Origin of the sequence: Streptomyces sp. NPDC046197 (assembly GCF_040646295.1) — a bacterium.
Taxonomy (GTDB): Bacteria; Actinomycetota; Actinomycetes; order Streptomycetales; family Streptomycetaceae; genus Streptomyces.
On the sequence record NZ_JBEYZY010000005.1, the window covers coordinates 312,077 to 364,353 of the forward strand.

General features: G+C 72.2%; 37 protein-coding genes, 1 rRNA gene and 1 pseudogene. 21 read left to right on the top strand and 18 right to left on the bottom strand.

The genetic code is table 11. From position 1 onward, the window contains the following. Positions 1–151: 151 nt before the first annotated feature. Entirely contained in the window at positions 152–1,408 is a 1,257-nt protein-coding gene (locus tag AB0A61_RS10105; RefSeq protein WP_361289037.1) for a serine/threonine-protein kinase, read from the bottom strand. A 190-nt stretch (positions 1,409–1,598) separates the two neighbouring features. Continuing rightward, positions 1,599–3,257 carry a protein kinase gene (locus AB0A61_RS10110; RefSeq protein ID WP_361289040.1) on the bottom strand — a complete coding sequence of 553 codons (1,659 nt, stop codon included), beginning with the start codon at positions 3,255–3,257 and terminating at the stop codon, positions 1,599–1,601. 649 nt (positions 3,258–3,906) lie between these two features. Between AB0A61_RS10110 and AB0A61_RS10115 the strand changes: the two genes are divergently transcribed. From AB0A61_RS10115 to AB0A61_RS10140, 6 genes and pseudogenes are all read left to right on the top strand, one after another. Continuing rightward, positions 3,907–7,938, top strand: coding sequence for an FHA domain-containing protein (locus AB0A61_RS10115; RefSeq protein ID WP_361289043.1), 4,032 nt, complete (start codon positions 3,907–3,909; stop codon positions 7,936–7,938). A gap of 136 nt (positions 7,939–8,074) precedes the next feature. Further along, positions 8,075–9,463, top strand: coding sequence for an ABC transporter substrate-binding protein (locus AB0A61_RS10120; RefSeq protein ID WP_361289046.1), 1,389 nt, complete (start codon positions 8,075–8,077; stop codon positions 9,461–9,463). Between the two features lie 63 nt (positions 9,464–9,526). Further along, the gene (locus tag AB0A61_RS10125) at positions 9,527–10,879 is read left to right on the top strand and encodes a sugar ABC transporter permease (protein WP_361289049.1); all 1,353 of its coding nucleotides are present in this window, start codon (positions 9,527–9,529) and stop codon (positions 10,877–10,879) included. After that, a complete protein-coding gene (locus tag AB0A61_RS10130) occupies positions 10,876–11,787 on the top strand; it encodes a carbohydrate ABC transporter permease (protein WP_361289052.1) in 912 nt (303 codons plus the stop codon). Before AB0A61_RS10125 ends, AB0A61_RS10130 begins: the two co-directional genes overlap by 4 nt. Before the next feature lie 152 nt (positions 11,788–11,939). Next, positions 11,940–13,347, top strand: a pseudogene (locus AB0A61_RS10135) (glycosyltransferase); the annotation flags it as partial. Positions 13,348–13,416: 69 nt separating this feature from the next. After that, the gene (locus AB0A61_RS10140) at positions 13,417–13,572 is read left to right on the top strand and encodes a hypothetical protein (protein WP_361289166.1); all 156 of its coding nucleotides are present in this window, start codon (positions 13,417–13,419) and stop codon (positions 13,570–13,572) included. 57 nt (positions 13,573–13,629) lie between these two features. Here the strand turns inward: AB0A61_RS10140 and AB0A61_RS10145 are convergent, their stop codons facing one another. Continuing rightward, positions 13,630–14,043, bottom strand: coding sequence for an organic hydroperoxide resistance protein (locus AB0A61_RS10145; RefSeq protein WP_361289055.1), 414 nt, complete (start codon positions 14,041–14,043; stop codon positions 13,630–13,632). Between the two features lie 138 nt (positions 14,044–14,181). Here AB0A61_RS10145 and AB0A61_RS10150 point away from each other — a divergent pair, with 138 nt between their 5' ends. The 4 genes from AB0A61_RS10150 to galE all read left to right on the top strand — a co-directional run bounded on the left by AB0A61_RS10150 (position 14,182) and on the right by galE (position 18,877). Next, positions 14,182–14,670, top strand: a complete 489-nt coding sequence (locus AB0A61_RS10150; protein ID WP_361289058.1) for a MarR family transcriptional regulator — start codon at positions 14,182–14,184, stop codon at positions 14,668–14,670. Positions 14,671–14,949: 279 nt separating this feature from the next. After that, entirely contained in the window at positions 14,950–16,137 is a 1,188-nt protein-coding gene (locus AB0A61_RS10155; protein WP_361289161.1) for a glycosyltransferase 87 family protein, read from the top strand. Positions 16,138–16,219: 82 nt separating this feature from the next. Then, positions 16,220–17,818 carry a glycosyltransferase family 2 protein gene (locus tag AB0A61_RS10160; RefSeq protein ID WP_361289060.1) on the top strand — a complete coding sequence of 533 codons (1,599 nt, stop codon included), beginning with the start codon at positions 16,220–16,222 and terminating at the stop codon, positions 17,816–17,818. A 66-nt stretch (positions 17,819–17,884) separates the two neighbouring features. Next, positions 17,885–18,877: a UDP-glucose 4-epimerase GalE gene (gene galE / locus AB0A61_RS10165; RefSeq protein WP_361289063.1), complete on the top strand. Its 993-nt coding sequence runs from the start codon at positions 17,885–17,887 to the stop codon at positions 18,875–18,877. A 68-nt stretch (positions 18,878–18,945) separates the two neighbouring features. Here galE and AB0A61_RS10170 read toward each other — a convergent pair whose 3' ends face one another. Continuing rightward, a complete protein-coding gene (locus AB0A61_RS10170) occupies positions 18,946–19,584 on the bottom strand; it encodes a TetR/AcrR family transcriptional regulator (protein WP_361289066.1) in 639 nt (212 codons plus the stop codon). A gap of 169 nt (positions 19,585–19,753) precedes the next feature. On the opposite strand from AB0A61_RS10170, the gene AB0A61_RS10175 reads away from it, so the two are divergent. Continuing rightward, entirely contained in the window at positions 19,754–20,668 is a 915-nt protein-coding gene (locus tag AB0A61_RS10175; RefSeq protein WP_361289069.1) for an ABC transporter permease, read from the top strand. Then, a complete protein-coding gene (locus tag AB0A61_RS10180; RefSeq protein WP_361289072.1) occupies positions 20,661–21,488 on the top strand; it encodes an ABC transporter ATP-binding protein in 828 nt (275 codons plus the stop codon). Before AB0A61_RS10175 ends, AB0A61_RS10180 begins: the two co-directional genes overlap by 8 nt. A 96-nt stretch (positions 21,489–21,584) precedes the next feature. Here the strand turns inward: AB0A61_RS10180 and AB0A61_RS10185 are convergent, their stop codons facing one another. The 3 genes from AB0A61_RS10185 to AB0A61_RS10195 all read right to left on the bottom strand — a co-directional run bounded on the left by AB0A61_RS10185 (position 21,585) and on the right by AB0A61_RS10195 (position 28,696). After that, a complete protein-coding gene (locus AB0A61_RS10185; protein ID WP_361289164.1) occupies positions 21,585–23,096 on the bottom strand; it encodes a hypothetical protein in 1,512 nt (503 codons plus the stop codon). Further along, positions 23,077–23,466, bottom strand: coding sequence for a GtrA family protein (locus AB0A61_RS10190; RefSeq protein WP_361289075.1), 390 nt, complete (start codon positions 23,464–23,466; stop codon positions 23,077–23,079). Before AB0A61_RS10190 ends, AB0A61_RS10185 begins: the two co-directional genes overlap by 20 nt. 286 nt (positions 23,467–23,752) lie before the next feature. Beyond that, on the bottom strand, positions 23,753–28,696 hold the full coding sequence (locus AB0A61_RS10195; protein WP_361289078.1) for an NAD-glutamate dehydrogenase: 4,944 nt from the start codon (positions 28,694–28,696) through the stop codon (positions 23,753–23,755). 544 nt (positions 28,697–29,240) lie between these two features. On the opposite strand from AB0A61_RS10195, the gene AB0A61_RS10200 reads away from it, so the two are divergent. Continuing rightward, positions 29,241–29,807 (top strand): DJ-1/PfpI family protein, encoded by a 567-nt coding sequence (locus tag AB0A61_RS10200; RefSeq protein ID WP_361289081.1) that lies wholly within the window; start codon positions 29,241–29,243, stop codon positions 29,805–29,807. 115 nt (positions 29,808–29,922) lie between these two features. Here the strand turns inward: AB0A61_RS10200 and AB0A61_RS10205 are convergent, their stop codons facing one another. Beyond that, positions 29,923–30,591 (bottom strand): HAD family hydrolase, encoded by a 669-nt coding sequence (locus tag AB0A61_RS10205; RefSeq protein ID WP_361289084.1) that lies wholly within the window; start codon positions 30,589–30,591, stop codon positions 29,923–29,925. A gap of 91 nt (positions 30,592–30,682) precedes the next feature. After that, positions 30,683–31,198, bottom strand: coding sequence for a hypothetical protein (locus tag AB0A61_RS10210; protein WP_361289087.1), 516 nt, complete (start codon positions 31,196–31,198; stop codon positions 30,683–30,685). 343 nt (positions 31,199–31,541) lie between these two features. On the opposite strand from AB0A61_RS10210, the gene AB0A61_RS10215 reads away from it, so the two are divergent. Then, positions 31,542–32,402 carry an Rv3235 family protein gene (locus AB0A61_RS10215; protein WP_361289090.1) on the top strand — a complete coding sequence of 287 codons (861 nt, stop codon included), beginning with the start codon at positions 31,542–31,544 and terminating at the stop codon, positions 32,400–32,402. A gap of 94 nt (positions 32,403–32,496) precedes the next feature. Here AB0A61_RS10215 and secA read toward each other — a convergent pair whose 3' ends face one another. Beyond that, positions 32,497–35,313 carry a preprotein translocase subunit SecA gene (gene secA, locus AB0A61_RS10220; protein ID WP_361289093.1) on the bottom strand — a complete coding sequence of 939 codons (2,817 nt, stop codon included), beginning with the start codon at positions 35,311–35,313 and terminating at the stop codon, positions 32,497–32,499. Positions 35,314–35,586: 273 nt separating this feature from the next. Here secA and AB0A61_RS10225 point away from each other — a divergent pair, with 273 nt between their 5' ends. Continuing rightward, positions 35,587–36,165, top strand: coding sequence for a GNAT family N-acetyltransferase (locus AB0A61_RS10225; RefSeq protein ID WP_361289096.1), 579 nt, complete (start codon positions 35,587–35,589; stop codon positions 36,163–36,165). A gap of 114 nt (positions 36,166–36,279) precedes the next feature. Beyond that, positions 36,280–37,455, top strand: coding sequence for a crosslink repair DNA glycosylase YcaQ family protein (locus AB0A61_RS10230; protein ID WP_361289099.1), 1,176 nt, complete (start codon positions 36,280–36,282; stop codon positions 37,453–37,455). Positions 37,456–37,473: 18 nt separating this feature from the next. On the opposite strand, the gene AB0A61_RS10235 is transcribed toward AB0A61_RS10230, so the two are convergent. From AB0A61_RS10235 to mtnA, 7 genes are all read right to left on the bottom strand, one after another. Further along, positions 37,474–38,220, bottom strand: coding sequence for a response regulator transcription factor (locus AB0A61_RS10235; RefSeq protein ID WP_361289102.1), 747 nt, complete (start codon positions 38,218–38,220; stop codon positions 37,474–37,476). Positions 38,221–38,426: 206 nt separating this feature from the next. Beyond that, on the bottom strand, positions 38,427–39,116 hold the full coding sequence (gene raiA / locus AB0A61_RS10240) for a ribosome-associated translation inhibitor RaiA (RefSeq protein WP_361289105.1): 690 nt from the start codon (positions 39,114–39,116) through the stop codon (positions 38,427–38,429). Between the two features lie 316 nt (positions 39,117–39,432). Then, positions 39,433–40,266, bottom strand: a complete 834-nt coding sequence (locus tag AB0A61_RS10245) for a ComF family protein (RefSeq protein ID WP_361289108.1) — start codon at positions 40,264–40,266, stop codon at positions 39,433–39,435. A 146-nt stretch (positions 40,267–40,412) separates the two neighbouring features. Next, a complete protein-coding gene (locus AB0A61_RS10250; RefSeq protein ID WP_361289111.1) occupies positions 40,413–42,248 on the bottom strand; it encodes an LpqB family beta-propeller domain-containing protein in 1,836 nt (611 codons plus the stop codon). Further along, positions 42,238–44,325, bottom strand: coding sequence for an MtrAB system histidine kinase MtrB (mtrB, locus tag AB0A61_RS10255; RefSeq protein WP_361289114.1), 2,088 nt, complete (start codon positions 44,323–44,325; stop codon positions 42,238–42,240). Before mtrB ends, AB0A61_RS10250 begins: the two co-directional genes overlap by 11 nt. A gap of 1 nt (position 44,326) precedes the next feature. Next, positions 44,327–45,016 carry a two-component system response regulator MtrA gene (gene mtrA, locus AB0A61_RS10260; RefSeq protein ID WP_003975799.1) on the bottom strand — a complete coding sequence of 230 codons (690 nt, stop codon included), beginning with the start codon at positions 45,014–45,016 and terminating at the stop codon, positions 44,327–44,329. Positions 45,017–45,169: 153 nt separating this feature from the next. Beyond that, entirely contained in the window at positions 45,170–46,312 is a 1,143-nt protein-coding gene (gene mtnA, locus AB0A61_RS10265; protein WP_361289117.1) for an S-methyl-5-thioribose-1-phosphate isomerase, read from the bottom strand. A gap of 140 nt (positions 46,313–46,452) precedes the next feature. Between mtnA and AB0A61_RS10270 the strand changes: the two genes are divergently transcribed. From AB0A61_RS10270 to AB0A61_RS10290, 5 genes are read left to right on the top strand one after another with little or no spacing between them, the layout of a single operon-like run. Beyond that, positions 46,453–47,796, top strand: a complete 1,344-nt coding sequence (locus tag AB0A61_RS10270; RefSeq protein WP_361289120.1) for a glycerophosphoryl diester phosphodiesterase membrane domain-containing protein — start codon at positions 46,453–46,455, stop codon at positions 47,794–47,796. 4 nt (positions 47,797–47,800) lie between these two features. Then, positions 47,801–48,586, top strand: coding sequence for a DUF4129 domain-containing protein (locus AB0A61_RS10275; RefSeq protein ID WP_361289123.1), 786 nt, complete (start codon positions 47,801–47,803; stop codon positions 48,584–48,586). After that, a complete protein-coding gene (locus AB0A61_RS10280; protein ID WP_361289125.1) occupies positions 48,583–49,773 on the top strand; it encodes a DUF4350 domain-containing protein in 1,191 nt (396 codons plus the stop codon). The genes AB0A61_RS10275 and AB0A61_RS10280 overlap by 4 nt, the downstream gene beginning before the upstream one ends. Then, complete coding sequence (locus tag AB0A61_RS10285; protein WP_361289128.1) at positions 49,773–50,762, top strand: MoxR family ATPase; 990 nt, start codon at positions 49,773–49,775, stop codon at positions 50,760–50,762. The genes AB0A61_RS10280 and AB0A61_RS10285 overlap by 1 nt, the downstream gene beginning before the upstream one ends. Further along, positions 50,762–52,072 carry a DUF58 domain-containing protein gene (locus AB0A61_RS10290; RefSeq protein WP_361289131.1) on the top strand — a complete coding sequence of 437 codons (1,311 nt, stop codon included), beginning with the start codon at positions 50,762–50,764 and terminating at the stop codon, positions 52,070–52,072. The genes AB0A61_RS10285 and AB0A61_RS10290 overlap by 1 nt, the downstream gene beginning before the upstream one ends. Before the next feature lie 118 nt (positions 52,073–52,190). Here the strand turns inward: AB0A61_RS10290 and rrf are convergent. Continuing rightward, positions 52,191–52,277, bottom strand: a 5S ribosomal RNA gene (gene rrf, locus AB0A61_RS10295); the annotation flags it as partial.

A 52,277-nucleotide genomic window follows, 5' to 3' on the forward strand; every position in this document is an offset into this window, starting at 1 on the left:
GCCTCCCGCAAGGGACCAGGGTGGGTCCCGGGTCCCTCAGGCCCGCCGAGGGGGGCAGGAAGCGGGGGTGCGGGGCACAGCCTCCCGCAAGGGACCGGGGCGGGTCCCCGGGTCCCTCAGGCCCGCCGATGCGGGCGTCGGGTGGGACATCTCACGGGGACGTCGGGGTCGAGTGGTTCGAGTCGTCGGGGGGAGCGCTTCCGCCGTCCCCAGACGTCGCCCACCATGCCCCCAGTCCGAGCACCGCGGCCAGCACCACCCCGGCCACGCCCAGCGTCACCCGGCGTCGCCGCGCGGCGGCCCGGTGGCGGGCCGAGCCGGGGCGTGGCGCTCCCGTGGCCCTCGGCGCCCGCGCCGTGCCCCGCGCGCCGCCGGCCAGCTCGTCCGGCGCCGGAACCCGCATCGACGTGTGCGTGTCCCGGTTGGAGTCCGGCTTCGCCCCGGGCACCAGCGGAACCGCACCCCGCCGCCGTATCCGCTCCGCGTCGGGCGCCGAGGGCGCCGCGGACGGGTCCTCCCGCGGCTCCTCGGCCGCGTCCGCGTCGGTGTCCGCGTCCGGCTCGTCCACGTCCAGCGGCGGCATCCCCGCCAGCATCGGCAGCAGCTCCCTGAGCCGCGCCGCCAGCTCGGACGCCCGCAGCCGTGAGGCCGGCGCCTTGGCCAGGCACTGCACGACCAGCTGCCACAGCTCGTCCGGGATGCCGGGCAGCGGCACCACGGTCTCGGTGACGTGACGGCGCAGCACCGCCCCCGGGTGGCCACCGCCGAACGGCGTGAAGCCCGCCAGCAGTTCGTACAGCACCGTGGCCAGCGCGTAGATGTCGACCGCGGCCCGCGGCGGCAGGCCCTCCACGATCTCCGGCGCCAGGTAGTCCGGGGTGCCGATGATCCTCGTGGCGCGGGTCCGCTTCGGCGAGTCGATGAGCTTGGCCACGCCGAAGTCCGTCAGCAGCGCCGGGTGCGACCCGCCGGGGCCCAGCGGGCCCTGCATGTCGAGCAGCACGTTCTCCGGCTTGACGTCCCGGTGCACGACCCCGGACGCGTGCGCGGCCGCCAGCCCGTCCGCCACGTCCGCCACGATCGCCACCGCGGACTCGGGCGCGAGCCGCCGCTCCCGCTCCAGACGGGTGCGCAGGTCCGTACCGCGGACCAGGTCCATCACGAGGGCCAGGTCGTTGCCGTCGACCACCAGGTCCCGTACCGACACCACGTTCGGGTGCTCAAGGCCGAGCAGAGCCGTCCGCTCCTGGACGAAGCGGCCCACGAGCTCCTGGTCGGACGCGAGGTCCTCGCGCAGCAGCTTGATGGCGCAGGGCCCCTCGGGCCCCTCGCCCAGCCACACCGTCCCGGCGCTGCCCCGCCCCAGGATCTGGTGCGCGGTGTACCGGCTGCCGATCTTCCGTGCCAAGGCTGCTCCTACAGACGCGTGTTGCCGACAAAACTACGCGTCCGGCGAGCCAACCTTCACGGCGGAGACGGAAATCACCCGTCAGATGTCGACAAATCCCCTGAGTCGCAGCGGTACCGGAGAGTCGAACCCGTACGAAAAAGACCCAGCGGTACGGGCCGGGTCCGCCGCTCGTCGGCACAGACCGACGTCAGCCGCTCTTCACCTTGCTGCCCAGGTCCTTGATCCAGCCGGTCACCTGGCCGAACCAGTGGCTCAGCTGCCCCCAGTAGCTCCGGCCGGTGCCGATCCAGTGCTGCAGCGGGCTGAACTCCCAGACCAGCCAGCCCGCGACGAACAGGATGATGATCGTGAACAGGCACCCCTTCAGGCAGCCGAGCCCGGGGATCTTCATGGGGTTGGCGCTCCGCTGCCGCGGCGGCCTCGGCTCACGCGCCGGCCGCTGCGGCTCCGGCGCGGGCGGCGCGTACCGCTGGGGCCGCTGGTGCTGCGGCGGGGCGTACTGCTGCGGCTGCTGCTGATAGCCGTAGCCGGGCTGCGGACGCTGCTGGGGCTGGGGCCGCGGCTGCTGCTGCGGCCGGGCGACCTGCCGCTGCGGCCGCCGGCGCAGTGGGTCCTCGCCCGGGTCCAGGTACTGGACCTGCGTCTGCTCGTTGCGGTCGCGGGCGGCGCGCAGCTGCGTCTGCCAGGGATGCGGCTGCTCGGGCTGCTGCCCCTGCGGCCCGGCGCCCGGCCGGCCCTGCGGCATGGGCGGCATCACGCGCGTGGGGTCGGCGCCGCCGCCGTTCGGCAGCACGGTGGTCGGGTCGGCGGCGCCCTGGGGGCCACCGGTGTGCGGCAGAACGCTGGTGGCGGCGTTCGGGTCGTACGACGCCGCGCCCTGCGGCAGGACCTGCGTCGGGTCGGCGGCCCCGGGCCCGCCCGGCACGGTCGCGGGCGCCGGGTCCGGGGCCAGCAGGGCGCCGACGCCCTCGGCGGCGGCGATCTGCGCGGCGTTCGCGTGCACGCCGGTGCCCTCGGCGACGACGCGCAGGCCGCGGGCGAGGTTCTCGGCGCTGGGCCGTTCGGCCGGGTTCTTGCGCAGACAGCGTTCTATGACCGTCCACAGCGGGTCGGGGACGGTGGACGGGCGGCGCGGCTCGGCGCTCAGGTGCTGGTGCAGGACCTCCAGGGCCGAGCCGCCGGAGAACGGCGGACGCCCGGTGACCAGCTCGTACAGCAGGATGCCGGCGCCGTAGATGTCGACGGCGGACGTCTGCGGGCGGCCCTCGGCCGACTCGGGCGCGATGTACGCGGGAGTGCCGACGAACTCGTGGGTGCGGGTGAGGCCGGGCGAGTCGGCCAGGCGGGCGATGCCGAAGTCGGTCAGCATCGGGTGCATCTGCCCGCCGTTCTGCTGGAGCAGGACGTTCGCCGGCTTCAGGTCGCGGTGGACCACGCCGTCGGCGTGGCTCGCGGCCAGCGCGTCGGCGATCTGCGCGGTGAGCAGGGCGGCGGCGACGGGCGTGAAGGGCCCGTTCTCGCGCAGATAGCGGTGCAGGTCGGGGCCGTCGACGAGGTCCATGACCAGGGCGAGCAGATCGCCCTCGACCACCAGGTCGCGAACCCGGACGATGTTCGGGTGGGTCAGCCGGAGCAGCACGGACCGCTCCCGCAGGAACCGCATCACGACGTCCGCGTCGCCGGCCAGCTCCTCCTTGAGGACCTTGATCGCGACGGTCTCACCGGGCTGACCGGGCACGGCCGCCTCGGCGCCCGCGGTCTCCCGCTGGCGGGCTCGCCAGACGGTGCCCGTGGCGCCGCGTCCGAGCGGCTCCTCGAGCAGGTACTTGCTGCCTACCGGCCGCACGTCATGCGCTCCCTGCTGCTTGCTTGCCTGGTCTCCCACGCCGGGTCGGCGTCGTGGGTTCCCCCGCTCGAACGAGGCCGAGGGTGGGGGAGGATGTGCTCCGATCCACTGTAGTGCCGCCCTGCGCGGTGCCGGGCTGTTGTGCTACTGCGCCCGGCGTCCACCCATGGTCGGCGCCGGCTCCTTCCGAGGCGACTTACGCACGGCGCGCCGTACATGTTCGATGGAAAGACGCTCGGCTCGGGTCGGTTGGTTGCTCGCAGACGGACGTGACCGATCTCAAGCGAGTCCCAAGCGGACACTCGCGGGGCACTGGTCAGGCACTTTTGCGGGCAGAGCCGACCAATCAAGATCACTTGCCGGTGGGCGGCGGGCGCGGTGTCAGTGGCAGGTGCGAGGATGCCTCCAGTACTGGCAGTACTGGCCGACGTGCTCGTGCGGCGGGGTGGGGAAAGTCCGCGGTGGCGACCGCGGGACGGCTTCGTCCCCCTTCGCGGGCGCCCGCAGGCGAGCGAGCCGAAGGGGTGCGTCGGTGTCGAGGGCGGGAGCGCGCACAGGCCCGGGGGGCTGAGCACGGTCGCGGTCTGGACACCGGCTCAGCGGCCCCGTAGGCGAACCGCGGACGAAACGGAAGGGACCGCTGACGGCGATGCAGATCCGGCTGACCGTCGTAGACCCGCTGGGCCCGCCCACCCCCAAGCCCTCGGCTTCCCTCGAACATTCACCCGAACGCGCAGCCGAACACCCAACCCAACCGGGAGGCCCGGCGGCGCAGGGCCGAGCCGCGAGCCGCGACGTGCTGGTCACCGCCCCCGCGGGCACGGCCCTCGCCGCGGTGGCGTCGGCGCTCGCCGCCGCGGTCACCGGGGACGGGGCCGCGCCCGAGCGCGGCCGGGAGCGGGGCGCGCCCGAGCGCGGTCGCGAAGGCGGTGCCGGCCCGGTGGTGCTCTACGCCGGGACGGAGCGGCTCGACATCCAGCGCTGCACGCTCGGCGAGCCGCCGCTGCTGGACGGCGCGGTGCTGTCCCTGGGCGCCCCCGCCGATCCCGAGCCGCACCCCGAGCTCGACGCCGCCCCGACCCAGCTGCACGTGGTGGCGGGACCGGACGCGGGCGGGGTCCATCTCCTGCACGGCGGGCAGATCACCGTCGGCCGCTCCGCCGACGCCGACGTCCCGCTCGACGACCCCGACGTCTCCCGCCTGCACTGTGCGGTGACGGTCGCGCCCGACGGCCGGGTCTCGGTCGCCGACCTCGGTTCCACGAACGGCACCGTGCTGGACGGCACGCCGGTGGGCCCCCGCCCCGTCCGCTTCTCCCGGGGCGCGCTGCTGCGCATCGGCGAATCGGCCCTGCGGCTGACCCCGGCCGCGGGGCCGGGGGCGCGGATGGAGACGGCACCGGACGGGGAGGGGCACGTACGGGTCCCCTCCGGGGACCGGCGCGAACCGGTCGGCACCGCCGCGGGGTCCGGCGCGGACGTGACCGCGGTGGGCCCCGCGCGCGTGCCGGGCGCCGGAGACGGCACGGGCGGCGGTACGGGTACGGATACGGGTACGGATTCGGCGGACGGGCCCCGGCCGGGACCCTCGAAAGAGGCCCCGGCGGCACCCGCGGACGCGCTTGCGTCAGCGCCGATCGAGGAGGGGACGCGTGCGCCCCTCTCCCACGGCTCGGCGAGCTGGGGTGCCTCGGGAGACGCGCCGGGAGCCCAGGAGCACGGTCCGGTCGAACCTCCCGTAATCCCCGCCCAGGGCCGCGCCCCACGCGCGGAGGGCCACGGCGGCGCGCGCGGTACGGCGGCGGCCGCAGGGATGTCCTCCGCGCCGGACGGCGGGAGTACGCATGCCGGACGCTTCGGGGCGGCCGGGCGCGCCGGGGCCTTCGCCGCCGGGACGGCCGGGGAGTCCGGCGGCCCGGCGTACGGTACGGCGGCCCCGGGCGAACGCCCCGACGGCCCGGAACCGTCCGTCAGCGGCCGCAAGGGCACGCCCGTCCGGGGCATCGACGTGCCGCACGGTGTGCGCAGACGGGGCGGACTCGGGGCTTGGGCGCGCCGGCTGGCCGGAGGCCGCGGCGAGCAGGCGGCGGCCCGGCGCGAGACGTACGACGACGGGGTGGCCGGCCCACCGGCGCCGGGCGTGGCCCCCGCGTACGCGGGACCGCAGCTGCCGGAGACCTGGCCCGACCCGGCGGCGCTGCTGCTGACCGCGCTGGGGCCGGGACCACGGCTGTGGGAGCGCGGTCCGGGGCATCCGGAGACGCTCACCGTACGGCTCGGTACGACCGACCGCGCGGTCCCGGACGGCTCGGGCCTGCTGCCCGCGGTGCCGGTCACCGCCGATCTGCGCGAGGTGCGGTCGCTGGGCCTGGCCGGGCCGCGTGCCCGCGTGTCCGGACTGGCGCGCGCGGTGCTGGCCCAGCTGGCCGCGCTGCACTCCCCCGACCTGCTGGAGATCGTCCTGCTCAGCGCGGACCGCACCCGCCCCCTGGAGGAGCGCTCCGCCGACTGGTCGTGGCTGGGCTGGCTCCCCCATCTGCGCCCCGGCCACGGCCAGGACTGCCGTCTCCTGCTCGCCTACGACCGGGAACAGGCCACCGCCCGTACGGACGAACTGCTGCGTCGTCTGGAGGACCGCCTGGCCGAGCCCCGGGCCGCCGCGACGGGACCGTCCCCGCTGGGGGACCACCCGGCGGGTGCCCCGGCGTCCGGCGGCGCGGACCGGTCCGCCGACCGGCGTCCTTCCTGGGCGCGGGAGGACGACAGCCTGGAGGACCGGGGCTTCCCCGGGCCGTACACGGTGGTCGTCGTGGACGGCGACCCGGGAGGTGCCGCCGTGCGGGAGGGGGTCGCGCGGCTGGCGCAGGAGGGGCCACGGGCCGGCATACATGTCGTGTGTCTCGCCGAGACCCGCCCCGCCTCGCCCGCGTCCCCGGTGGCGGAGACGTACGAGGCCGCCTGCGCGGTGTCACCGGTGTTCCGGGAGTGCGGGGCCGTCGCGCTGCTCAGCGGTGACGTGGCGACGTCGCTGCGGCTCATGCGCGTCGCGCACTCCGGCCCGGACGCGCGACGGGACACCCCGCCGGGCACGCCGGGAGCGCCGCACCAAGCCACCGCCCAAGACCCGCATCCCGGGGCCACCGAATACCCGCACCCCGGCGCCATCGAATACCCGCACCCCGGAGCCGCGGAGCACCCGCACCCCGGACACGCGCAACCCATCACCGGCACGCCCGGACACGCGCAACCCATCACCGGAACGCCCGCGAACACGCACCCGGCCCCGGCCACAGCGCCCGCCCCTGCTGCCGCCCCCGCCCCCGCTGCCGGCCGCACCCCCGGCCATCCGCACCCCACACCCGTCGCCCCCGGCACCGTCGCCGTCGTCGACGCCGTGTCGCTCGCGTGGGCCGAACGGTTCGCGCGGGCGCTGGCGCCCCTGCGGACGGACGGCGCCGTCGGCGACCGGCAGGCGCGGGTGTCGGCGCCGCTGCCCCTGTCGGCGCGCTTGCTGGACGAGTTGGGGCTGGCGCGGGCCACACCGGCGTCGCTGCTGGCCCGCTGGGCGGACGCGGCCGACGACACGGCGGCCCTCGGCGGGCGCGCCTGGGCCGTGCTGGGGGCCGGACCGCGCGGACCGGTCTGCGCGGACCTGGTGGCCGAGGGCCCGCATCTGCTGGTCGAGGGACCGGCGGGCAGCGGCCGTACCGAACTGCTGCGGTCCGTTGTCGCCTCACTCGCCGCCGCCGAGCGGCCCGACCGTCTCGGCATCGTCCTCCTGGACGGCCGGGACGGCGTCGGCGCGGGCGGCGGCCACGGCGACGGTCTGCGGGTGTGTACGGACGTAGCGCACGTCACCACCCACCTCACCGCCAACGACCCGGTACGCATGCGCGAGTTCGCCCAGTCGCTGAGCGCCGAGCTGAAGCGGCGGGCCGAGCTGCTGGGGCGGGCCGACTTCGCCGACTGGCACACCCGGCGCGAGGTGTCCGGCCGCATCGTCCCCCAGCGCACGGCGGCCGGGCGCGCCCCGGGCGGTGACTCCGGGGCCGCCGACGTCGACACCCCGCCCAACTCCACCCTGCGGCTGCGGCCCGCGGCGGCCGGTGCGCGGACCGGGGCGGCGCCGCCGCTGCCCCGGCTCGTCGTGGTCGTCGACGACCTGGACGCCCTCGTCTCCCCTCCGCTCGGCTCGACCGGGCGGCCCGCGGCCGGGTCCGTCATACGCGCGCTGGAGGCGGTGGCCCGGGACGGCGAGCGGCTCGGCGTGCACCTGGTGGCGGCCACCGCGCCCGGGGGCCGTACGGCCGAGACGGAACCGGCACGCCGGGCCACCCTGCGCGTCACGCTGGACGCGCCGGCCTCCGGCCGCGGGGGCACCCCGGTATTCGAGGCAAGCCGGGAACAGCGCGGGGAACCGGCGCCGGGCCGCGGGCACCTGGCCTCCCCGGACGGCCGGGTGACGCCCTTCCAGGGCGGCCGCGTCACCGGCCGTATCCCCCGGACGGCGACCCAGCGCCCCACGGTCGTCCCCCTGGAGTGGGCTCGCATGGGGGACCCGCCCACCCGGCGCTCGGTGCGGGAACTGGGCAACGGGCCCACGGATCTGGCCCTGCTGGCCAGCGCACTGGAGCGGGCGGCCAGGGAGGTGTCGGCGGCCGAGGTGCCCTCGCTGTTTTGACGTAGAGTCACGACGTGGTCACGATCGTCCGCTTGACAGCGTGGGCACTCTTGCCGACGCCAGACCCCGGGCGTAGACCGAAAGGCGCACGGGACAGCGCTCGATCGTTCGGCGAGGAACGAAGAACGGGGAAGTGATGCGCAGCATGAGCAGCACCATCCGGACACACAGGGCCGCGAAAACCGCAGCGGCCGTCGCCGCGGGAGCACTCGCGCTCGCCCTCACCGGGTGCGGCGGGAGCAACGACAAGAAGAGCAACGACGACCAGAGCAGCAAGGGCACGGAGACCGGCGCCACCGTCACTCTCCCCAGACTGGACGGCGCCACCCTGGAGGTCGCCGCCGTCTGGACCGGCCAGGAGCAGAAGAACTTCAAGCAGGTCCTCGCGGAGTTCGAGAAGCGCACGGGCGCCAAGGTCACCTTCGTTCCCGCGCAGGACCCGATCATCAACTTCCTCGGCTCGAAGATCGCGGGCGGGCAGCCGCCGGACGTCGCGCTGCTCCCGCAGCCGGGCGCCATCAAGCAGGCCGTCGACAACAAGTGGGCCAAGCCGCTCGGCCCGGAGGCCCTGGCGCAGCTGGCCAAGAACTACTCACAGGGCTGGCAGGACATCGGTAAGGTCGGCGGCAAGCAGTACGGCGCCTACTACAAGGCCGCCAACAAGTCGCTGATCTGGTACAACGCCAAGGTCCTCGAGAACGCCAACGCGAGTGAGCCGAAGACCTGGAACGACCTGCTCACCGCCGCACGGAACGTCTACGACTCCGGGGTCACCCCGTTCTCCATCGGCGGCGCCGACGGCTGGACCCTGACCGACTGGTTCGAGAACGTCTATCTCTCCCAGGCGGGCCCGGAGAAGTACGACCAGCTCGCCCAGCACAAGATCAAGTGGACGGACCCCTCCGTGAAGGCGGCCCTGACCACCCTCGCCCAGATCTGGGGCAAGAAGGAATACGTCGCGGGTGGCCCGGACGGCGCGCTGCAGACGGAGTTCCCGGCGTCCGTCACCCAGACCTTCACCGGCGGTGACCAGCCGAAGGCGGCCATGGTCTTCGAGGGCGACTTCGCCCAGGTCAACATCGGTGAGACCAAGGCCAAGGTGGGCACCGACGCGAAGGTGTTCCCCTTCCCGGCCGTGGGCGGCACCGCACCCGTGGTCTCCGGCGGCGACGCGGCCGTGATCCTGAAGGACTCCAAGGCGGCACAGGCGCTCGTCACGTTCCTGGCCTCGTCGGACGCGGCGACGATCCAGGCCCGGCTGGGCGGCTATCTGTCCCCGAACAAGAACGTGCCCAACTCCGCGTATCCGAACGCGGTGCAGCAGAAGATCGCCAAGGCGCTGGTCGCGGCCGGCGACCACTTCCGCTTCGACATGTCCGACCAGGCCCCGCAGGCCTTCGGCGGCACCCCCGGCAAGGGCGAGTGGAAGGACCTCCAGGACTTCCTGAAGAACCCGGCGGACGTCGCGGGTACCCAGGCGAAGCTGGAGAAGGACGCGGCGGCGGCCTACGGCAGCGGGAGCTGATCCCACGATGACCGGACACCACGTACAGATGACCGGACACCACCGGCACGGGCGGGTCCGGCGATGACGTCGGCCGCCGCGGAGGGCGTCGCCAAGACCTCGGCGACGCCCTCCGCCCCCCGTCGGCGCAAGAGCGTGACCGGCACCCGCAGGACCGTGGCGGCCCTGTTCCTGCTGCCGGCCCTGGTGCTGCTGGGCGCGCTCGTGGTCTACCCGATCGGGTACTCGATCGTCCGCAGCTTCTACACCAACTCCGGCGACGGCTTCGCCGGGTTCGACAACTACAAGGCCCTGTTCACCGACGACGGCATCCGCACCGCCCTGAAGAACAACATCATCTGGGTGGTGTTCGCGCCGGCGGTCTCCACCGCGCTGGGCCTGATCTTCGCGGTGCTGACCGAACGGGTGCGCTGGGGCACCGCGTTCAAGCTGGTCGTCTTCATGCCGATGGCGATCTCGATGCTGGCGGCCGGGATCATCTTCCGGCTGGTGTACGACCAGGACCCGGACAAGGGCGTCGCCAACGCGGTGTGGGTCGGGATCCACGACACCTTCGCCCAGTCGTCGGCCTTCCCCAAGGCCCACCCGGGCCGCACCTCGCCCCTCAGGCCCGACCAGGGCGGCTTCCTGACCACGGGCACGGTGCACACGGGCCAGTCGGTCGCCCTGCCGCTCCTCGGTGTCGCTCCCGACCAGATGCCGAGCAGCGCCAAGAAGGCCGTGCAGGCCAGGCCCGAGCCGGGGAAGATCACCGGCACCACCTGGCAGGACTTCACGCGCGGCAAGGGAGTCGGCCGGCTCGGCCGGGTCGACCCGTCCGAGCTGGGCTATGCCGGCATGCGGATCGAGGCGGTCAGGGACGGCAAGGTGGTGGCCTCGACGGAGGCCGCCGACGACGGCACGTTCACGCTGCCCGCCGCGGCCGACGGGGCCCGGCTGCGGCTGCCCGCGAGCAACTTCAAGGCGCCGTACAACGGGGTGGACTGGCTGGGTCCGACGCTGGTGACGCCGGCCATCATCGGGGCGTACGTGTGGATGTGGGCCGGTTTCGCGATGGTGCTGATCGCGGCCGGGCTGGCGGGCGTGCCCCGTGAGCTGCTGGAGGCGGCGCGGGTCGACGGCGCGAACGAGTGGCAGGTGTTCAGAAGGGTCACGATCCCGCTGCTCGCTCCGGTTCTCGCGGTCGTGACCGTCACCCTGATGATCAACGTGCTGAAGATTTTCGACCTGGTGTTCATCATCGCCCCGGGCTCCTCCCAGGACGACGCCAACGTGCTGGCCCTGGAGCTGTACCGCAAGGGCTTCTCGGAGGGGCGGCCCGGCATCGCCAGCGCCATCGCGGTGTTCCTGCTCCTGCTGGTGATCCCGGTGATGCTGTTCAACATGCGCAGGCTGAGGCGGGAGGTGCGGCGATGACCGCCGAGGCCGGCAGTTTCTCCGAAGCGGCGCCCGCCGCGCGGACGGTGAAGGCGAAGCAGACCCTGGGCGGGCGGCTGGCGGGAGCCGTCAGCGGCGGCCTGGTGCGGGTGTTCCTGATCGTCGTCGCTCTGTTCTGGCTGGTGCCGACGATCGGCCTGCTGCTGTCGTCGCTGCGCTCGCCGGAGGACATGGCGGCGGGCGGCTGGTGGAACGTCTTCAGCAAGCCCTCGCAGCTCACCTTCGACAGCTACCAGAAGCTCCTGGAGAACAGCGACATCACCAACTCCCTGCTGAACACCGTCCTGATCACCGTTCCGGCGACGGTCCTGGTGGTCGTGGTCGGCTCGCTGGCGGGCTACGCGTTCGCGTGGATGGAGTTCCCAGGGCGCGACTGGTGGTTCCTGGGGGTGGTGAGCCTGCTGGTGGTGCCGGTGCAGGTGGCGCTGATCCCGATCGCCGAACTGTTCGGCAAGTTGGGCCTGTTCGGAACGATCTTCGGTGTGATCCTGTTCCACGTCGGGTTCGGACTGCCGTTCGCGGTGTTCCTGCTGCGGAACTTCTTCGCGGAGATCCCCAGGGAACTGCTGGAGGCCGCCCGCCTCGACGGTGCCGGCGAACTCCGCCTGTTCGCCCGGGTCGTGATGCCGCTCGGCGGTCCCGCGATCGCGAGCCTCGGCATCTTCCAGTTCTTGTGGGTGTGGAACGACATGCTGGTGGCGCTGGTGTTCACCAAGTCCGGTACGCAACCGATCACGGTCGCCCTGCAGACCCAGGTACGCCAGTTCGGCAACAACGTCGACGTGCTGGCACCCGGGGCGTTCATCTCCATGGTGATCCCGCTGGCCGTGTTCTTCGCGTTCCAGCGGCAGTTCGTGTCCGGCGTGATGGCGGGGGCGGTCAAGTAGCCGCACACCGGCGGTCTTCGGAGCGGGCGGGCCGACACCCGTCCGCTCCCTGCTGTTCACCCCCAGTCCCCCACATGCCACGACAAACGTAACCAATTCACTCCATCGGCCGTTCCCGGGCAGAACGCACGCGCCGCCCCTTGGATGTCTCCTTGCCCAGGTTCAGTGTCATCGCCCCCGTGTGCCGGGTTCAGGCGTACCTGCACGAGTGCCTGGACTCGGTGCTCTCCCAGCCGGGTCCCGATCTCGAGCTGATCGCCGTCGACGACTGCTCCCCCGACGCGTGCGGAGCGATCACCGACGAGTTCGCCGCGCGCGACCCACGCGTGCGGCCGCTGCACCTGCCCGGGAACCGGGGACTCGGCCACGCCCGCAACGCGGGGATGGCCGAGGCCACGGGCGACTACCTGCTGGTCCTCGACGGCGACGGCACCCTCGCCCCCGACACGCTCCGGTCGATCGCCACCCGCCTGACCCGGACCGGCGAGCCGGACGTCCTGATCTACGACTACGCGCGCACGGACTGGACGGGCCGGGCAGCCCGCGACAGGGCCGCCGCCCCGCTCAGCGAGAACGGCCCGGCGCCCTTCCGGCTGGTGGACCGCCCCGGCCTGCTGAGGTGCTGATGGTGGCCTGGAACAAGGCGTACCGGCGCGAGTTCGTGCAGCGCGAGAGCTTCACCTTCCCCAGTGGCCACTACGAGGACACGCCCTGGACGTATCCCGTCCTGATGACCGCGGAGTCGATCGCGACCCTGGACCGGGTGTGCGTGCGCTACCGGCAGCGTCGGCACGGCAGCATCCTCGGCACCACCAGCCGCAGGCACTTCGACGTCTTCGAGCAGTACGACCGGGTCTTCGCGTATCTCGACGAGCGACCCGAACCGGTGTGCTGGCGACCGGTGTTGTTCCACCGCGTGATCGACCACTTCACGACGGTGTTCACCCGGCCCGACCGGCTGCCGCGCGCCTGCCGTGCCGAGTTCCTGCGCCGGGCGCGCGGGTACCACCGCCGCCACCGCACCGCGGGCTCCCCGCTGTCCCCGCGCTCCCGGCTGCGGCACACCCTGGTCCGGCTGGGCCTGCACCGCACGTTCCGCGCCCTGCGACTGGTGATGACGCTGCGCCGCAGGACGGTCAAGGTGGCCGCCAAGTCCCTGCGCGCGCTGCGGGCCGCCGGGCTCCAGCTGCACTACCGGGTCCAGCTGCGCCTGCCGCTGCGCGCCGACCATGCCGTCTTCTCCGCCTACCGGGGGCGCGGGCACGGCTGCAACCCGGGCGCGCTGAGGGCGACACCCCGGGACGTGGCCCGGCTGCGGGAGTCGCTCGGCATCCGGGAGGGCACCCTCGCGCTGCTGTACGCGCCCACGCACCGCGACTACCGCCGCACCGGGCGCCCCGCGCTCGACCTGGAGCGCCTCTCCCGCCGCCTCGGCCCGGACTTCGTCGTGCCGGCCCGCGCCCACCACGGGCAGGACGGCCCGCTCACCGGCAGCTCGGGCCGGGTCGTGGACGTCGGCGACCATCCCTGCGTGGAGTCCCTGGCCTGGCCTCGGACGCGCACGGTGTCTTCCTGGTGGCGGCCGCCTGCGCCGGGATCCTCACCCAGGCGGCACACCCCGACATCACCGTGTGGGGCGAGCGGCTGATCGTCCTGACGTGGCTGCTGCCGGTCGTGGGCGGGCCGCTGCTGCTGGACCGGGTGGTGCGCCGGCCCGCGGCGACCGGTGTTCCGGGGCCGCGCCCGGTGGGCGAGCGCGGCGACCGGAACCCGATCCCTCGGTGAGGTGGGGCGGGGCGGGGGTGTAGACCCCGGCGGTAGGACGGCCGCTCGATTACTCGATTACTCGACGACGAGCTCGACCGGAATGTTGCCGCGGGTGGCGTTGGAGTACGGGCAGACCTGGTGGGCCTGCTCGACCAGCTTGCGGCCCGTGGCCTCGTCCACGGACGCGGGCAGCTCGATGCGGAGGGTGACGGCCAGCCCGAAGCCCGCGCCCTGCTTGCTGATGCCGACCTCGCCGGTCACCGCGGCGTCACTCACGTCCACCTTCGCCTGGCGGCCGACGAGACCGAGGGCGCTGGCGAAACAGGCGGCGTAACCGGCGGCGAACAGCTGCTCGGGGTTGGTGCCCTGCCCGTTGCCGCCGAGCTCGACCGGAGGGGCCAGCTGCACGTCCAGCTTCCCGTCGGAGCTGTAGGCGCGGCCGTCACGACCGTGGGTGGCGGTGGCTACGGCGGTGTAGAGCGCGTCCATGGATGACCATCCCTCTCGAAGGTTCATGTCCGGGCGGCCGGACCCTGGCTTGTCGGGTCCGGGCCGTCCCACGACCAGAAGTAGAGCACACAATTCAGTTGTGCACAACTAAATGGGGGGCAGAGCTACCCTGGGGGCATGACTACCCAGGCTCCGCAGACCGCGCCGGACGAGGACTGGCTGCGTCTGGACCGCCAGATCTGCTTCTCCCTGCACGCCGCCTCGCGGGCCTTCAACGGCGTCTACCGCGTGATCCTCAAGGAACTGGGGCTGACCTACCCGCAGTACCTGGTGATGCTCGTGCTGTGGGAGCACGGCGAGACGCCCGTGAAGAAGCTGGGCGAACACCTGCGCCTGGACTCCGGCACCCTGTCACCGCTCCTCAAGCGGCTGGAGACGTCCGGCCTGGTGCGCCGGGAGCGCAGTGCGCGGGACGAACGGTCGGTGGAGGTGCGGCTGACCGACGAGGGCGCCGCGCTGCGCGAGCGCGCCACTGCGGTCCCGCGCCGGATCATGTCCGCGACCGGCTTCAGCCTCGACGAGATCCGCGACCTGCGCTCCCGCCTGGACCGGCTGACCACCGCGCTCGACACGGCGGCGCTGGACGAGACGCCGGGCTGCCGATAGCCGGAGGCCTGCGCATGCAGGGACGCAGGGTCACGAGTCCCGGTACACCACATGGGTACACCACATGGCCGATTTTGGGCGCCGAGCAAGGCGTTACCGGTGATTGAGGGTGTATTGACCCGGACACGGCATTCGCGGGGATTACGATCCGCCGTGATGAGTGCCGTGCTGAGTACCGTGACGAGTGCCCTGAGGAACGTGACGGGGGCCCTCACGCGTGCGTCGACGAGACAGCGCCTCCTCGTCCTGACGGCCGGCTGGCTCGTCACACGGGCCCTCATGCTGTCGCTGCTCGCCCTTGGCGCCCTGCCCCTGCTGGACCGGGGCGGAGTGGCGCGGGAGGTCTGGCAGCTCTACCACCACTGGTACGTCGTGCTCTCCCACGGCACCTTCCCCGCCTACGACCCCCTGTGGCAGTACCCGCCCGGCGCGGGGGTCGTGCTGCTGTCACCCGCGATGCTGCCGGGCCTGACGTACTTCCAGGCGTTCGTGGTGCTCTCCCTCGCCGCCGACGGCGTGATCGCGCTGGCGCTGGCACGCGCGGGCACGCGCCCCGGCCGCAGCCTGCGCGGAGCCGGTTACTGGACGCTGGGTCTGCCACTGCTGCTGCACGTCCCGCTCGCCCGCTACGACGTGCAGGTCACGGCCCTGGCCGTGCTCGCCCTGCTGGCGCTGTCACGCTCCCCGCGCGCGTGCGGCGCGTTCGCGGTACTGGGCGCCCTGGTCAAGGTGTGGCCGGTCCTGCTGCTGATGGGCACGCCACCGGGGCGTACGACGCGGTCGGCGTGGATGTCGGCGGCCGTCACCGGGTCCGCCACGCTCGCGGTCCTGATCGCCCTGTTCGGGAACCCGCTGTCCTTCGCGCGCCAGCAGGGCGGCCGGGGCGTGCAGATCGAGTCGCTCGGCGGCACGGTGCTGTCCCTGGCGACGCACGCCGGCTGGCCGGGCACGGTCCGGTACCAGTACGGGGCCCTGGAGTTCACCGGCCCGCACGTCTCCACCGTCGCGCACCTCTCGCTCGTCCTTTCGGCCGCTGCCCTCGCCCTTCTGGTGCTGTGGCGCGTGCGCGCCCGGCACTGGACCGGGGCGACGCCGTCCGACGCCGCGCTCAGCGCGGTGCTGCTGTTCACCGTCACCAGCCGGGTCATCAGCCCCCAGTACATGATCTGGCTGCTGGGACTGGCCGCGGTCTGCCTGACCTCGCGGCACACCACCCAGCGGCCGGTGGCCGCGCTGCTCGGGGCGGCGAGCCTGGTCAGCGTGATCGCCTACCCCACGCTGTACGACCAGGTGGCGGCCTGTACCTGGGCGGGCTGCGTGCTGATGCTGGCCCGCAACGGCCTGCTGGCCGCGGCGGCCGTGCTCTCCTTCGTCCGGCTGTGGCGCTCGACGACAGGCGCGGTGCTCCCGAAGGAACCGGGGGCGGACACCCACCGCCTCCCGCACGGGACGCTGAGCCCTTCCTAGCCGGGCGCCGAGGCCTTCCCGGCCGAGCCCTTCTTGGCGGTGGATCACCGACCGCGCGTACCATCCCCGCACGATGGATTCCATGCACCCGCACCCCCAGCAGGCCCACATCGGCGTCGTCGTCATCGGATACAACGACGTCGACCACATCACCGACGCGGTGCGCTCGGCGCTCGCCCAGGGACCCGCCGTACGCGAGGTCGTCGCCGTCGACGACCGTTCGACGGACGGCACCTTCGAGCAGCTCACCCGCCTCGCCGAAGCGGAGCCGAGGCTGCGGGTGATCCGGCGCGAGACCAACAGCGGCGGCTGCGGCAGCCCCCGCAACACCGGCATCGACGCAGTGACGTCGCCGTACGTGATGTTCCTGGACAGCGACGACGTGCTGCCCCCGGGTGCGGTGGACGCGCTGCTCGACGCCGCCACCAAGGAGCGCGCGGAGGTCGTCGGCGGCCTGTGCGTGCGCCGTGAGCTCCCCTCGGGGCGCGAAGTGCCCTGGCAGGACCACCTGTACGCCGAGCGCGCCGTGTACGCCGGCCCCGCACAGTTCCCGCAGCTGGTGCGGGACACCCTCTGCGTGAACAAGCTGTACCGCACCGCCTTCCTGCGCGAGCACGGCATCCGCTTCCCCGAGGGCCGCTTCCACTACGAGGACTTCGTCTTCACCGCGCGCGTGCTGGCCGCCGCGCCGCGCATCGCCCTCGTCCCGGACCGGGTCTACATCTGGCACGTGCGCCGGTCCGCGGGACAGTTGTCGATCTCGCTGGACCGCGGCGGCGTCCAGAACTGGCGGGCCCGCACGGAGGCCGCCCGGCAGGCCCACGAGATCCTGCTGGCCGGCGGGCAGAAGGAACTCGCGCGGGCGGCGCGCGCCAAGTTCCTCGATCACGACCTGCGCATGTACGTGCGCGAGCTGGGCCTGCGCGACGCGGACTACCGGCGCGCGTGGTGGGCGCACACGCGGGAGTACCTCGGGCAGTACGACGCGGCGGACTGGGCCGTCGACCCGGCGGCGACCGGCAGCCTCGTCGCCCGGGTCGTCCTGGCGTCCCCCGAGCCGCGCGACCTGCCCCGGCTGAAGGAGCTCGCCGCCCGCCCGGCCCGGCTGTGCCCGCCGTACGCCCGCGCCGAGGACGGCACCCCGGTCTGGTCCGGCGAGCTGCCCGGACTCACCCTGGAGCCGCACCTGGCCCGCCCGGTCTCCGGTCTGCCCCTCGCCGTGGACGCGGAGCTGCGGCCGGGCGCCCGCACCAGCCGCCTGCGGCTGCGCCTGCACGAGCTGTACGGCCGCGTGGCAGAGGCGGGTCCCGGGGAACTCGAGGTGTGGTGGCAGCACCGCGAGGAGGGACGGGCGACCCTGAAGACCACCGTCGCGCTCACGCCCTCCCCGGACGAGACCTGGTCGGCCGAGACGGACGTGGACCTCACGGCCCTGGGCGCCGGCATCTGGGACCTCAGGCTGCTCGTGCGCTTCGCCGACGGCGCGGCGCGGGAGACGACCGCGCACGCGCGGACGGGGGCCGGCCGGCTGCGCCGCGGCGCCGTCCCGAGCCTGAGGCACGGCCTCCTGCTGGTCCAGCCCTACGCCACGCACTCCGGCGCGCTCGCCCTGCGCCTGGCGTCCGGGCCGAGCGGAGTCGCGGCCGTGGTCGGCGGCAGGCTCCGGCGCCTGCTTCACTGAGCCGTACGCGGTGCACCTGCGCACCCAGAACCCCGCCATGGCCGACCGACGAGGAGACGCCCGCACATGACCTGGCTCATCACCGGCGGCGCCGGATACATCGGAGCGCACGTGGTCCGCGCGATGACCGCGGCGGGCGAACAGGCGGTCGTGTACGACGACCTGTCCACCGGGATCGCCGAGCGCGTCCCGGACGGGATCCCGCTGGTGGCGGGCTCCGTCCTGGACGGGGAGCGGGTGGCCCGCGCACTCGAGGACCACGGGATCACCGGTGTCGTCCATCTGGCGGCGAAGAAGCAGGTGGGCGAGTCCATGGACCGGCCGCTGCACTACTACCGGGAGAACGTGGAAGGCCTGCGCGTGCTGCTGGAAGCGGTGACCGCGGCCGAGGTCCCGTCGTTCGTGTTCTCCTCATCGGCGGCCGTGTACGGCATGCCGCACAGCGCACTGGAGGGGGAACTGGTGACGGAGGAGACACGGTGCGCCCCCATGTCGCCCTACGGCGAGACGAAGCTGGCCGGCGAGTGGCTGGTCCGGGCGACGGGCAGGGCGACCGGCATGGCCACGGCGTCACTGCGCTACTTCAACGTGGCGGGCGCGGCGAGCCCGGAGCTGGCGGACACCGGCGTCTTCAACCTGATCCCCATGGTCTTCGAGAAGCTGACGGAGAACGCGGCCCCGCGCATCTTCGGCGACGACTACCCCACCCCCGACGGCACCTGCGTGCGTGACTACATCCACGTGGTGGACCTCGCGGAGGCCCATGTGGCCACGGCCCGTGCCCTGCAGTCCTCCCCGGGCCTCGATCTGACCCTGAACATCGGCCGTGGCGAGGGTGTGTCGGTGCGCGAGATGATCGACAGGATCAACGCCGTCACCGGCTACGACCGCCCTCCGGCCGTCCACCCACGGCGGCCCGGCGACCCGGCCCGCGTCGTCGCCTCCGCCGACCGCATCACCACCGAGCTGGGCTGGCACGCCAAGCACGACGTGCAGGACATGATCGCCTCGGCCTGGGAGGGCTGGCTCCGCCACCACCCGGAGGCGGCCCGCAGCTGACCGGGTCCCGCGTCGGGCCCGGGCCGCGCCGCGCGCCGGGTCCGCCGCCCGGCGGGCCCGGTCTCCGTTCACAGCGCCTTGATGCCCTCGGCGGTCGCCCGGGTCAGGGCGTCCAGATAGCCCTTGGGCAGCTTCGGGCTGCGGATGACCACCGCGCGCCAGTACAGCGGGCCCGAGATCAGGTCCAGGGCGAGGTCCTGGTCGACGCCCGGGCGGATCTCGCCGCGGCGTTCGGCCGCCGCCAGGATGCTGCTGACCACGCTCTCCTGCCCCTCCCGCAGGGCCTTCTGCATGGCCTCGGCGATGTCGGGGTTGCGGGCGGCCTCCGCCTGGAGGTCGGGGATGATCTGCGAGGCCACGGGGTGGCGCAGGGCTCGGGAGGTCACCTCGTACAGCAGCCGCAGGTCGGTCTCCAGGGAGCCGGTGTCCGGTGCGGGCAGGCCCTGCACGGCGAGCGCCGAGACGATGTCGAGGACCAGGTGGAGCTTGGAGCGCCAGCGGCGGTACACCGCAGTCTTGCCGACCCCCGCGCGCCGTGCGATCCCCTCAATGGACATCCGTGCGTAGCCGGCGGCCGCGAGCTCCTCGAAGACGGCCGCCCGGATGGCCTCCGTCACATCCTCCCGCAGTACGGCCGCCCCGGCGGGGACCCGGCGGCGCGGCCGCGTCTGGGGCTCGTCGGCGTTCGTGGTCATGGCGTCCAGCATAGGGCGTTACGACGAAACGGTTGCGTTCCGACGTCACTTCGTCCTACTCTCACGTTGCGACGATACGGTGCCGTCCCGACGTAAAGCCCGGTGAACGTAACCGTAAAGAACCGGACAACGAGCACGGAATCGGACGCCCGTACCCCACCCCCGAGCGAAAGCAGCGGATGTGAGCCAGGTCCTCCACACACCGCCCTCCGCCCCGCAGCAGGCCGAGGACGACCTCGCGGCCCTCGCCGCCCGGCACGGCCTGTCCGTCAGCGGCGCGCGGCCCACCCTGCCCGCGTACATCCGCCAGCTGTGGGCGCGACGCCACTTCATCACCGCCTTCGCCACCGCCAAGCTCACCGCGCAGTACAGCGAGGCGAAGCTGGGCCAGGTCTGGCAGGTGATGACGCCTCTGCTGAACGCGGCGGTGTACTACTTCATCTTCGGTGTCCTGCTGGGCACCAAGCACGGCGTCGCGGACTACATCCCCTTCCTGGTCACCGGCGTGTTCGTCTGGACGTTCACGCAGAGCTCGATCATGGCCGGCACGCGGGCCATCTCCGGCAACCTCGGCCTGGTGCGGGCGCTGCACTTCCCGCGGGCCGCGCTGCCCATCTCCTTCGCGCTCCAGCAGCTCCAGCAGCTGCTGTTCTCGATGGCCGCCCTGGTGGTGATCCTGTTCTGCTTCGGCATCCCGCTCAGCGCCTCCTGGCTGCTGACGATCCCGGTGCTGTTCCTGCAGTTCGTGTTCAACGCCGGCATGTCGATGATCATGGCCCGGATGGGCGCCAAGACCCCGGACATCGCACAGCTGATGCCCTTCATCCTGCGCACCTGGATGTACGTCTCGGGCGTCATGTTCAGCATCGACAAGACCCTCAAGGCCGCCCACCTGCCGTACCTCGTGAAGCGGCTGCTGGAGGCCAACCCCGCCGCCGTCTACATCGACCTGATGCGCTTCTCGCTGATCGACAGCTTCCACGCCAAGCAGCTCCCGCACCACGTGTGGGCGTACGCGGTGGGCTGGGCGCTGCTCGCCGGCGTCGGCGGCTTCATCTACTTCTGGAAGGCTGAGGAGAAGTACGGCCGTGGCTGAGCAGACCATCGAACACACCGGCCGGCCCGCCCCCGAGGCCGACGCCGAGAAGATCCCCACCGTCATCGCCGACCAGGTGGACATCGTCTACCGGGTGCACGGCACCGGCTCCGGCCGCGGCTCCGCGACCGCCGCCCTCAACCGCATCCTGCGCCCCAAGCAGGCCGAGAAGGCGGCGGGCGTGCGCAAGGTGCACGCGGTGAAGAAGGTGTCCTTCGTCTCCTACAAGGGCGAGGCGGTCGGGCTGATCGGCACCAACGGTTCCGGCAAGTCCACGCTGCTCAAGGCGATCGCCGGGCTCCTGCCGGTGGAGAACGGGCACATCTACACCAACGGCCAGCCCTCCCTCCTGGGCGTCAACGCGGCCCTCATGAACGACCTGACCGGCGAGCGCAACGTCTACCTCGGTGGCCTGGCCATGGGCATGTCCCGCGAGCAGGTCAAGGAGCGCTACCAGGACATCGTCGACTTCTCCGGCATCAACGAGAAGGGCGACTTCATCTCCCTGCCGATGCGCACCTACTCCTCCGGCATGGGGGCCCGGCTGCGGTTCTCCATCGCGGCCGCCAAGGACCACGACGTGCTGCTCATCGACGAGGCGCTGGCCACCGGCGACCGCTCCTTCCAGCGGCGTTCGGAGAAGCGGATCCGCGAGCTGCGCGAGCAGGCGGGCACGGTGTTCCTGGTCAGCCACAACAACAACTCCATCCGCGACACCTGCGAACGCGTCCTGTGGCTGGAGCGCGGCGTACTGCGCATGGACGGACCCACCGAAGAGGTCCTGGAGGCCTACGAGGCCTTCACCGGCGGCAAGGGGTAGTACCGCAGCCGCGGTGGCGCGCTGCCCGCCGCCGTCGTCCTCGGGCCGGATGCCGACGGGTGTCCGGCCCGAAGTGCTGCCGCGGCCCGCGCCGTCTCACCGCACCACGGCGTACAGCGCCTGGCCGCCGGGCCCGTGCGCCACCGGCCGCAACTCCGGGTCCCGCCTGGGCCGCCCCTCGTCGACGACCCAGCGCACCCCGTACTGGCGCAGGAGGTCCCACCGCTCGGCGCCTGGCGTCCCCCGCGCGAAGTAGCGCTCCACGGCATCCGACCGCCGCGACTCGTCCGGCAGGAAGAAGTCCGGGTAGCCGGGTGCGACGGTGTAGGGCCCGTAGGCGGGGATGAGGCGGGAGGGGAAGGCGCGCGCCATGACCACGTCCCCGTACCTCACGTACGGGGTGATCCAGTGGTACCCGGCCCACGGCGGCGTGTAGTCGACGGCGAGCGCCTTCGGCAGGGCCTGCCGCCCCACGACGTATCCGATCACGCCGGCCTGGGTCCAGGCCCCCAGGGCCAGCGCACCGGCGAGCACCCATGCCCACCGCTTCCGCACCGCACGCGGCCGGGCCTCGACCACCTCGACAGCGGCCGCGAGCTGGGCCGGGATGAGTGCGGCGGGCAGTGCCCGCCCCCAGGAGTAGTGGCCGCTCGCCCAGCCGGCCAGGCAGACCACCGTCCCGAGCAGGAAGAAGGCCGCGAGCGGGTCCCAGCGGTCGCGGCGCCACCGCCGGCCGAGGGCCGCCACCCCGATCAGCGTCAGCCAGTACCGTCGCGCGAAGTGGGCGTAGAGCGCGCGGTGCACCTCCTCCAGGTCGCCGCCGGCGGAGGACAGGGCGAAGAAGTCGTAGTAGGGCCACAGCCACAGCACCAGCAGGCCCAGCGCCGCCGAGGCGCCCAGGCGCGGCCACAGCGCCGGCGCGGGCCGTGCCACGAGCACGGTGGCGAGGCCGCCGAGGGTGGCGACGACCCCGGTGAACTGGTGGCACAGCAGCGTCACCGCCCAGAGCGCCCCGAGCCCGAGCCAGCCGCCCCATCCGGTCGGCGTGCGCAGCGCCCGGGTGAGCGAGGCCCAGAAGTGGAAGGCGAGGCCGAGGGCGAACACGCTCGGGTACGAGACCGTCAGGGCGAGCGAGTTGAGGGCGAGGAAGCCGCTCCAGTTGATGAGGGCCGTCCCCCACAGCAGGACCAGGCACAGCACCGCCAGCGCGGGCGCGGCCCGATGGGCGCTCAGCGTCCGTACGTACCGCCACACGCCCGTCAACAGCAGGCCCAGCCCGGCCAGCGCGGCCAGCCGCAGGACGACGAAGACCGACAGGCCGGTCACGTCGGCGACACAGCCGAGCAGCACCATCCACGGCGAGTAGTACGGGCTCGGGGTGTCGGCGGCGACGAGCGGGTTGCCGGGATGCATGAGGTTGTGGCGCAGGCGCTCGATGGTCGCCGCGTGCATGCCGAGGTCGCCCGCCCACGGCAGCCGTGCGATCACCAGGAGCAGCAGGACCACGACCAGCGCGGCGGCCAGCCGGGGAGCGGCGGCGCGACGCCCGGTGACCTGTCCGGGAGCGGCCCGGCCCGCTGGGCGTACCTCAGCAGGTGCGGCGCGCATCATGCTCGAACACCCAGGTGCGGTAGACCAGGAAGCGGAACGCGGAGGCAAGGACGATCGACAGCGCCTTCACGACATTCACGCCGATCGGGTCGCGCATTCCCAGGCCGTGGTACCCGGCAAAGAACAGCCCACTTTCCATGACCACGCCCAGTCCACTGAATGCGAAGAACAGTGCGATTTGACGAGGTGCACGCGAGGCCCGGTCCCGATAGGCGAAATACCGGAAGCCCAGGTAATTGCTGCCCATCGCGACACAGCTGGCCAGCACCGTGGCCACCATGGCCGGGCGGCCGAGGCCGTGCAGCAGCAGGTTGAACACCAGGAAATTGACCAGTACGCCGCTGCCGCCGACCACTGCGAATTTCACGACTTCGAGGACGACTCGTGTGACCGGCCGAGCCGGAGCGGGAGGGCTTTCGGGGATACGGGGGGTTACGGTCGCGGCCGGACGGGTCCCGGAGAGGTTCACAGTCACACGGGCAACTTTATCCGAATCATCCCGATTAACAGGAAAAGGTAAATTCACTGCTCGATTTACCCCAAACGCCGTAAAGAAAAGCAACCAATTGGAGCAAGCGCCCTTCCCCCAGACGTGCCAAAACGCGGGCGCCCCCGGCCGGGAACGGCCGGGGGCGCCCGCGTCGGCGGGTCCGCTACGAGTGCGTGCGCAGCAGCGTGCGCATCGTCCGCATCGCGACCGACAGGTTGGCCAGGTCGAACGCGTCCGAGCCGCGGATCTCCTCCAGGGTGGTGCGCGCCCGGGACAGGAGCGCCGCGTTCTTCTGCTCCCACCCCTTGAAGCGCTGCTCCGGGGTGGAGGTGCCGTTGCCGACGGACAGGACGTCCGCGGTCAGCGCCGCGTGCGCCGCGTACAGGTCCTCACGGATCGCCGCACGTGCCATGGACTGCCACCGGTCGGCGCGCGGCAGCTCGATGATGCGGTCCATCAGCTGGGTGATGCCGAGGCGGTCGGCGAGGTCGTAGTAGACCTCGGCGACGTCCATCGGGTCCTTGCCGGTGCGGTCGGCCACCGAGACGATGTCCAGCGCCGGGAAGGCCGAGGAGAACCCGGCCACCCGGGTGGCGAGCTCGTCCGGGACACCGGCGCCGGACAGCTCGTCGTAGACCTGCTGGTACCACTCCAGGTCCGCGCCCTTGAGCAGCTTGGGCAGCTCCGACCAGACCTGCTCGACGCGGTCGGAGAAGAACGCGACGGTCTCGGTCAGCTGCAGCGGCTGCGGCCGGTTGTTCAGCAGCCAGCGCGTGCCGCGCTCGACCAGCCGGCGCGAGTGCAGGCGGATGCGGGTCTGGACGGTGGCCTCGACCTTGTTGTCGAGCGCCTCGACCGCGTCCCACACCGGCGCCGAGCGGAAGATCGCGCGGGCCACGGTCTGCGCCCGGACGATCTCCTCCAGCGACGCGCCGGTCTCCTCGCGCAGGCGGTGCAGATAGGTCGTACCGCCCGTGTTGACCGTGTCGTTGACCAGCACGGTCGTGGTGATCTCACGGCGCAGCGGGTGGCTGTCGATGCCCTCCTCGAACCGCTCGCGCAGCGCGGTCGGGAAGTACGCGTGCAGCAGGCCGCGCAGATACGGGTCGTCCGGCAGCGAGGTGTGCAGCAGCTCGTCGGCGACCGTGATCTTCGTGTACGCCAGCAGAACGGCCGTCTCGGGGCCGGTCAGGCCCTGTCCCTGGCCCAGCCGCTCGCGGATCTGGCGGTCGGCGGGCAGGAACTCCAGGGCCCGGTCCAGGTGGCCCTCGCGCACCAGGTGCTTCATGAAGCGCTGCTGGGCGTGGAGCATGTCCTTGGACTGGGCGAGCGCGTTGGCGATCGCCGTGTTCTGCGCGTAGTTGTTGCGCAGCACCAGTGCGCCGACCTCGTCGGTCATCTCCGCCAGCAGCTTGTTGCGCTGCTTGACGGTCATGTCGCCGTCCGTGACCAGGCCGTTGAGCAGGATCTTGATGTTCACCTCGTGGTCGGAGGTGTCCACGCCCGCGCTGTTGTCGATGGCATCCGTGTTGATCTTGCCGCCGTGCAGCGCGAACTCGATCCGGCCCAGCTGGGTCAGGCCCAGGTTGCCGCCCTCGCCGACGACGCTGACCCGCAGGTCCCTGCCGTCGACGCGGATGGCGTCGTTGGCCTTGTCGCCGACGTCCGCGTTGGACTCGCTGCTCGCCTTGACGTACGTGCCGATTCCGCCGTTCCACAGCAGGTCCACCGGCGCCTGCAGGATCGCCCGCATCAGGTCGGCCGGGGTCAGCTTCATGACGTTCGACTCGATGCCGAGCGCCTCGCGGATGTGCGCGTTGACCGGGATCGCCTTGGCCGAGCGCGGGAACACTCCGCCGCCGGCCGACAGCAGCTCCGTGTCGTAGTCGGCCCAGGAGGAGCGCGGCAGCTCGAACAGACGGCGCCGCTCGGCGTACGAGGTGGCCGCGTCCGGGTTGGGGTCGATGAAGATGTGCCGGTGGTCGAAGGCGGCGACCAGGCGGATGTGCTCGGACAGCAGCATGCCGTTGCCGAACACGTCACCGGACATGTCGCCGATGCCGACGACGGTGAAGTCCTGGGTCTGGGTGTCCACGCCCAGCTCCCGGAAGTGCCGCTTGACGGACTCCCAGGCGCCGCGGGCGGTGATGCCCATGCCCTTGTGGTCGTAGCCCGCGGAGCCGCCGGAGGCGAAGGCGTCGCCGAGCCAGAAGTTGTACGACTGCGCGACCTCGTTGGCGATGTCCGAGAACGTCGCCGTGCCCTTGTCGGCCGCGACCACCAGGTAGGTGTCGTCCTCGTCGTGCCGCACGACGTCCGCCGGGGGCACCACCTCGCCGGCCACCATGTTGTCGGTGATGTCGAGCAGCGCCGAGATGAAGGTCTTGTAGCTGGCGATGCCCTCGGCCAGCCACGCGTCGCGGTCCACGGCCGGGTCGGGCAGCTGCTTGGCCACGAAGCCGCCCTTGGCGCCCACCGGCACGATGACGGTGTTCTTCACCATCTGGGCCTTGACCAGGCCGAGGATCTCGGTCCTGAAGTCCTCACGGCGGTCGGACCAGCGCAGGCCGCCTCGGGCGACCTTGCCGAAGCGCAGGTGCACGCCCTCGACACGCGGCGAGTACACCCAGATCTCGAACGCCGGACGCGGCGCAGGCAGGTCCGGGATGGCCTGCGGGTCGAACTTCATGGAGACGTAGTCGTGCGGCCTGCCGCTGTCGGCCTCCTGGAAGAAGTTCGTGCGCAGCGTCGCCTTGATGACGGTCAGGAAGGACCGCAGGATCCGGTCCTCGTCGAGCGAGGCCACCTGGTCCAGGGCCGCGTCGAGCTCCTCCAGCAGCGCGTCCACCAGCTCGTGCCCGGCCCGCTGCCGGTCCGGGGACATCCGGGCCTCGAAGAGCGAGACGAGCAGGCGGGTGGTGTGGACGTTGTTGCGGAGGGTGTCCTCCATGTAGTCCTGGCTGAAGGTGGAGCCGGCCTGCCGCAGGTACTTGGCGTACGCGCGCAGCACCATCGCCTGCCGCCAGGACAGCCCGGCGCTCAGCACCAGCGCGTTGAACCCGTCGTTCTCCGCCTTGCCGGTCCAGGCGGCGGCGAACGCGTCCTGGAACCGCTCGCGGGCGTCGTCGCCGAGGTAGTCGCCGTTGCCGATCGCCGACTTCGGCATGCGCAGGCCGAAGTCGTAGATCCACGCCGTCGTCCGGTCCGCGCAGCGCAGCTCGTACGGCCGCTCGTCGGTGACCTCGACGCCGAGCCGGCTCAGCACCGGCAGCACGGCGGACAGGGAGACCGAGCCGCCCTTCTGGTAGATCTTGAAGCGGCGCTCCTCGGGCGCGGCACCCACCGGCTCGTACAGGCTCAGCGCGAACGTCTTGTCCTCGTCGAGCTGCTCCAGGTGGACCAGGTCGGCCACCGCGGCCCGCGGCGGGTGGTCGGCCTTGTAGCCCTCGGGGAAGGCGTTGTGGTAGCGGCGCAGCAGCTCGGCCGCGCGTTCCTCGCCGCACTCGGCGTTCAGCGCCTCCGCGAAGCCGTCGGCCCAGGAGCGGGCGGCCTCCACCAGGCGGGCCTCGATGCGCTCCTTGTCGCTGTCGCTGAGCTGCGGCAGCTCGGTGCCCTGCGGGACCCGGACCACGAAGTGCAGCCGGGAGAGGATCGACTCGGTGTTCCAGGCCGTGAAGTCGACGCTGGTGCCGCCGAGTTCCTCCTTCAGGATGTCGATGATCCGCAGCCGGACACCGGTGGTGTAGCGGTCGCGCGGAAGGTAGACGAGGGCGGAGTAGTAGCGCCCGTACTCGTCCTGGCGCAGGTACAGGCGCAGCCGCCTGCGCTCCTGCAGGTAGAGGACCGAGGTGACGATGGACTGCAGCTCGTCGGCCGGGGTCTGGAACAGTTCGTCGCGCGGGTACGTCTCGAGGATCTGCAGCAGGTCCCGCCCGTCGTGGCTGTGGGGCGAGAACCCGGCGCGCTCCAGGACCTCGTCGACCTTGCGGCGGATGACCGGAACCCGACGCACGGATTCGGTGTACGCGGCGGAGGAGAACAGGCCCAGGAAGCGGCGCTCGCCGACGACCTCGCCGTTCTCGTCGAACTTCTTGACGCCGATGTAGTCCAGGTAGGAGTGCCGGTGGACGGTGGCCCGGCTGTTGGCCTTGGTCAGCACGAGCAGCTTGTGCTCGCGGGCCTTGGCGCGCGCGTCGGCGGGCAGCCGCTCGAAGGACGGGCTGACCGGGTGGCTGTCGTCGCCCGCGTGGGGCGGGTCCGCGCGCAGTATGCCGAGACCGGTGCCGGGCACGGCGGCCAGGGAGTCGTCGTCACGCAGCTGGTACTCGCGGTAGCCGAGGAAGGTGAAGTGGTCCTGGGCCAGCCAGCGCAGCAGCTCGCGGGCCTCCTCGGCCTCGGGCGCGGGCAGGTCGCCGGGCAGGGCCTCGCCGGGCAGCCCCTCGGCGATGCGGACCGCCGCGTCCCGCATCTTCTCCCAGTCCTCGACGGCCTCCCGGACGTCGGACAGCACGCGCACCAGATCGGCGGTGATCTGCTTCAGGTCGGCGCGGTCGGTCTCACGGTCGATCTCGACGTGGATCCAGGACTCGGTGTGCGCGTCGTGCGGCAGCGGCTCCCCGGCCGGCGGCGCGGGCAGCACCTCGATGAGCTTGCCGGTGAGGTCGCGGCGGACGACGAACTGGGGGTGGACGACGACGTGGATGCCGCGCCCCTGCCGGGTCAGCTCGTTGCTGACGGAGTCGACCAGGAAGGGCATGTCGTCGGTGACCACCTCGACGACGGAGTGGCTGCAGGTCCAGCCGTTCTCCTCGACGGTCGGGGTGTGGACCCGCACGTTGGCCGTGCCCTGGGGGCGGTTCTCGGCCAGTCGGAAGTGGGAGTAGGCGGCTCCGAAGACGTCGTCCGGTTCGCGGTCGGTGAGGTCTTCCGGGGCGGTGTGCAGGTAGTAGCGCTGGAGGAACGCGAGCACGGTTTCGCGGTCCGGGGTGCCGGTGGTGCCCGCGCTCGTCGTCCCGGTCGGTAGGCGCCCCCCGACCGGGCTGTTCTCAGCTACCCGGGCGGCCCTTTCGAGCAGCTCGGCCTTGGCTTCGTCCAGCTTGGTCTGCATTGTCCTCTGGCTCCTGTCGCGCGCCGTTGCGTGACGTAGAAGGAAGTACGGTCTCTTCCCTTCCGACGTAGTGCCTCGGCCCGGGGTGTCCGGTCTGCTCCGACGCTATGCCGCAAGGTGAGATGAGCGGGGGGATATCAGCCATTCTCGACGCGCCCGACGGGTGTGACGCTGCTCTCTGCCGTGCCGGTACCCGGGGTTGACGCGGCATCCTGGGGGCCTTCGTGGCCCCGTCCCGCCCGCGAGGACCAGCGACCGCCGCCCGGTCACGGATGTCGTCCGTGCTCACCGGGCGCAGGGCGAGGGCGCCGATGCCCCCGCGAACTATCGCGCTGATCACGCCACAAGGCTATCGCTCCTCACCGGGGCCCCGTCATGAGCCGTATGTGTACAAATCCGGGGGCAGAACTTTGACAGTCTGCACAGGGGCAGGCAGGGCGGGAACGTCGTATCCGCCGGCCGTGCCCACCTCGACGGCCGTTCCGGCAGCGGGCACCCTGAGAGGGTCGCGCCGCACCACCCGTCAGAGGGGAGCGCACCGCCCATGCCAGCGAAAATCCTCATCGTCACCGGCGACGCAGCCGAGTCCCTGGAGGTCCTCTACCCCTACCAGCGCCTCCGCGAAGAAGGCTACGAGGTCCACATCGCGGCCCCCGAACGCAAAACGCTGCGTTTCGTCGTCCACGACTTCGAACCGGGCTTCGACACGTACACCGAGAAGCCCGGCTACACCTGGCCCGCCGACCTCGCGTTCTCCGAGGTCGACCCCGGCCAGTACGCCGCCCTGGTGATTCCCGGCGGCCGAGCCCCGGAGTACCTGCGCAACGACCCCGAACTCCGCAAGATCCTCAAGTCGTTCTTCGACACCGACAAGCCGGTCGCCCAGATCTGCCACGGTCCCCTGCTCACCGCCGCGGTCGACGGGCTGCGCGGCCGGCGCGTCACGGCGTATCCCGCGCTGGAGCTGGACATGCAGGCCGCCGGTGCCGCCTTCCAGGACGCCGAGACGGTGGTCGACGGCACCCTGGTCTCGTCCCGTGCCTGGCCGGACCACCCGGGCTGGATGCGCGAGTTCCTGACGGTACTGCGCACCAAGGCACCGGTGAGCTGAGCCGGGACCCCACCAGGGCGCGGCTCCCCCGTGGACGCCGCGCCCCGCGGGTGCGACCGGCCGCCCGCCCCGCTCACGCGGCCAGTCGCTCCGCTTACGCAGCCGGTCGTCGCGCCTAAGCGGCCAGGCGCTCGGCCTCCGCGACCGCCTCGGCCAGTGTGTCCACCACCGGCACCCCGGCCTCCTCCAGGCTGGCCCGGCTGTGCGAACCGCCGGTGTACAGCACGGCGCGCGCCCCCGCGTGCCGCGCGGCCACCGCGTCGTCCGCGGCGTCTCCGATCACCACCGTCCGCCCCGGATGCACCAGTCCGGCCAGCGCGCCCAGGTGCCGCACCATGTGCTCCGCCTTGCTCCCGCCGGACGGCCCGGTCCGCCCGTCGACCCGTATGAAGTGCGCCTCGATCCCGAAACCCCTTACCAGCGGGACGAGTTCGTCGTGTCCGTACATGCTGAGGATCGACTGGCTGTGGCCGGCCGACGTCCACCCCGTCAGCAGCTCCACCGCCCCCTCCGCCAGCCCGCACCGGAGCCGGTGCTCGGCGTAGTACCGGTGGAAGACGGCGTCCATGAGCCCCCATTCGGCGTCGGTGGGCAGCCGCCCCAGCAGCCGCTCGTAGAACCTCGGCACCGGCACGCAGTACAGCGCGCGGTACCGCTCCAGCGTGATCGGCTCCAGCCCCAGCTCGGCGAACGCCGCGTTCGTCGCCCCGATGACCGCCTCGTTGTCGTGGAACAGCGTGCCGTTCCAGTCCCAGACGATGTGTGCCCCTGACTGCTTCCCCATGACCGAAAACGTACCCGCAGGCACTGACAATCAAGAGAACCGCAGGTCAGGCCGATCGGACCGATCAGACCGGCCAGAGCAGTCAGTCCGGTCAGTCCCCGAGGCCCACGAGGTTCGGGATCTCCTGCGTGGCGTACCAGAGCAGCTCGTGGTCCTCGGCCCCGTCCACGGCGAACTGGGCGTCGTCGTCCCCGCCGTCCGCCGCCGGCAGCGCCTCGGCCGCGGCGGCCACGTCCGCCTCCGCGTCCTCCGAGTCGGCGTGCACGGCCGCGGCCCTGGCCAGCGCCACCGTGGCGGCCACCCGCACCTCGCCGAGCGCCGCCGGATCGAGCCCCCGGTCCGGATCGGCCGCCGCCGCGCCGTCGGGGACGTCGACCGCGACCACGACCCGGCGGCGCGGCGCGCCCGGGTCCGCGGCCAGCAGCCGCAGCGAGGCCAGTGCGGCCCGGCTGAGCGCGGCGTACTCCAGCTCCTCGATGTCGTCGGAGAGGTACCACTCGCGCAGGGCGGGCGTCACCGCGTAGGCGACGAACGGTCCCGTCCCCAGCTCGCCGGTCTTGTACGCCTCGGCGAGACCGGGGAGGGTCAGGGGGACGTAGACGCGCATGGCTGGCCGCTTTCGTGGTCGGAGGGCCCCGCGGGGCGCCGGGCTACGGGCGGTCCCACGCCGCCCGGACGGCCTTCAGGATACGTGCGGGGGTCCCCTTTCGGGGCCCCGACCGCCCCCTTGGCACCGTCCACCCGACGCCTCGCACCTCACCCGGCGCACCGCCGTGTCCCCGGGGTTTCCGTCCTCCGTCATCACCCGGATAAGTGAACCTGCTCGCCGTCCGATCCGGCCCGCGCCTTCCTTGCCGTTGCCCTCCCGGGCCCCGTACAAGATCCCCGCCAGCAAGTTACCGACCGGTACCACCCGGCCGACACCGAACGGGGACCCCGTGAACAAGGTCATGACCAGAGCCCACCGCCGCCCCGCCACGCGCCCGCCGGGCCGCCCCGACGCCCGCCGTCCCGGCGGCGCCCCGCCCCGCACACCGGGCGGCGACCGGCCCCGCACCACCGGCGGCAGCCGCCCACCGGGCCCGCCCGGCGGAAGCGGCCCCGCCCGCACCGGCCCCACGGCAGGCCGTCCCCCGGCAGCCCCGCCCCGCAGCAACACCACGGCTCCCACCGGACGCGGCTCCACCGGCGTCCGCAGCGGCTCCACCGGCGGCCCGGTCGGCTCGCCCCAGTGCTGGGGCGGCGGCATTTCCGGCCGGAGTGGATCCACTGGCCCGAGCGGCTCGCCCCCGGGCCCGGACAGCCGCATCACCGGCCGCAGCGGCTCCCCCGGCGGCGCAGGCGGCTTCGCCCAGGGCCGGGACGGCGGCGGCCCCGCTCCGGGCGGCACCGGACTTCGTCCGGCCGCCGCGGTCCCCGCGGTCACTCCGGGCGTGGCAGGGGTGAACGGGGCTCCCCGGTCGGCCCCGCCTGCGGTCACCACCGAGCTCTTCGCCGACCGTCTGCTCGCCGTCCTCAGCGGGCAGCGGCCCGTCCACTGGATGCTCCGCCACACAGTCGGGCGCGCCTACGACGAACTGGCCTGGCTCGCCGACCGCGGACCGCTGCGCGCCCGTGGCACCCGCCCGGTCGTCCGCGACATCGGCTACTACGAGCCCCGCCCCGGCGCCCTGGAGGCCTTCGCCCGAATCGGCGCCGGTGACCGGCTGCGCGCGATGGCCTTCCGCCTGGAACAGGGCCACGACCTGCGCTGGCGCTGCACAGCGGTGGAACTGGGCGGCCCCAGAATGCCCCGCACCGACGACGACTGAGCGCCCCAGAAGACGAGGGTGCGGACGTCCGAAGGGCCGGGCACCCTCGGGGTGCCCGGCCCTTCACTGCCTGCTGCTCCTCAGGGAGCGGCCGTCACTTCTTGCGGCGGCGGCCGGCCTTGGCCTGCTTGCGGCGCTCCGCGCGCGTGAGGCCGTCGGACTCGGAGCGGACGGGCTCGTCGTCGGTGGCGAAGTCGCCTTCGACGATGCCACCCTCACCGTCCACCGTCGGCGCGGAGAAGTGCAGGTCACGCCGCTGCGGGGCGTCCAGCCCCTTGGCGCGGATCTCCGGACGCGCCGCGCCCGCCTGCGCCGGCACCACGTCCTGGACGCCCTCCGCCACCGGCTGGGCGTCCTCGACCGGGACCTCCTCGACCTGCTGCTCGACCTGGACCTCCAGGTTGAACAGGTAGCCGACGGACTCCTCCTTGATGCCGTCCATCATCGCGGTGAACATGTCGAAGCCCTCGCGCTGGTACTCGACCAGCGGGTCCTTCTGCGCCATCGCGCGCAGGCCGATGCCCTCCTGGAGGTAGTCCATCTCGTAGAGGTGCTCGCGCCACTTGCGGTCGAGGACCGACAGCACGACCCGGCGCTCCAGCTCTCGCATGATCTCGGAGCCGAGCTGGGCCTCGCGGGCCTCGTACTGCTCGTGGATGTCCTCCTTGATGGACTCGGCGATGAACTCGGCGGTCAGGCCCGCACGGTCGCCGGCCGCCTCCTCCAGTTCGTCGATGGTGACCTTCACCGGGTAGAGCTGCTTGAAGGCGCCCCACAGCCGGTCCAGGTCCCAGTCCTCCGGGAAGCCCTCGGAGGTCTCGGCGTGGACGTACGCGTCGATCGTGTCGTCCATGAAGTGCTGGACCTGCTCCTGCAGATCCTCGCCCTCCAGGACCCGGCGCCGCTCGCCGTAGATGACCTCACGCTGGCGGTTGAGGACCTCGTCGTACTTCAGAACGTTCTTACGGGTTTCGAAGTTCTGCTGCTCGACCTGCGACTGGGCGGACGCGATCGCGCGCGTGACCATCTTGTTCTCGATCGGCACGTCGTCCGGCACGTTCGCCATGGACATCACGCGCTCGACCATCTGGGCCTTGAACAGCCGCATCAGGTCGTCGCCGAGGGAGAGGTAGAAGCGGGACTCGCCCGGGTCGCCCTGGCGGCCGGAGCGACCGCGCAGCTGGTTGTCGATGCGGCGGGACTCGTGCCGCTCGGTGCCCAGCACGTAGAGGCCGCCGAGCTTCTCGACCTCCTCCTTCTCGGCCTTGACCGCCTCCTCGGCCCGCTTGAGCGCCTCGGGCAGGGCCTGGGCCCATTCCTCGATGTGCTCCTCGGGGTCGAGGCCGCGCTGGCGCAGCTCGGCGTCGGCGAGGTCCTCGGGGTTGCCGCCGAGCTTGATGTCCGTACCGCGGCCGGCCATGTTGGTGGCGACGGTGACGGCGCCCTTGCGGCCGGCCTGGGCGACGATCTGGGCCTCACGCTCGTGGTGCTTGGCGTTCAGCACCTCGTGCTGGATGCCGCGCTTGCTGAGCTGCTGCGAGAGGTACTCGGACTTCTCGACCGAGGTGGTGCCGACCAGGATCGGCTGGCCCTTCTCGTGCTTCTCGGCGATGTCGTCGACGACCGCCTCGAACTTGGCGACCTCGGTGCGGTAGATCAGGTCCGACTGGTCCTTGCGGACCATCGGCTTGTTCGTCGGGATCGGGACCACGCCGAGCTTGTAGATCTGGTGGAACTCGGCGGCCTCGGTCATCGCCGTACCGGTCATGCCGGAGAGCTTGTTGTAGAGGCGGAAGAAGTTCTGCAGGGTGATCGTGGCGAGCGTCTGGTTCTCGTCCTTGATGTCCACCCCTTCCTTCGCCTCGATCGCCTGGTGCATGCCCTCGTTGTAGCGGCGGCCGGCGAGGATACGGCCGGTGTGCTCGTCGACGATCATGACCTCGCCGTCGATGACGACGTAGTCCTTGTCGCGCTTGAAGAGCTCCTTGGCCTTGATGGCGTTGTTCAGGTAACCCACCAGAGGCGTGTTCACCGACTCGTAGAGATTGTCGATGCCCAGCCAGTCCTCGACCTTGCTGACGCCGGACTCGTGGATGGCGACCGTGCGCTTCTTCTCGTCGACGTCGTAGTCGCCGGTCTCCTCGATGCCCTTGAGCGGGTTGCCCGCCTCGCCCTTCTTCAGGCGGGTGACCAGCTTGGCGAAGTCGCCGTACCACTTGGTGGCCTGGTCGGCCGGGCCGGAGATGATCAGCGGCGTACGGGCCTCGTCGACCAGGATGGAGTCGACCTCGTCGACGATCGCGAAGTTGTGACCGCGCTGGACGAGTTCGTCGTTCGACCACGCCATGTTGTCGCGCAGGTAGTCGAAGCCGAACTCGTTGTTCGTGCCGTAGGTGATGTCGCAGGCGTACTGCTCCCGACGCTGGGCCGGGGTCATGTTGGCGAGGATGCAGCCGACGCTCAGCCCGAGGAACTTGTGGACGCGGCCCATCATCTCGGAGTCGCGCTCGGCCAGGTAGTCGTTGACCGTGACGATGTGGACGCCGTCTCCGGAGAGCGCGTTCAGATACGCGGGCAGGGTGCCGACGAGCGTCTTGCCCTCACCGGTCTTCATCTCGGCGACGTAGCCCATGTGCAGGGCGGCGCCGCCCATCATCTGCACGTCGTAGTGGCGCTGGCCGAGGACGCGCTTGGCGGCCTCACGCACCGTGGCGAACGCCTCGGGCAGCAGGTCGTCCAGGCTCTCGCCGTCGGCGTACCGCTGCTTGTACTCATCGGTGAGGGCCCGCAGCTCGGCGTCGGAGAGGTCGACGAAGTCCTCTTCGATGGAGTTGACCTGGTCCGCGATGCGGTGCAGCCTGCGCAGGATCTTGCCTTCGCCTGCACGCATGATCTTCGAGAGGACGGACACGGGGGTTGGTCTCCTTGCCGGTCGGGCCTGGGACGGTCGGTTTCCATTTGACGTACTGAGCAACGGCCATCGTATGCGAGGACCCCGCCAAGCCGGGAGGGCCTGCCGTGACGGCGCCTGTCGGCGGCTTCACGTCGCCTTCAAGGAGGACAACGGACGGGGGTCGCGGATGGTGCCGCGTCCGCTCGACGAATTGCGACGAATCGTGGTCGCGCGGTCACTCACCGCGAAAAGGGCTGGCGTCGCGTTGAAACCGCCGAGGAGAATCGGCCGATGGAACCCGTCACCCTCACCACCGACCGCCTCCTGCTGCGCGCCGTGGGCCCACAGGACACCGACACGGTGTACTCCGCCGCGCAGGACCCCGACATCCAGCGCTGGACCACGATCCCCTCGCCCTACCTGCCGGAGCACGCGCAGAGCTTCACGGAGCAGCTGGTCCCCGAGGGCTGGGCCAACGGTTCGGCGTTCACCTTCGGCGTGTTCCTCCCCGGCGGCGACCTCGTCGGCATGCTCGGCATCACGATGCGCTCCCTCGGTGAGGGCGAGGTCGGCTTCTGGGCCACGAAGGAACACCGCGGCCGTGGCTACATCACCGAGGCCGTCCTCGCCGCGGCCCGGTGGGCCTTCACCGAGGTGTCCGTCGACCGCCTGGAATGGCGCGCCGAGGTCGGCAACAGGGCCTCCCGCGCGGTGGCCGAACGGGCCGGCTTCACGCTGGAGGGCACCCTGCGGTCCGCGATCAACAACCAGGGGGTGCGCCGGGACTGCTGGGTGGGCTCCCTGCTGCCGTCCGACCTCGGTCTGCCGTCGACGGCACCGTACCTGCCGGCGCCTTCGCGGTCGGCATAGCCGGCCAGGGCAACCCCGGCGGGCACCTCGCGCTCCGCGCGGCTGCCGATCCGCGCGGTGGCAAAGGCGCAGCTCAGCCCCCGTTGTCAGTCCCACCCCCTATCGTGCGGAGCCATGACCTCCCTCCCGCGTCCCAGCGTCGACCTCTCGGCAGACGAAGCCCGCCGCATCGCCCTTCGCGCCCAGGGTTTTCTCGGCGCACCCGACCGCAGGTCCGGGGTTCGCGGCGTCCTGCGGCACCTGGGCGCGGTGCAGCTCGACACCATCTCGGTCCTGGCCCGCTCCCACGAACTCATCCCCTACGCCCGCCTGGGAGCGATCGGCCGCAGGACCGTCGAGGACGCCTACTGGAAGGGCACGCACGCCTTCGAGTACTGGTCGCACGCAGCCTGCATCCTCCCCATCGAGGAGTGGCCGCACTTCGCCTTCCGCCGCCGTGCCTACCGCAGCCGCCCGCACTGGAACCACGACCTGCCCGACGGCGCCTACGACCAGGTCGTCAAGCAGCTGCGCGCCGAAGGACCCCTGACGGCCACGGAGTTGGGCGGCGCCAAGCGGACCAGCGAGTGGTGGGACTGGTCGGGCTCCAAGGCCGCCGTCGAACGCGCCCTGATGTACGGCGAGGTGGTGTGCGTCGAGCGCCGCGGCTGGAAGCGGGTGTACGACCTCGCCGAGCGCGCGGTTCCCGAGCCGCTGCTGCACGACGAGCTGGACGACGCCGAGTGCCTGCGCCGCCTGGTCGGCCTGGCCGGCCGGTCGCTGGGCGTCGGCACCCGCGCGGACATCGCCGACTACCACCGCCTCAAGGGCGAGCAGGTCGACGCGGTGATAGCGGACTCGGGCCTGGTCCCGGTCACGGTGGAGGGCTGGGGCAAGCCGGCCTGGGCAGACCCGCGGGCGCTTCAGTCGCCCCCGCGCGGCCGTCACCGCACCACCCTGCTGTCCCCGTTCGACTCGCTGATCTGGGAACGGGCACGCACGGAGCGGATCTTCGGTTTCACCCACCGCCTGGAGGCCTACGTCCCCAAGCCGAAGCGGGTGTACGGCTACTTCGCGATGCCGGTGCTGGCGGGCGGCCGCCTCGTGGGCCGCGTGGACCCCGCTCGTGAGGGCCGCACGCTCGTGGCCAAGCAGGTCACCCTGGAAGACGCCAAGGCCGCAGCAGGAGTGGCGCAGGCGCTGGTCGAGGCCGCGAGCTGGGTCGACTGCACGGACGTGCGGATCGAACGCGTGGACGTTCCGGAGCTGCGCGAACCGCTTGTCCGGGAACTCGCCCGCGCCCTGGCCTGATCCACCGCGTCCGCGGCGCTATCGGATCTCCAGGATCTTCTCCCGCATCGCGTAGACCACGGCCTCCATCCTGGAGTGCAGCTGAAGCTTCTCCAGGATGTTGCGGACGTGGTTCTTCACGGTGTTCTCGGAGATGAACAACTCCTTGGCGATGTCGCGGTTGTTCATGCCCGTGGCGACGAGCTTGAGGACCTCCAGCTCACGGTCGGTGAGCCGGGGCGCGGGGACCAGCCGCCGCTCGTCGGTCCGCTGGATCATCGACTTGAACTCGGTGAGCAGCTTCGACGCCATGGAGGGGCTGATCTGCGACTGCCCGTCGGCCACCGCGCGAATGGCGGTGGCCACCTCGTCGGTGGAGATCTCCTTGAGCAGATAGCCGGTCGCGCCCGCCTTGATGGCGTCGTAGAGGTCGGCCTCCTCGTCGCTGATCGTCAGCATGATGATCTTGGCGCTGGGGGCGACCTCCTTGATCGAGGTGCACGCCTCGATCCCGCCCCGCTTGGGCATCCGTACGTCCATCAGCACGATGTCCGGCAGCAGGTCGGCGGCCTTGTCGACGGCCTCGGCGCCGTCGCCCGCCTCGCCCACCACCTGGATGTCCTCCTCGGCGGCGAGCACGATCTCCAGGCCGCGGCGGAAGAGGGCATGGTCGTCCACGACAAGGACTCTGATCGGCTCCTTGCGTGGAGTGCCCGCGTCCGGGCCCATGCCGATGACGCCGTCGCCGGCATCCTCGTCTCGCATCGGTCCGAAGCTGTCCGCCATCGTTCCTCCCCCTGAGGCTGTGGCCTGGTGTGCGGTGCCGTGGCCAACCCAAGGCAACGGCCCATCGGTTGAGCCGTTGCGGCCATGATTTCATGCCCGGACGACACCGCGGTGACCAAGCGGCACGTCGGGGGTCGCACACCGGTGCCCCTGGGGGGCGCACACACGCTCCAGGGGCACCGGGTCGACTGTGTCGGCCGGGCGGGTCAGCCGCCCAGCGTGCCGCCCGCCTCGGCAGAGGGTGCTTGAGTGACCATCGTGTCCGTCGTGAGGTGGATCACGCCGTAGTCATAGGCGTGTCGCCGGTAGACCACGCTGGGTTCCTTGGTCTCCGAGTCGACGAACAGATAGAAGTCGTGCCCGACCAGTTCCATCTCGTAGAGGGCCTGGTCCAGGGTCATCGGGGAGGCGACGTGGGTCTTCTCGCGGACTACGAGGGGTCCCTCACCCTGCACCTCCAGTGAGCCGACCTTCTTGGTGGGCACCTCGCCCGCTTCGGCTTCCTGGAGGGTGCGGCCGTTTCCGTTCAGCGTCGCCGCGCCCGGGACGTGGTCGGGGACCTCGGCGGCCGAGATCCGGCGTCCGCGGCGCGAGAATCGCTTGTCGTGCTGCTTGCGCAGCCGGGCGTCGAGCTTTTCCGCCGCCAGGTCGAGTGCCGCATACGGATCGTTGGCCGCTGCCTCCGCCCGGATCACCGGACCGCGGGAGCGGAGCGTGATCTCCACTCGGTCACAGCGGTCGGCCTGACGGGGGTTGGGCTCCTTGGACACCTCGACATCGAGGCTGATCACCTTGGCATCGAGCTTCTGGATCTTCTCCAGCTTCAGCTTCTCGGCCACGTGCTTGCGGAACCGCTCGGGCACCTCGGTCTTGCGGCCCTTGACGACGATGTCCACGCAGAACTCCGTTCCCGGATCGCTCCGCTGCACTGGCGGAGCATCTCCCTTTTGCACCCGGTTCCGGTGAGCCCCGGAACCTCGGACTCGGTGACGTCCACCTCCTCCTCCCCCGTGGGCAAGATCTCCACCCCGCCGGTGCGGGTGATTGCCGAAAACCCGCAGCACGGCATTCGGATACGACGGGGGTGGCCTGCGCCTTTCCCTTCACAACCGAACATATCTCGCCCGGACGGATGACGTCACCCTCTACTGCGGCGTACCTCCGTTCAGGTGAATTGACCTGCTCATTACCTGCAACGATGCAAGTTCGAAGTCAGTTCCGGTTTATTTCGAAGGAATCAGGCGGGGCCGCGACCACGGCCGCACAGAGCACCTGACCGGTCCGGTACGCATGCCCCAATTCCGGTGCGCGATACACCGAGCTCCCCTCCTTCCGCCCAAATCCGGCGTTCGGTTCCACCATCCCTTCCCCTGCCTCAGCCGCGTACACCGCCGCACGCACCGTGCGCGCGGCCTCGCTCAGCGAGGCGCCCGTGGTGATCAGGTCGTCGACCAGCACGACCGGGCCGCCGAGCAGCAGCCGACCGCCGCCCGCCGTCACTTCCAGGGCCCTGGCGAGGTTGTCCAGCCGCTGCCGCGAGTTCAGCCCCGACTGGTCGGCCACCGCTCGCCGCTGCCGCAGCGCCGCCAGGACGCGGGCCGGGGTCCCGGACCGCCGCAGCTCAGCCGCGGCCGCGAGCGCGATCCGTCGTGCCGGATCATGTCCCCGGGCGCGCACCGCCCGCCGCGCGGACGGCACAGGGACGAGCAGCACGGCCCCGTCCAGCCGCGTCACGTCCACCCGCGCCCCGGCCTCCCGCAGCCCCGCTCGTACGGCGCCAGCCAGCGCCGTGCCCAGGGGGCCCGCGAGGGCCAGGGCGCCGCGTTCCTTGTGGGCGAGGAGAGCCGCCCTCACCTCGTCCGCGTACGGAGCCGCCGCGTGCACGGCCGGCAGCCCGGGCGGCTCCGGCACCGGTCGCACGCGGCGCGGCGCGGCCCCGCCCAGGGCGGCACGGCACTCGGGGCAGAGCACCGTGCGAGACCTACCGCAGCCTCCGCACTCGGCCGGCAGCACCAGGTCGGTGAGGTCCTGCCACCACCCGCGCATGCCCTCCACTGTGCCGACACAGCCCTGTCCCGGCCACCCCTGTGGACAACACCTGTGGACAGCCCGGCCTACCGTCGGCAGGCCTTCGCCCACACGAGTGACAAGTCCGTGGGACGGTCCCGGTCGCGGCCTTCGGGAGGCCCGGCTCAGCCCGGATAGACCGGCGCCGAGCCGTTCTTGACCACCTGCTGCCACTGGGCCCCGGACGGCAGGCGAACGATCCCGTCCTCCGAATAGGCCACCAGGGGCAGCCGGTCGTCGTCCGACGCGGCGATGGACTTGACCCCCGTGAGCGCGGCGGGCGTCGGCCCCTCCGGGGTGGAACCGTCGACCTGCACGTACCGCATCGTCTGCACGCTGCCCTGCTGGCGACCGGCGACCACGAGACGGCTGTCGCCCGCCCACGACATGGCGGTGACGTCCTCCAGTTCCGGTGCCGCGGAGCGCAGTCCGAGGACCGACACCACCGGCCGCTCCCCGCTGCTGCCGTCCCGCTCGATCCGCCCGATGAGCAGGGACTGCTTGTGGCCCTTCTCGACCAGGAGCGCGATCCGCACTCCGTCGGCGGCCACCCGTACGGCGGTGATCCGGCCGTCCAGCTCGGGGATCCTCACCTCCAGCGGCCGGCCCGCTCCCTTTTCCAGCACCAGCAGGCGGGGGCGGGCGGGGTTGCGGTCGGCCACCCACAGGTCGCCGCCGGCGTCCCAGCTGGGCGTCGTCAGCCGGTCGGCCTCGGTCCGGCCCTGGCTCTGCAGCACCGGGTCCCCGAGCGGACCGGTCATGGCCAGCGAGCCGACGTACAGCGACTTCCCGTCGTAGCTGACCCCGGCCGCGGCGTGCTCGTCCCACGACACGGCCGCCGAGCTCAGCTGCTGCGCGCCCTCGCCGAGCGCGCCGGGCACCGGATCGGTACCCGTACCGGCGCTGCGGCCGGCGATCCGCACCAGACGGTGCTTGTCGTCGACGAAGTAGAGGTACTCGGGCCGTTGCACCGACCCGCGGACGGCCACGGACTCCGCCCGGTCCTCGCTGAGCGTGCACAGCGAGGACCCGTCGGCACGCTGCAGCGCGACGGTGTCCACGGTGGGGGTCAGGTTCTGCAGTGTGAACAGCAGCTGCGTCGCCATCTCCGAGCACTTGCCGGGGCCGACCCGGGACGCCTTCTCGTTGAGCGGCACGGTCAGTTTGTTCTGGTCGTCGGGTGTCAGGGAGGTGACGCCCTTCTTCAGTGCCGTACCGGTCGGGAAGCTGGACCTGACCGCGGGCCCGAGCCAGCGCGTGGGCCCGTTGAGGACGGAGCGCACCATCTGTGTCATCGCGTCCACCCGCCGGCGCACATAGACGGGGTCGGCGACGGCCGTCGGCTGCGAGCCCTGCTCGGCGGTCGAGTTCGAGGCGAAGTAGTACTTGTTGACGGACATGTAGTTGCGCTGGAAGTCCGACTCGCCCATGACGACGCCCAGCGGCAGCACGTCGATGCGCCACTGCCCCGTCTTGCGGTCCCGCGCGAGGTGCACCGGCTGGCTGTAGGCGCCGCTGACCGGCGTGTACGACTGCTGCTCGTCCACCTGGGCGACCTTGCTGCCGGTCAGCGTGAACACGTAGTCGTCGGTGTCGCCGTGACCCATCGTGCGTTCGGCCTTGAAGTCCGGCCCGTCGGCGAGCACGGTCGTGCCCAGCTCCGGCTTCCACTGCCGGGAGGCCGCGGGGGTCAGGTACTGGCGCGCCGTCGCGTACTGCGGGTCGTCACTGGTCAGCGCCTCCAGAAAGCCCTGCACGATCTCCGACGGCGGGGCGTCCTGCCGGGGCGGCATGGCGAACACGCGGACCTGGGTGTCCTGGCGCGGAGTGGACTCCACGTCGCGCAGGTCCCCGTTGTCCGGCATGGAGGCGCATCCCGACAGCAGGACCACCCCACAGGCGGCGTACGCCACCGCGCGCATGGGCCGCCGCCGCGCGCCCCCCTCCCGGTCAGCGCCCACGAAATGCCTCCCCTTGCTTCGTCGCGTCCCTCGGCCCGGCTCCCTCCGGTTCCGAGACACGGCTCGTGGTCTCGTTCCCCGCCGGATCCGCGGCGGGTACGGCGTCCTGGCGGCGCGTGGCCGAGGCGGGCCGGGCCACCACGCGGGCGCCGTTGCCGGGCAGCGCCGTCGGGTCGGCCATGGGCGCCGCCGTGGCCTGCCGGGGCACGATCGGGTCCCGCGTCGGCAGTGTGTTCGGCTCCCCGGTGGCCTGCGCGGGCACGGTCGCCCGCTTGTCTCCGCCGCGCGGCAGACCGGCGTCGTTCAGGCCCCTGTTGCGCCGCGAGTCCTTCGGCTCCAGCGGTATCGGCGAACCCCGCAGCGGCTCGTCCGCCGTCCTCGGCAGCGTCAGCCGGAACTGCGAGCCGCCGCCCGGCTCACCCCAGGCCTGCAGCCAGCCTCCGTGCAGCCGCGCGTCCTCCAGGGCGATGGACAGCCCCAGCCCCGTACCACCGGTGGTACGCGCGCGTGCCGGGTCCGCCCGCCAGAAGCGGCTGAAGACGCGGGTCGCCTCACCCGGCTTGAGTCCGACGCCGTAGTCGCGCACGGCGACGGCCACCGCGCCGCCCGCCGCGGCGAGTTTGACGATGACGTCCCTGCCCTCGCCGTGCTCCACGGCGTTGACGACGAGGTTGCGCAGCACGCGCTCCACGCGCCGTGCGTCGGCCTCGGCCACCACGGGCTGCTGGTCCCCGACGACACGTATCCGGGTGCCCTTGCGCTCGGCGAGCGGCTCGGCGCCGCTGACGACGCGGCGGACGACGTTCCTGAGGTCGATCGGCTCCGCCTCCAGCGCCGCCGCGCCCGCGTCGAAACGGCTGATCTCCAGCAGGTCCGCGAGCAGCGACTCGAACCGGTCGAGCTGGTCGGCGAGCAGCTCGGCCGACCTCGCGGTCACCGGGTCGAAGTCCTCGCGTGCCTCATGGATGACGTCGGCGGCCATCCGCACGGTCGTCAGGGGCGTACGCAGCTCGTGCGACACGTCGGAGACGAACCGGCGCTGCATCCGCGACAGGTCTTCGAGCTGCTGGATCTTCAGCTGCAGGTTCTGCGCCATCTTGTTGAAGGCCTCACCGAGCCGCGCGATGTCGTCCTCGCCGGTGACCTTCATCCGCTCCTGCAGCCGTCCCGCCGACAGCCGCTCGGCGATCCCGGCGGCCATCCGCACGGGAGTGACGACCTGCCGCACCACGAGCCAGGCGATCGCCCCGAGGAGTACGACGACGAACAGGCCGGCCGTCGCGAGCGTGCCCTTGACCAGGCTCAGCGACTTCTCCTCCTGGGTGAGCGGGAAGAGGTAGTACAGCTGGTACGGATCGCCGTTGGGGTCGTTGACCTGCTTGCCGATGACGAGGGCGGGCTGCGAGTCCTTGTCGCTGTCCTTGTAGACGATGCGGGTGTAGCTCTGGGCGGCCACCATGTTGCTGTTGATCCGCGCGCGCAGGTCCTCGGGCACGCTGGCCGTCGGGTCGACGCCGCCCGAGGCGCGCGGGCCGCGCCCGCGGCCGCTGTCGTCGCCCGTGGGCAGGGTGACGACGTCGAAGGCGCCCTGTCCGCCGCTGGAGAGCGAGGAGACCAGGTCGCTCATCCACTGGATCACGTTCTGCGACGAGTGTCCGTCCGGGGACGAGGAGTCGTCCGTGGTGCCGCTCGCCGCTTCGTCGGCCTTCTGCTTGGCCACCGCGAAACCGCCGGTGGCCTGGCTCTGCGACGCCTTCACCTTGGCGTCCAGCAGGCCGTTGCGCACCTGCCCGATGACGACGAAACCCAGCAGCAGGACGACGCCCAGCGACATCAGCAGCGTGGTGGCGACGACCTTGAGCTGGATGTTGCGCCGCCACAGCCGCATCACGGGCAACAGCGGCCGGCGCACCCAGCGCATGAACAGGCGCAGGACCGGGCTGCCCTGCACCCCGCCGTGCAGCAGCCCGCCCTCCAGGAGACGGCCCCAACGGGAACCCGCGCTCGTCCGGCCGACAGGCCGCCCCGCGCGGGTCCCGGTCCGGCCGGGCGCCGAAGCGGCACTGTCCTCCGACATGTCAGCTCGGCCCGGCCTTGTAACCCACACCGCGGACGGTCACCACGATCTCCGGCTTCTCCGGGTCCTTCTCGACCTTGGAGCGCAGGCGCTGGACGTGCACGTTGACCAGGCGGGTGTCTGCCGCGTGGCGGTAACCCCAGACCTGCTCCAGGAGCACCTCACGGGTGAAGACCTGCCACGGCTTACGGGCCAGCGCCACCAGCAGGTCGAACTCCAGCGGCGTCAGCGCGATCGACTGCCCGTCGCGCTTCACCGAGTGGCCGGCCACGTCGATGACGAGGTCGCCGATGGCGAGCTGCTCGGGCGCGGGCTCCTCCGACCTGCGCAGCCGGGCCCGGATGCGGGCGACGAGCTCCTTCGGCTTGAACGGCTTGACGATGTAGTCGTCCGCGCCGGACTCCAGGCCCACCACGACATCGACAGTGTCGCTCTTGGCCGTCAGCATCACGATCGGCACCCCGGACTCCGCCCTGATCAGGCGGCACACCTCGATGCCGTCCCGGCCGGGCAGCATCAGGTCCAGCAGCACCAGGTCGGGCTTCGTCTCACGGAAAGCTGCCAGCGCCTTGTCGCCGTCCGCTACGAAAGACGGCTCGAAACCTTCACCACGCAGCACGATGCCGAGCATCTCGGCCAGTGCGGTGTCGTCGTCGACGACAAGGACTCGTCCCTTCATAAACGACATCATCCCATTCTCGTAACGGCTGCGAAGATCCAGGTGAGGCAGCTCACGGGCCTGTGACGATAGTCGTATGGAGCCGTCACTGTCTGCCCTCCGTCGTGAGGAACGCGATCTTCCGAAGGCGAGGACGGGATCCCAGGGAGCAGAAGGGGACACCCCCTAGCCGGTGGTCGCGTGCCGGGCCCGCGCAGACAGGTCCGCCAGAGCCTGAGCGGTCACCGGCGAGATGGCGCCCTCCTCGGTGACGATCGCCGTCACCAGCTCCGGCGGCGTCACGTCGAACGCCGGGTTGTACGCCTGGGTCCCCAACGGCGCGACCGGGATGCCGCCACCTGCTCCCCTCACCGGCGCCTGGGGAGTGATGATCTCGGTCACCTCGTACCCCGGGCGCTGCTCGACCTCGATGGACGTCCCGTCCGGGGTCTCCGGGTCCAGGGTCGTCGACGGGGCCACCACGATGAACGGCACGTGGTGGTACCGCGCGAGCACCGCGAGCGGATAGCTGCCGATCTTGTTCGCCACCGAGCCGTCGGCCGTGATGCGGTCCGCGCCGATCAGCACCGCGTCCACCTCGCCGGCCGCGAACAGCGAACCGGCCGCGCTGTCGGGCAGCAGCGTGTACGCCATGTCGTTGCGGGCCGCCTCGTACGCGGTCAGACGGGCACCCTGCAGCAGCGGCCGGGTCTCGTCCACCCACAGGCGCCGCAGCCGGCCCGCCCGGTGCGCGGCGAGTGCCACCGCGAACGCCGTTCCCTCCCCGCCCGAGACGAGCATCCCGGTGTTGCAGTGGGTGAGAATGCGGTGCCCCCCGCCGGGCAGCAGCTCGTCCAGCAACGCCAGCCCGTGCTCGGCCATCCGCGCACTGGCCCGGGCGTCCTCCTGGTGCAGCTGACGCGCCGCGGCCAGCGCCGCCGGGGCGGCCTGCGCGGGGTCGCCGGTCTTGGCGAGCGCCGCCTCGTACGCGCCCTGCGCCCGGCGCACGCCGACGGACAGGTTCACCGCGGTGGGCCGGGCCCCGGCCAGCGCGCTCGCGGCGTCATCCACGTCGAAGCCGCGCGCGGCGGCGAGCGCGACGCCGTACGCCCCCGCAATACCCAGAAGCGGCGCCCCGCGCACGGCGAGCGACCGGATCGCCTCCACCAGAGCGGGCGCGTCCGTACACACCAGCTCGACCTCCTCGGCCGGCAGTCTCGTCTGGTCGAGCAGCACCAGCACCGGACCCTCCGGTGGCTCCTCCCAACGGACCACCGGTGTCCCGACCGGCCGGATGTCCTCGCCTGTCTGCGCGTACTGATCAGCCATGCGATCAGTCTGCCCGCTTTCCGGCGGACAATTGAAGGTGCACAGCCCCTACCGCGGCCGGTCACCCAAAGACCACCCCATGACACGATGGCTGCCAACCTGCCGCCGCGACCGCGGACGGGCACCGTGAAGGAGCGACGATGAAAGACACTCCGGGCTGGGCCTCGCCCGGATCCGCCCCGTCCGACGGGCAGGGGCCACACGCGTCCGGCCCCGCCGACTCCGCCGACCGCCCCGCCCCCGCGCAGCCCGCGGACCAGCCGGGCACGCAGCCGCAGGGCCACGGCGCGAAGTGGTCGAACGAGCAGCCGCCACCCGGCCAGTGGTCCGCGCCCACGGGCTCCCCGGTCACCGGCCAGACGCCTCCGCCTCCCCCGCCCGTCCCGGGCTGGGGCGGCCGGCCGCCCGTCGGCCCGGGCGGCTACGGGGCCTACGGCGGCGGAGGCCATGGTCCCGGCGGATACGGCGCCTGGGGGGCCGGCTGGGGCGGCCCGCCGCCCGCGGCCAAGCCCGGGGTGATCCCGCTGCGCCCGCTGGGCGTGGGCGAGATCCTCGACGGCGCCGTCTCGACCATGCGCACCCACTGGCGCACGGTCCTGGGCATGACCCTGGTCGTCGCGGTCGTCGTCGAGACCGCCGTCATCCTGCTGCAGGGCCTCTTCCTCGACCAGAGCGCCAGCACCCAGGTCCTCAACGACCCGAACGCCACCCCCGGTGAACTCGGCCGCGCCATGGGCGAGGGCATGCTCAACTCCGGCGTGGTGTTCCTGGTCTCCATGGCCGGCATCCTCTTGGCCACCGGCCTGCTCGCGACCGCCACCAGCCGGGCGGTGCTCGGCAAGTCGGTCACCACCGGCGAGGCCTGGCGCGATGCCCGCCCCCAACTGCTCAGGCTGCTGGGCCTGATCATCCTTCTGCTGCTCATCGGCCTGGCCGTGGTGGGCATCGGCGCCCTGCCCGGCATCCTCGTGGCGTCGGCCGGATCGCCCGGCGCAGGCGCCGCCCTCGCCGTCCTGGGCAGCATGGGCGCCGGCGTGGTCGCCCTGTGGCTGGCGGTCCGCTTCTCCCTGGCCACGCCCGCGCTCATGCTGGAGAAGCAGGGCATCACCAAGGCGATGAGCCGCTCGGTCAAGCTGGTCCGCGGCTCCTGGTGGCGGGTCTTCGGCATCCAACTGCTGGCCCTGGTCATCCAGAACATCGTCGCGGCGATCATCGTCATCCCCTTCGCCGTGATCGCAGCCGCGGTCAGCGGGAACGGGGTCAGCGGCCTCCTCAGCGGCACCGGCAACCTGGGCTGGACCTACCTCGTCGTCAGCGGCGTGGGAGCGGTGATCGGCTCCATGATCACGCTGCCGATCTCCGCGGGCGTCACCGGCCTCCTCTACGTCGACCAGCGCATCCGCCGCGAGGCCCTCGACCTCGAACTGGCCCGCGCCGCCGGTGTCCAGGGCTACGGCTCCGACGCCACCACACCGGGGAGCTGACGCGGTGAGCATGCCGGGGGGAGTTCTCACCGCGCTGTCGGCGCTGCCGCGCGCGCCGGAGGGTGCCGTACGGGCCCTGCTGCGTGCCCGCGGCGCGTCCGCTCTGTCGCTGCCGCGCTCCGGCGGCGACGAACCGCCGGTGACGATCCCGCGTGGCCCCGCGCGGGAGGCGGCCCGGCGCGAGCTGTCCAAGCGGATGTACCACGAGAACGACCCCGGCCTGCTGCAGCGCGCCCTCAACAAGTTCTGGGACTGGATCGACCAGTTGTTCAACTCGGCGTCGACCGCGACGCCCGGAGGCACCGTCGGTCTGGTCGTCGTGATCACGGCCGTCCTCGCGGTGCTGGGCGCCCTGTGGTGGCGCCTGGGCACTCCCCGCCTCGAGCCGACCTCGTCCGCGGCCCTGTTCGACAACCGCCCGCGCAGCGCCGCCGAACACCGCGCGGCCGCCGAGGCGCACGCGGCCCAGGGCCACTGGAGCCAGGCCGTCCAGGAACGAATGCGAGCGATCGTCCGCTCCCTTGAGGAGCGCGCCCTGCTCGACGTCCGCCCCGGCCGCACCGCCGACGAGGCGGCCGCCGAGGCCGGCCGGGCCCTCCCGGCGCACACGGACCGACTGCGCGGTGCCGCCCGGGACTTCGACGACGTCACATACGGCGGGCGCAGGGCGACCGAGCAGGCGTACCACCGCATCGCCGAACTCGACCGCGATCTGGAGCGCGCCAGGCCGCAGCACACGGACAGCGACAGGAGCACGGCCCACAACAGCCGCCAGGGAGCCGCCGGATGACCACCGAGGCCACGCTCCCGTCCACCTCGGCCTCGCCCACCGCCCGCCAACTGTGGACCCGCGCGCGGGGCATCCTGCTGGCGCTCCTGCTCCTTCTGGCGGGTGCCGTCGCGATCGCCGCGCTCCGCTCGGGCGCCCAGCACGGCCGCCTCGACCCGCGCTCCGCCGACCCCTACGGCAGCCGCGCCGTCGCCGCGCTCCTCGCCGACCACGGGGTGTCCACGCGCGTGGTCACCACCCTGGACCAGGCGCGCGACGCGGCCCGGCCCGGCGCCACCCTGCTGGTCGCCGCGCCGGACCTGCTGACGGACAGTCAGCAGTCCCAACTGCGCACGGCGACCACGGGCTCCGGAGTCCGCACGGTCCTCGTCGCCCCCGACACACCGTCCATCGGCCGACTGGCCCCCGGCGTCACCGCCGACCCCGAGCTGAGCTTCGAGACGACGCTCGCCCCCAACTGCCCGCTGCCCGAGGCGCAGCGCGCGGGCACCGCGGACACCGGCGGCATCCGCTACTCCACCACCGCCGCCCGCGCAGACTCCTGCTACCCCAATGACGGCCTGCCCACCCTGCTGCGCCTCCCGCAGGCCTCCGGGGGCGACACCGTCGTCATCGGCGCGCCCGACATCCTCTACAACGACCGCCTCGACAAGCGGGGCAATGCCTCGCTCGCCCTCCAACTCCTCGGCTCCCGCCCCCATCTGGTCTGGTACCTCCCCTCGCTCACCGACGACTCCGCCCCCGACCAGGGCAAGCGCAGCTTCTTCGACCTGCTCCCCTCCGGCTGGCTGTGGGGCACGCTGCAACTCTTCGTCGCCGCACTCCTGGCCGCCCTGTGGCGGGCACGCCGACTCGGCCCCCTCGTGCCCGAAAAGCTCCCCGTCGCGATCCGCGCCTCCGAGACCGCCGAAGGCCGCGCCCGCCTCTACCGCAAGGCCAACGCCCGCGACCGCGCGGCCGCCGCCCTTCGCTCCACCACCCGCACCCGCCTGGCCCCCCTCGTGGGCATCCCCCTCTCCCGGGCACACACGCCCGAGGCTCTGCTTCCCGCGCTGTCCGCCCACCTCGAGGGCGACGGACAGTCCCCGCACGACCTTCTTTTCGGCCCGCCGCCCGGCGACGACGCGGCCCTCGTCTCCCTCGCCGACCAACTCGACGCCCTCGAAAGAGAGGTACGCCGTTCATGATGGACCCGACCACTGACAACGCCGGGCACGCCCGGGACGCGGGCCGCGCCCGCTCCTCCCTGGAGGCCCTGCGCGCCGAGATCGCCAAGGCCGTGGTCGGCCAGGATCCCGCCGTGACCGGCCTCGTCGTCGCCCTGCTATGCCGCGGACACGTCCTCCTCGAAGGAGTCCCGGGAGTCGCCAAGACACTGCTTGTCCGCACGCTCGCGTCCGCCCTCGAACTCGGCACCAAGCGGGTCCAGTTCACCCCCGACCTCATGCCGAGCGACGTGACCGGCTCGCTGGTCTACGACGCCCGCACCGCCGAGTTCTCCTTCCAGCCCGGCCCCGTCTTCACCAACCTCCTGCTCGCAGACGAGATCAACCGCACCCCGCCGAAGACCCAGTCGTCGCTGCTCGAGGCGATGGAGGAACGTCAGGTCACGGTCGACGGCACCCCGCGCCCGCTTCCCGAGCCCTTCCTGGTCGTCGCCACCCAGAACCCGGTCGAGTACGAGGGCACCTATCCCCTCCCCGAGGCCCAACTGGACCGGTTCCTGCTGAAGCTGACGATCCCTCTGCCCTCCCGCCAGGACGAGATCGACGTCCTCACCCGCCACGCCGAGGGCTTCAACCCGCGCGACCTGCGCGCCGCCGGCGTGCGCCCCGTGGCGGGCCCCTCCGACCTGGACGCGGCCCGCACCGCGATCGCCAAGACGACGGTCTCCCCGGAGATCACCGCCTACGTCGTCGACATCTGCCGGGCTACCCGTGAATCGCCGTCCCTCACCCTCGGTGTCTCCCCTCGTGGTGCCACGGCCCTGCTGTCGGCCTCCCGCGCCTGGGCCTGGCTCACGGGCCGCGACTACGTCACTCCGGACGACGTGAAGGCACTGGCCCTGCCCACCCTGCGCCACCGCGTACAGCTGCGCCCGGAGGCCGAGATGGAAGGCGTGACCGCCGACTCGGTCATCAACGCGATCCTCGCCCACGTCCCGGTGCCCCGCTGATGGCACTCACCGGACGCGCCGCGCTCCTCGCGGCACTCGGTTCCCTCCCCGTGGGCATCTGGGGTCCCGGCTGGACGGGCATCCTCGCCGTGAACGCGCCCCTCGCCGTGGCCTGCGCCTGCGACTTCGCCCTCGCCGCGCCGGTACGCCGCCTCGGCCTGACCCGCTCCGGCGACACCTCGGTACGCCTGGGAGAAACGGCCGACGTCACCCTCACGATCGCCAACCCGTCCCGGCGTCCGCTGCGCGCCCAGCTCCGCGACGCCTGGCCGCCCAGCAGCTGGCGGCCCGGCACGGAAACCGCGGCATCCCGGCACCGCCTCACCGTGCCGGCGGGCGAACGCCGTCGTGTCACGACCAGACTGCAGCCCACCCGCCGCGGCGACCGCCAGGCCGACCGCGTGACGATCCGCTCCTACGGCCCCCTCGGGCTCTTCGCCCGCCAGGGCACCCACCAGGCACCATGGACGGTACGCGTACTGCCCCCCTTCACCAGCCGCAAGCATCTGCCCTCGAAACTCGCCCGGCTGCGGGAACTCGACGGCCGCACCAGCGTGCTCACCCGCGGCGAAGGCACGGAGTTCGACAGCCTGCGCGAGTACGTCCCCGGAGACGACACCCGCTCCATCGACTGGCGCGCCACCGCCCGCCAGTCCACGGTCGCCGTCCGCACCTGGCGCCCGGAGCGCGACCGGCACATCCTCGTAGTCCTCGACACCGGCCGCACCTCGGCCGGACGCGTCGGCGACGCTCCGCGCCTCGACGCCTCCATGGACGCGGCGCTGCTCCTCGCAGCCCTCGCCTCCCGCGCCGGTGACCGCGTCGCCCTCCTTGCCTACGACCGGCGGGTCCGCGCCCTGGTCCAGGGCCGCACCGCAGGCGACATCCTTCCGTCACTGGTCAACACCATGGCCACCCTGGAACCGGAGCTCGTCGAGACGGACGCGCGGGGCCTCACGGCCACGGCGCTGCGTACCGCCCCGCGCCGCTCCCTCATCGTGCTCCTGACCTCCCTGGACGCGGCCCCTGTCGAAGAGGGCCTGCTGCCCGTCCTGCCTCAGCTGACCCAGCGCCACACAGTGCTGGTCGCCTCGGTGGCGGATCCGCACATCGCACACATGGCCGCGGCTCGCGGAAACACGGAGGCGGTCTACGAGGCCGCCGCGGCGGCTCAAGCACAGAGCGAACGCCATCGCACCGCCGAGCAGCTCCGCCGACACGGTGTAACCGTCGTCGACGCCACGCCGGACGATCTGGCGCCGGCGCTGGCGGACGCGTACCTGGCCCTCAAGGCGGCGGGACGGCTCTGACCTGGTGACAGGCGGCCCGGAAGGGCCGCGCCACCTCTTAGCTGCTCAAGAACGCCCCGAAAAGCTCATGAACGCAGAAAACCCCGCACCGTGAAGGTGCGGGGTTTTCCCAAGAATTGTTCGGCGGTGTCCTACTCTCCCACAGGGTCCCCCCTGCAGTACCATCGGCGCTGTGAGGCTTAGCTTCCGGGTTCGGAATGTAACC

Bases quoted from the DNA above. Each gene is read 5' to 3' on its own strand.
- AB0A61_RS10115 (WP_361289043.1), top strand. From the start codon at position 3,907: ATGCAGATCCGGCTGACCGTCGTAGACCCGCTGGGCCCGCCCACCCCC.
- AB0A61_RS10120 (WP_361289046.1), top strand. From the start codon at position 8,075: ATGCGCAGCATGAGCAGCACCATCCGGACACACAGGGCCGCGAAAACC.
- AB0A61_RS10125 (WP_361289049.1), top strand. From the start codon at position 9,527: ATGACGTCGGCCGCCGCGGAGGGCGTCGCCAAGACCTCGGCGACGCCC.
- AB0A61_RS10130 (WP_361289052.1), top strand. From the start codon at position 10,876: ATGACCGCCGAGGCCGGCAGTTTCTCCGAAGCGGCGCCCGCCGCGCGG.
- AB0A61_RS10145 (WP_361289055.1), bottom strand. From the start codon at position 14,043: ATGGACGCGCTCTACACCGCCGTAGCCACCGCCACCCACGGTCGTGAC.
- AB0A61_RS10150 (WP_361289058.1), top strand. From the start codon at position 14,182: ATGACTACCCAGGCTCCGCAGACCGCGCCGGACGAGGACTGGCTGCGT.
- AB0A61_RS10155 (WP_361289161.1), top strand. From the start codon at position 14,950: ATGCTGTCGCTGCTCGCCCTTGGCGCCCTGCCCCTGCTGGACCGGGGC.
- AB0A61_RS10160 (WP_361289060.1), top strand. From the start codon at position 16,220: ATGCACCCGCACCCCCAGCAGGCCCACATCGGCGTCGTCGTCATCGGA.
- galE (WP_361289063.1), top strand. From the start codon at position 17,885: ATGACCTGGCTCATCACCGGCGGCGCCGGATACATCGGAGCGCACGTG.
- AB0A61_RS10170 (WP_361289066.1), bottom strand. From the start codon at position 19,584: ATGCTGGACGCCATGACCACGAACGCCGACGAGCCCCAGACGCGGCCG.
- AB0A61_RS10185 (WP_361289164.1), bottom strand. From the start codon at position 23,096: ATGCGCGCCGCACCTGCTGAGGTACGCCCAGCGGGCCGGGCCGCTCCC.
- AB0A61_RS10195 (WP_361289078.1), bottom strand. From the start codon at position 28,696: ATGCAGACCAAGCTGGACGAAGCCAAGGCCGAGCTGCTCGAAAGGGCC.
- AB0A61_RS10200 (WP_361289081.1), top strand. From the start codon at position 29,241: ATGCCAGCGAAAATCCTCATCGTCACCGGCGACGCAGCCGAGTCCCTG.
- AB0A61_RS10205 (WP_361289084.1), bottom strand. From the start codon at position 30,591: ATGGGGAAGCAGTCAGGGGCACACATCGTCTGGGACTGGAACGGCACG.
- AB0A61_RS10210 (WP_361289087.1), bottom strand. From the start codon at position 31,198: ATGCGCGTCTACGTCCCCCTGACCCTCCCCGGTCTCGCCGAGGCGTAC.
- AB0A61_RS10215 (WP_361289090.1), top strand. From the start codon at position 31,542: ATGACCAGAGCCCACCGCCGCCCCGCCACGCGCCCGCCGGGCCGCCCC.
- AB0A61_RS10225 (WP_361289096.1), top strand. From the start codon at position 35,587: ATGGAACCCGTCACCCTCACCACCGACCGCCTCCTGCTGCGCGCCGTG.
- AB0A61_RS10230 (WP_361289099.1), top strand. From the start codon at position 36,280: ATGACCTCCCTCCCGCGTCCCAGCGTCGACCTCTCGGCAGACGAAGCC.
- AB0A61_RS10235 (WP_361289102.1), bottom strand. From the start codon at position 38,220: ATGGCGGACAGCTTCGGACCGATGCGAGACGAGGATGCCGGCGACGGC.
- AB0A61_RS10245 (WP_361289108.1), bottom strand. From the start codon at position 40,266: ATGCGCGGGTGGTGGCAGGACCTCACCGACCTGGTGCTGCCGGCCGAG.
- mtrB (WP_361289114.1), bottom strand. From the start codon at position 44,325: ATGTCGGAGGACAGTGCCGCTTCGGCGCCCGGCCGGACCGGGACCCGC.
- mtrA (WP_003975799.1), bottom strand. From the start codon at position 45,016: ATGATGTCGTTTATGAAGGGACGAGTCCTTGTCGTCGACGACGACACC.
- mtnA (WP_361289117.1), bottom strand. From the start codon at position 46,312: ATGGCTGATCAGTACGCGCAGACAGGCGAGGACATCCGGCCGGTCGGG.
- AB0A61_RS10270 (WP_361289120.1), top strand. From the start codon at position 46,453: ATGAAAGACACTCCGGGCTGGGCCTCGCCCGGATCCGCCCCGTCCGAC.
- AB0A61_RS10280 (WP_361289125.1), top strand. From the start codon at position 48,583: ATGACCACCGAGGCCACGCTCCCGTCCACCTCGGCCTCGCCCACCGCC.
- AB0A61_RS10285 (WP_361289128.1), top strand. From the start codon at position 49,773: ATGGACCCGACCACTGACAACGCCGGGCACGCCCGGGACGCGGGCCGC.
- AB0A61_RS10290 (WP_361289131.1), top strand. From the start codon at position 50,762: ATGGCACTCACCGGACGCGCCGCGCTCCTCGCGGCACTCGGTTCCCTC.